The organism is Streptomyces sp. NPDC002868 (assembly GCF_055563295.1).
The window spans coordinates 473,861-529,440 of record NZ_JBVHDR010000001.1 but is presented as its reverse complement, the minus strand read 5'-3'; the positions used below and the strand labels follow the sequence as shown (position 1 = coordinate 529,440).

The 55,580-nt window shown below is 69.7% G+C and carries 54 protein-coding genes and 2 pseudogenes (2 of these 56 running past the window's edge); 33 read left to right on the top strand and 23 right to left on the bottom strand.

Annotated features, from left to right (window positions below):
* The 3 genes from ACZ3H8_RS02465 to ACZ3H8_RS02455 all read right to left on the bottom strand — a co-directional run.
* A protein-coding gene (locus ACZ3H8_RS02465; protein ID WP_467396472.1) for an MXAN_6230/SCO0854 family RING domain-containing protein crosses the window boundary here: on the bottom strand, positions 1–2,561 show its 5' portion. 61 nt of this gene lie to the left of the window's left edge; 2,561 of the gene's 2,622 nt are visible here — the first part of the coding sequence; its start codon is at positions 2,559–2,561; its stop codon lies beyond the left edge, outside the window.
* A 268-nt stretch (positions 2,562–2,829) separates the two neighbouring features.
* Positions 2,830–3,696, bottom strand: coding sequence for a PhzF family phenazine biosynthesis protein (locus tag ACZ3H8_RS02460; protein WP_467396470.1), 867 nt, complete (start codon positions 3,694–3,696; stop codon positions 2,830–2,832).
* A gap of 133 nt (positions 3,697–3,829) precedes the next feature.
* Positions 3,830–4,759, bottom strand: coding sequence for a fibronectin type III domain-containing protein (locus ACZ3H8_RS02455; protein WP_467396468.1), 930 nt, complete (start codon positions 4,757–4,759; stop codon positions 3,830–3,832).
* Between the two features lie 309 nt (positions 4,760–5,068).
* Here ACZ3H8_RS02455 and ACZ3H8_RS02450 point away from each other — a divergent pair, with 309 nt between their 5' ends.
* Positions 5,069–5,911 (top strand): CAP domain-containing protein, encoded by an 843-nt coding sequence (locus tag ACZ3H8_RS02450; RefSeq protein ID WP_467396466.1) that lies wholly within the window; start codon positions 5,069–5,071, stop codon positions 5,909–5,911.
* A gap of 6 nt (positions 5,912–5,917) precedes the next feature.
* Here the strand turns inward: ACZ3H8_RS02450 and ACZ3H8_RS02445 are convergent, their stop codons facing one another.
* From ACZ3H8_RS02445 to ACZ3H8_RS02435, 3 genes are read right to left on the bottom strand one after another with little or no spacing between them, the layout of a single operon-like run.
* A complete protein-coding gene (locus ACZ3H8_RS02445) occupies positions 5,918–7,222 on the bottom strand; it encodes a sensor histidine kinase (RefSeq protein WP_467396463.1) in 1,305 nt (434 codons plus the stop codon).
* Positions 7,219–7,911: a response regulator transcription factor gene (locus ACZ3H8_RS02440; protein ID WP_467396461.1), complete on the bottom strand. Its 693-nt coding sequence runs from the start codon at positions 7,909–7,911 to the stop codon at positions 7,219–7,221. The genes ACZ3H8_RS02445 and ACZ3H8_RS02440 overlap by 4 nt, the downstream gene beginning before the upstream one ends.
* A 53-nt stretch (positions 7,912–7,964) precedes the next feature.
* Positions 7,965–8,237 carry a hypothetical protein gene (locus ACZ3H8_RS02435; RefSeq protein ID WP_467396459.1) on the bottom strand — a complete coding sequence of 91 codons (273 nt, stop codon included), beginning with the start codon at positions 8,235–8,237 and terminating at the stop codon, positions 7,965–7,967.
* 73 nt (positions 8,238–8,310) lie between these two features.
* Here ACZ3H8_RS02435 and ACZ3H8_RS02430 point away from each other — a divergent pair, with 73 nt between their 5' ends.
* Complete coding sequence (locus ACZ3H8_RS02430; RefSeq protein ID WP_467396457.1) at positions 8,311–8,532, top strand: hypothetical protein; 222 nt, start codon at positions 8,311–8,313, stop codon at positions 8,530–8,532.
* 110 nt (positions 8,533–8,642) lie between these two features.
* On the opposite strand, the gene ACZ3H8_RS02425 is transcribed toward ACZ3H8_RS02430, so the two are convergent.
* Positions 8,643–9,530, bottom strand: coding sequence for a LysR family transcriptional regulator (locus ACZ3H8_RS02425; RefSeq protein WP_467396455.1), 888 nt, complete (start codon positions 9,528–9,530; stop codon positions 8,643–8,645).
* Positions 9,531–9,705: 175 nt separating this feature from the next.
* Here ACZ3H8_RS02425 and ACZ3H8_RS02420 point away from each other — a divergent pair, with 175 nt between their 5' ends.
* Both ACZ3H8_RS02420 and ACZ3H8_RS02415 read left to right on the top strand, forming a co-directional pair.
* On the top strand, positions 9,706–10,851 hold the full coding sequence (locus ACZ3H8_RS02420; RefSeq protein WP_467397904.1) for a M20/M25/M40 family metallo-hydrolase: 1,146 nt from the start codon (positions 9,706–9,708) through the stop codon (positions 10,849–10,851).
* 71 nt (positions 10,852–10,922) lie between these two features.
* Complete coding sequence (locus ACZ3H8_RS02415) at positions 10,923–11,651, top strand: DUF6585 family protein (protein ID WP_467396453.1); 729 nt, start codon at positions 10,923–10,925, stop codon at positions 11,649–11,651.
* A 13-nt stretch (positions 11,652–11,664) separates the two neighbouring features.
* On the opposite strand, the gene ACZ3H8_RS02410 is transcribed toward ACZ3H8_RS02415, so the two are convergent.
* Positions 11,665–12,099 (bottom strand): DUF5959 family protein, encoded by a 435-nt coding sequence (locus ACZ3H8_RS02410; protein ID WP_467396451.1) that lies wholly within the window; start codon positions 12,097–12,099, stop codon positions 11,665–11,667.
* A 110-nt stretch (positions 12,100–12,209) separates the two neighbouring features.
* Between ACZ3H8_RS02410 and ACZ3H8_RS02405 the strand changes: the two are divergent.
* A pseudogene (locus ACZ3H8_RS02405) lies at positions 12,210–12,470 on the top strand (MerR family transcriptional regulator); the annotation flags it as partial.
* Here ACZ3H8_RS02405 and ACZ3H8_RS02400 read toward each other — a convergent pair.
* Positions 12,464–12,739, bottom strand: a complete 276-nt coding sequence (locus ACZ3H8_RS02400) for a hypothetical protein (RefSeq protein WP_467396449.1) — start codon at positions 12,737–12,739, stop codon at positions 12,464–12,466. The pseudogene ACZ3H8_RS02405 and the gene ACZ3H8_RS02400 sit on opposite strands and share 7 nt — an antisense overlap.
* Before the next feature lie 185 nt (positions 12,740–12,924).
* On the opposite strand from ACZ3H8_RS02400, the gene ACZ3H8_RS02395 reads away from it, so the two are divergent.
* On the top strand, positions 12,925–13,353 hold the full coding sequence (locus ACZ3H8_RS02395) for a hypothetical protein (protein WP_467396447.1): 429 nt from the start codon (positions 12,925–12,927) through the stop codon (positions 13,351–13,353).
* Between the two features lie 50 nt (positions 13,354–13,403).
* Here the strand turns inward: ACZ3H8_RS02395 and ACZ3H8_RS02390 are convergent, their stop codons facing one another.
* On the bottom strand, positions 13,404–15,575 hold the full coding sequence (locus ACZ3H8_RS02390) for a hypothetical protein (RefSeq protein ID WP_467396445.1): 2,172 nt from the start codon (positions 15,573–15,575) through the stop codon (positions 13,404–13,406).
* 127 nt (positions 15,576–15,702) lie between these two features.
* On the opposite strand from ACZ3H8_RS02390, the gene ACZ3H8_RS02385 reads away from it, so the two are divergent.
* From ACZ3H8_RS02385 to ACZ3H8_RS02370, 4 genes are all read left to right on the top strand, one after another.
* The gene (locus tag ACZ3H8_RS02385; protein ID WP_467396443.1) at positions 15,703–16,305 is read left to right on the top strand and encodes a TIGR03086 family metal-binding protein; all 603 of its coding nucleotides are present in this window, start codon (positions 15,703–15,705) and stop codon (positions 16,303–16,305) included.
* Positions 16,306–16,428: 123 nt separating this feature from the next.
* Positions 16,429–17,025 (top strand): 3'-5' exonuclease, encoded by a 597-nt coding sequence (locus ACZ3H8_RS02380; RefSeq protein WP_467396441.1) that lies wholly within the window; start codon positions 16,429–16,431, stop codon positions 17,023–17,025.
* Between the two features lie 164 nt (positions 17,026–17,189).
* Positions 17,190–18,290, top strand: coding sequence for a catalase family protein (locus ACZ3H8_RS02375; protein ID WP_467396439.1), 1,101 nt, complete (start codon positions 17,190–17,192; stop codon positions 18,288–18,290).
* 122 nt (positions 18,291–18,412) lie between these two features.
* Complete coding sequence (locus ACZ3H8_RS02370) at positions 18,413–19,291, top strand: chitosanase (RefSeq protein WP_467396437.1); 879 nt, start codon at positions 18,413–18,415, stop codon at positions 19,289–19,291.
* A 126-nt stretch (positions 19,292–19,417) separates the two neighbouring features.
* On the opposite strand, the gene ACZ3H8_RS02365 is transcribed toward ACZ3H8_RS02370, so the two are convergent.
* From ACZ3H8_RS02365 to ACZ3H8_RS02335, 7 genes are all read right to left on the bottom strand, one after another.
* Positions 19,418–20,821: a nucleobase:cation symporter-2 family protein gene (locus tag ACZ3H8_RS02365; RefSeq protein WP_467396435.1), complete on the bottom strand. Its 1,404-nt coding sequence runs from the start codon at positions 20,819–20,821 to the stop codon at positions 19,418–19,420.
* Between the two features lie 226 nt (positions 20,822–21,047).
* The gene (locus ACZ3H8_RS02360; protein ID WP_467396433.1) at positions 21,048–22,424 is read right to left on the bottom strand and encodes an 8-oxoguanine deaminase; all 1,377 of its coding nucleotides are present in this window, start codon (positions 22,422–22,424) and stop codon (positions 21,048–21,050) included.
* Positions 22,425–22,572: 148 nt separating this feature from the next.
* Positions 22,573–23,496, bottom strand: coding sequence for a factor-independent urate hydroxylase (gene pucL / locus ACZ3H8_RS02355; protein WP_467396431.1), 924 nt, complete (start codon positions 23,494–23,496; stop codon positions 22,573–22,575).
* Between the two features lie 5 nt (positions 23,497–23,501).
* Positions 23,502–23,900, bottom strand: a complete 399-nt coding sequence (gene uraH / locus ACZ3H8_RS02350; protein ID WP_356226427.1) for a hydroxyisourate hydrolase — start codon at positions 23,898–23,900, stop codon at positions 23,502–23,504.
* Between the two features lie 4 nt (positions 23,901–23,904).
* Positions 23,905–24,414 (bottom strand): 2-oxo-4-hydroxy-4-carboxy-5-ureidoimidazoline decarboxylase, encoded by a 510-nt coding sequence (uraD, locus tag ACZ3H8_RS02345; protein WP_467396428.1) that lies wholly within the window; start codon positions 24,412–24,414, stop codon positions 23,905–23,907.
* Positions 24,415–24,564: 150 nt separating this feature from the next.
* A complete protein-coding gene (locus tag ACZ3H8_RS02340) occupies positions 24,565–24,942 on the bottom strand; it encodes a helix-turn-helix domain-containing protein (protein WP_307660371.1) in 378 nt (125 codons plus the stop codon).
* Positions 24,939–25,193: a thiamine-binding protein gene (locus tag ACZ3H8_RS02335; protein WP_467396425.1), complete on the bottom strand. Its 255-nt coding sequence runs from the start codon at positions 25,191–25,193 to the stop codon at positions 24,939–24,941. Before ACZ3H8_RS02335 ends, ACZ3H8_RS02340 begins: the two co-directional genes overlap by 4 nt.
* A gap of 179 nt (positions 25,194–25,372) precedes the next feature.
* Between ACZ3H8_RS02335 and ACZ3H8_RS02330 the strand changes: the two genes are divergently transcribed.
* From ACZ3H8_RS02330 to ACZ3H8_RS02255, 16 genes are all read left to right on the top strand, one after another.
* Positions 25,373–26,428 (top strand): lytic transglycosylase domain-containing protein, encoded by a 1,056-nt coding sequence (locus ACZ3H8_RS02330; protein ID WP_467396423.1) that lies wholly within the window; start codon positions 25,373–25,375, stop codon positions 26,426–26,428.
* A 115-nt stretch (positions 26,429–26,543) separates the two neighbouring features.
* Positions 26,544–27,611, top strand: coding sequence for an RNA polymerase sigma factor (locus ACZ3H8_RS02325; RefSeq protein ID WP_467396421.1), 1,068 nt, complete (start codon positions 26,544–26,546; stop codon positions 27,609–27,611).
* 140 nt (positions 27,612–27,751) lie between these two features.
* A complete protein-coding gene (locus ACZ3H8_RS02320; RefSeq protein WP_467396419.1) occupies positions 27,752–28,696 on the top strand; it encodes an ABC transporter ATP-binding protein in 945 nt (314 codons plus the stop codon).
* Entirely contained in the window at positions 28,693–29,463 is a 771-nt protein-coding gene (locus ACZ3H8_RS02315; RefSeq protein ID WP_307660376.1) for an MlaE family ABC transporter permease, read from the top strand. Before ACZ3H8_RS02320 ends, ACZ3H8_RS02315 begins: the two co-directional genes overlap by 4 nt.
* A gap of 3 nt (positions 29,464–29,466) precedes the next feature.
* A complete protein-coding gene (locus tag ACZ3H8_RS02310) occupies positions 29,467–30,285 on the top strand; it encodes an MlaE family ABC transporter permease (protein WP_389194723.1) in 819 nt (272 codons plus the stop codon).
* Positions 30,286–30,292: 7 nt separating this feature from the next.
* Complete coding sequence (locus tag ACZ3H8_RS02305) at positions 30,293–31,558, top strand: MCE family protein (protein WP_467396414.1); 1,266 nt, start codon at positions 30,293–30,295, stop codon at positions 31,556–31,558.
* Positions 31,555–32,607 carry an MCE family protein gene (locus tag ACZ3H8_RS02300; protein ID WP_467396412.1) on the top strand — a complete coding sequence of 351 codons (1,053 nt, stop codon included), beginning with the start codon at positions 31,555–31,557 and terminating at the stop codon, positions 32,605–32,607. The genes ACZ3H8_RS02305 and ACZ3H8_RS02300 overlap by 4 nt, the downstream gene beginning before the upstream one ends.
* Positions 32,604–33,584, top strand: a complete 981-nt coding sequence (locus ACZ3H8_RS02295; RefSeq protein WP_467396410.1) for an MCE family protein — start codon at positions 32,604–32,606, stop codon at positions 33,582–33,584. The genes ACZ3H8_RS02300 and ACZ3H8_RS02295 overlap by 4 nt, the downstream gene beginning before the upstream one ends.
* Before the next feature lie 14 nt (positions 33,585–33,598).
* A complete protein-coding gene (locus ACZ3H8_RS02290; protein WP_467396408.1) occupies positions 33,599–34,720 on the top strand; it encodes an MCE family protein in 1,122 nt (373 codons plus the stop codon).
* On the top strand, positions 34,717–36,021 hold the full coding sequence (locus ACZ3H8_RS02285; protein ID WP_467396406.1) for an MCE family protein: 1,305 nt from the start codon (positions 34,717–34,719) through the stop codon (positions 36,019–36,021). Before ACZ3H8_RS02290 ends, ACZ3H8_RS02285 begins: the two co-directional genes overlap by 4 nt.
* Positions 36,018–37,289 carry an MCE family protein gene (locus ACZ3H8_RS02280; RefSeq protein ID WP_467396404.1) on the top strand — a complete coding sequence of 424 codons (1,272 nt, stop codon included), beginning with the start codon at positions 36,018–36,020 and terminating at the stop codon, positions 37,287–37,289. The genes ACZ3H8_RS02285 and ACZ3H8_RS02280 overlap by 4 nt, the downstream gene beginning before the upstream one ends.
* Positions 37,262–37,837, top strand: coding sequence for a hypothetical protein (locus tag ACZ3H8_RS02275; RefSeq protein ID WP_398981639.1), 576 nt, complete (start codon positions 37,262–37,264; stop codon positions 37,835–37,837). The genes ACZ3H8_RS02280 and ACZ3H8_RS02275 overlap by 28 nt, the downstream gene beginning before the upstream one ends.
* Positions 37,838–37,883: 46 nt before the next feature.
* Positions 37,884–38,594, top strand: coding sequence for a hypothetical protein (locus tag ACZ3H8_RS02270; protein ID WP_467396401.1), 711 nt, complete (start codon positions 37,884–37,886; stop codon positions 38,592–38,594).
* Positions 38,595–38,802: 208 nt separating this feature from the next.
* Complete coding sequence (locus ACZ3H8_RS02265) at positions 38,803–39,642, top strand: TIM barrel protein (RefSeq protein WP_467396399.1); 840 nt, start codon at positions 38,803–38,805, stop codon at positions 39,640–39,642.
* Between the two features lie 38 nt (positions 39,643–39,680).
* Positions 39,681–40,595, top strand: coding sequence for a 2-hydroxy-3-oxopropionate reductase (locus ACZ3H8_RS02260; RefSeq protein WP_467396396.1), 915 nt, complete (start codon positions 39,681–39,683; stop codon positions 40,593–40,595).
* Between the two features lie 173 nt (positions 40,596–40,768).
* Complete coding sequence (locus ACZ3H8_RS02255; protein ID WP_467396394.1) at positions 40,769–42,235, top strand: catalase; 1,467 nt, start codon at positions 40,769–40,771, stop codon at positions 42,233–42,235.
* Positions 42,236–42,835: 600 nt separating this feature from the next.
* On the opposite strand, the gene gcl is transcribed toward ACZ3H8_RS02255, so the two are convergent.
* On the bottom strand, positions 42,836–44,623 hold the full coding sequence (gcl, locus tag ACZ3H8_RS02250; RefSeq protein ID WP_467396392.1) for a glyoxylate carboligase: 1,788 nt from the start codon (positions 44,621–44,623) through the stop codon (positions 42,836–42,838).
* Between the two features lie 205 nt (positions 44,624–44,828).
* On the opposite strand from gcl, the gene ACZ3H8_RS02245 reads away from it, so the two are divergent.
* Both ACZ3H8_RS02245 and ACZ3H8_RS02240 read left to right on the top strand, forming a co-directional pair.
* Positions 44,829–45,563, top strand: a complete 735-nt coding sequence (locus tag ACZ3H8_RS02245; RefSeq protein ID WP_467396390.1) for a hypothetical protein — start codon at positions 44,829–44,831, stop codon at positions 45,561–45,563.
* 70 nt (positions 45,564–45,633) lie between these two features.
* Positions 45,634–46,188, top strand: coding sequence for a GNAT family N-acetyltransferase (locus ACZ3H8_RS02240; protein ID WP_467396388.1), 555 nt, complete (start codon positions 45,634–45,636; stop codon positions 46,186–46,188).
* On the opposite strand, the gene ACZ3H8_RS02235 is transcribed toward ACZ3H8_RS02240, so the two are convergent.
* Both ACZ3H8_RS02235 and ACZ3H8_RS02230 read right to left on the bottom strand, forming a co-directional pair.
* A complete protein-coding gene (locus tag ACZ3H8_RS02235) occupies positions 46,073–47,755 on the bottom strand; it encodes an AMP-binding protein (RefSeq protein ID WP_467396386.1) in 1,683 nt (560 codons plus the stop codon). The genes ACZ3H8_RS02240 and ACZ3H8_RS02235 overlap by 116 nt on opposite strands.
* The gene (locus tag ACZ3H8_RS02230) at positions 47,752–49,440 is read right to left on the bottom strand and encodes an AMP-binding protein (RefSeq protein WP_467396384.1); all 1,689 of its coding nucleotides are present in this window, start codon (positions 49,438–49,440) and stop codon (positions 47,752–47,754) included. The genes ACZ3H8_RS02235 and ACZ3H8_RS02230 overlap by 4 nt, the downstream gene beginning before the upstream one ends.
* Before the next feature lie 100 nt (positions 49,441–49,540).
* Here ACZ3H8_RS02230 and ACZ3H8_RS02225 point away from each other — a divergent pair, with 100 nt between their 5' ends.
* Both ACZ3H8_RS02225 and ACZ3H8_RS02220 read left to right on the top strand, forming a co-directional pair.
* Positions 49,541–50,368, top strand: a complete 828-nt coding sequence (locus ACZ3H8_RS02225) for a helix-turn-helix transcriptional regulator (protein ID WP_467396382.1) — start codon at positions 49,541–49,543, stop codon at positions 50,366–50,368.
* Positions 50,369–50,504: 136 nt separating this feature from the next.
* Positions 50,505–51,149 (top strand): LysE family translocator, encoded by a 645-nt coding sequence (locus ACZ3H8_RS02220; protein WP_467396380.1) that lies wholly within the window; start codon positions 50,505–50,507, stop codon positions 51,147–51,149.
* Positions 51,150–51,162: 13 nt separating this feature from the next.
* Here ACZ3H8_RS02220 and ACZ3H8_RS02215 read toward each other — a convergent pair whose 3' ends face one another.
* Complete coding sequence (locus tag ACZ3H8_RS02215; protein ID WP_467396378.1) at positions 51,163–52,284, bottom strand: winged helix DNA-binding domain-containing protein; 1,122 nt, start codon at positions 52,282–52,284, stop codon at positions 51,163–51,165.
* Positions 52,285–52,437: 153 nt separating this feature from the next.
* Between ACZ3H8_RS02215 and ACZ3H8_RS02210 the strand changes: the two genes are divergently transcribed.
* Both ACZ3H8_RS02210 and ACZ3H8_RS02205 read left to right on the top strand, forming a co-directional pair.
* The gene (locus tag ACZ3H8_RS02210; RefSeq protein WP_467396376.1) at positions 52,438–53,577 is read left to right on the top strand and encodes a magnesium and cobalt transport protein CorA; all 1,140 of its coding nucleotides are present in this window, start codon (positions 52,438–52,440) and stop codon (positions 53,575–53,577) included.
* Between the two features lie 605 nt (positions 53,578–54,182).
* Positions 54,183–54,332 carry a hypothetical protein gene (locus ACZ3H8_RS02205; RefSeq protein ID WP_467396374.1) on the top strand — a complete coding sequence of 50 codons (150 nt, stop codon included), beginning with the start codon at positions 54,183–54,185 and terminating at the stop codon, positions 54,330–54,332.
* A 115-nt stretch (positions 54,333–54,447) separates the two neighbouring features.
* Here the strand turns inward: ACZ3H8_RS02205 and ACZ3H8_RS02200 are convergent.
* Positions 54,448–54,738, bottom strand: a pseudogene (locus tag ACZ3H8_RS02200) (IS5/IS1182 family transposase); the annotation flags it as partial.
* Between the two features lie 141 nt (positions 54,739–54,879).
* Between ACZ3H8_RS02200 and ACZ3H8_RS02195 the strand changes: the two are divergent.
* Positions 54,880–55,467: a hypothetical protein gene (locus ACZ3H8_RS02195; protein WP_467396372.1), complete on the top strand. Its 588-nt coding sequence runs from the start codon at positions 54,880–54,882 to the stop codon at positions 55,465–55,467.
* A 25-nt stretch (positions 55,468–55,492) separates the two neighbouring features.
* Here ACZ3H8_RS02195 and ACZ3H8_RS02190 read toward each other — a convergent pair whose 3' ends face one another.
* Positions 55,493–55,580, bottom strand: partial view of a low affinity iron permease family protein gene (locus ACZ3H8_RS02190; RefSeq protein ID WP_467396370.1) — the end only. Its footprint extends 284 nt past the window's final position; 88 of the gene's 372 nt are visible here — the last part of the coding sequence; the start codon falls outside the window, past its right edge; the stop codon is at positions 55,493–55,495.

Sequence of the window (55,580 nt, the reverse complement as noted above, 5' to 3'; positions counted from 1 at the left end):
TCCTGGCCCAGCGGATACAGGGCGAACACCTCGCTTCCGTCGGGCTGTTCCAGGTCGCCTCGGAGCAGGTAGGCCAGCCGCGGTGCCGCCGACGGCCCGTCACCGTCGACGCCGCTCTCCACGGGAGCGTCCGTGTCGGGCGAGCCGATCCGGGCGGCGAAGCCGGCCACGTCCTCGCCGTCCCGCCGCCGGTACACGCTCCGCGAACCGTCCGTGTGGCGTACGACGACCGTGGCCGCCCGGGCCGCGGCCTGCCACACCGCCAGCTCGCCCAGGCCGACGCGCGAGCCCGAGGCGAACAGGTCCGTCAGCCGGTGGGCGAGGGTGGCCAGCGCGTCCGCGTGCCGCCACACGGCGTGGTGCGTACCGGTGACCCCCTTGATGACGTCGAGCCAGCGCATGGTGCGCGCCTGCACGTCGATAAGCAGCGGGACGCAGGCGCGGCTGCTCCCGGTGAGGTCGAAGCGCTGCTCGACGGAGCGCGGGTCGAACACCGGCCCCCGGTTCCCGGGTTGGTCCCGCAGCATGAGCCCGGCGAAGGCTTCCGCCAGGTCGCCGAAGGGGACGTTGTTGTACGAGTAGACGACCGCGACGACGTATCGGACCCCGGCTGCGCCGAGCCGCTCCAGGTCGAGGTCCACGAACTCGCTCGCGCCGAGCGGAGGCGGCGCGTCCTGGAGGTCTCCGGAGTGGACCGCGGCCTGGCTCGCGAACCGCAGGCTGGTGTAGTCGCACACCCCGACCTGCCGCCAGTCCGCGTCGAACATCGCGGCCGACAGGTCCAGGTCGGTCCTTCCCGAGGTGGGGCTCTCCATCCAGTGCAGGAACAGGCGCAGCGTCCTGCCGTCCGGTACGGCGAGTTCGCTGCCGCGCGGAAGGGTCACCAGGGCTCGGGACGCGGTCCGTTCGGTGAACGGCGCGACGACACCGTCCAGCGCGGCGTCGACGACCGCGACCTCTACGGATGCCGCGTTCCCTGCCCGGCGCAGCATCTCCGCCGTCAGCACGTCGACCACGGTCCGCACGAGGGCGGCGGGCAGCGTCGGCCTCTCATCGTCGATCACATGGGTCTTCGCCGCCGCGCCCTTGGGGAAGAACACCCGTGCCACGCGCTCCCGGGTCCGGGTGCGGATGGCCCCGAGAGCGGACAGCAGGACGGCCGGCGCCACCCGCGGAACCACCCGCTCCAGCGCGGAGACGACGGCGCGGGCGCCGCCCTCGTCCTCCTCGCCGACCAGGCGCAGCAAGTGGTCGAGGCGGCGGACGAGTTCGCCCGGCCGCCGTTCGAGCAGCGTGAGCGCCTCGGCGATGTCGCGGGCCGCGAGGGCGGCCTCGACCTGGCCGCTCCAGCTGTGCGCCGTGACGGTCGGGCCGGTGACGTCGATGTGATCGACGGTCTCCGCGGCCGTGCGCAGGGCTGCGGACAAGGCGTCGCCGCCGAGCCGGGTGCCGCGCAGCGCGGCGAAGGCGAGCGCCGCGCGCGGGAACCGGTCCGTGTGCTCGAAGGGGTGCAGGAGTTCCGCCGCGTGGATCCAGGCCCGCCGGTGCCGCCGCATGTCCTGGGCCGCCTGTGCCGGGTCGAGTGTGTCGAGGACGGACAGCAGGGCGCGGCGCAGGGGCCGGGGCACGGGGGCGAAACGCGGGATCTCGACGAGTCCGGCGTCTCCGCCGGAGCGGACCGCGAGCACGCGCAGCACATCGGTGGCGGTGTCGATGAGCCGGGCCACGACGGGAAGGGTGGTCGGCGGGGCCGCGGGGTCGGCGAGCAGCCAGGCGACGAGGCGGGCCTTCGCCTCCCGGCCCGGCACGGTGGTCGGCAGTCTGTCGAGGTCGTCGCGGGTCCTGGCAGCCAGCAGCGCTTCCAGGTCATCGGTGTCCTGGGGGCTGAGGGCGCCCGTGCGGGAGAGCAGGGTGTCCAGTTCGCGGGCCGCGTCGATCTGACGAGCCGTCAGGTCACCGCCGTGCGACAGCAGGCGCAGCCGATCGGGCGGCGCGGCACGGCGGAACAGCTGTCGGTGCGGGCGCTTGGGGCGCAGGAACGGATCGGACGGGTCGATGCGGCGCTCGCACACGGGGCACGCCGAGAAATCCGCGCCGTCGAAGCAGGCGCCGCACACCAGGTGGGCGCACGGCGAGACGGGCACGACGGATTCCACCGTGCCGCAGAGCACGCACGGCTGCTCGGGGCGCTGGAACAGCACGGTGAGCACGCGGTCGACGTAGTGCGCGTATGTGTCATGCGGTGTGCTGTCGGGGAAACCGCGCAGCAGGGGCACGTGCGGGCGGTCGGCGCCGAGGGCGCTGTCGATGTCGCCGAGCAGTTCTCGGCCCACCGCGCCGAGGGTGGGTGCGTCGAGTGCGGCGAACGCGGCGCGCAGCGGCGGTGCCAGCAGGTAGCCGCGGTCGACGAGGTCGGCTTCGAGCAGGGCTACGTCGCCGCCGGCCGGGATTGCGGCGGCTGCCGGAGCGGGCGGGTAGAGGGCGCCGCGGCGCGACAGAAGCACGGCGGCGAGGCTGCGCGGGCGGGGGACGGTACGGGTGGTGACCGTGGTGCTGGACAAGTCTCTTTCTCCCCCTCCCGGATGACCGGGTGTCGCGCGGGGCGGGAAGTGAGCACGCTGATTCATTAGAAGAAATGAGAAGGAAGCACACTCGGGAGCCGCCCCGCGCCCCGCGAACCTAACAGCCGTCGGGCCTGGGGCTCATCCTGTTTTCCGGGCGCGCGTCGACGCCTGCGCGAAAGCCTCCCGTGACCACGGGTGCCCTGGCATGGCTCGGAACCGGACGGCCCGCGGCGCCGGCGGTCCCGCCGCGGGCGGCCGGCCCGCGTCAGAGGATCCGTGTGCCCGTCCCCGTCACCCGCACCCGCGGGTCGCCCTCGCGCAGCTCCACGGTCAGCACCCCCGGACGCCCCATGTCCTCGCCCTGGTGGAGGGTGAGCACCGCCGCCTCGGGGACCAGGTCCAGTTCGCGGGCGTACGCGCCGAACGCGCCAGCCGCCGCGCCCGTCGCCGGGTCCTCCACCACGCCGCCCACCGGGAACGGGTCGCGCACGTGGAAGACGCTCTCCGACTCCCGCCATACCAACTGCACCGTGGTCAGATCGAGGCGGTGCATCAGGGCTTCGAGGCGTTCGAAGTCGTACGCCAGATCCGCCAGCCGCTCACGGGTCGCGGCCGCGAGCACCAGATGCCGCGCGCCGGCGAAGGCGATACGGGGCGGCAGCGCGGGATCCAGATCGGCGGCCGGCCAGGCGAGCGCGGCCAGCGCCTCGGCGAGGTCGGCCTCCGCGATGTCCTCGCTGTGCGGCTCGACCGTGGTGAGTGTGGCCCTCAGCACCCCGTCCTCTTCGCTCACCGTCACCGGCACCGTCCCCGCACGCGTCGCGAACACCAGGTCGCCGGTCCCGATGCGCTCGCCGAGGGCAATTGCGGTGGCAACCGTGGCGTGGCCGCAGAACGGCACCTCCGCCTTGGGGCTGAAGTACCGGATGGTGAACGCCCGTCCGGGCTCTCCGCCGAGCCCTGCGGGCGGCGCGGACAGGAAGGCGGACTCGCTGTACCCGAGGTCGGCGGCGATGTAGAGCATGTCGGCGTCGCCGAGTCCTGAGGCATCGAGGACGACCCCGGCGGGGTTGCCTCCCTCGGGGTCGCCGGAGAAGGCGGTGTAGCGCAGGACCTCGTGCTTGGTCGTCATGACCTGCGGAACTACGGACCGATGTGGTTTGTTCCCGAACAGGGTCAGGGGGTGCGGTGTGCCGCCGCGTGGCAGCCGGGGGCGCGGTCCCCGGCGGCTTGGGCCTCCGTGAACACTCGCACCGGACTGACACTCACCGCCCGCCGACTACCACCGTGCGCTGCGCTGAGAAGTCGCCCCACTTCCCGTCGGGCAGTTTCGCCCGGAGTTTGACGCTGTAACGGGTGCCGGGCTTGTCCGTGACCATGAAGGTGTACGCCGCGGTCCCGGCGGGAGGCGCGGCGCCCCAGACGATCGTGGTGGCCAACTTCCCGTTCAGGAACAGCTGATGCTCCTTGACCGGCGTGCCAGTCTGCGGCGGCGTCCAGGTCAGGTCGACGTTTCCCTTGCGGGCCGTCGCTTTGAGATCGGTCGGCGCGGTGCTGGGCCCCTTCCCCGGTGCCGAAGCCGTCGTGAGATCCACGGAGTTGCTGTCCGGCGAGGAGTTCTCGGCGGCGTCGCGCGCCCGCACGGTGAAGGTGTAGACGGTGCCCGGCCGCAGGCCGGTGACGCGGGCCCTGGTCTCAGTGCCCCGCACGCTGTGGATACGGGAGTCCTCCTGGTAGATGTCGTACGAGGTGACCCCGATGTTGTCGGCGGCCTTCCCCCAGCTGAGGGTGACCGCCCGGCCTCCGTCGACCTTGCCCTGCAGCTTGGCCGGCGCCGTGGGCGCCTTCCTGTCCTCCGGCGTGGGGGCCGGGGTGGTGACGGCTGTCGCGGGGCTGGGCTTCGAGAGGTTCCCGGCGGAGTCGCGCGCGCGGACGGTGAAGGTGTAGGCCGTCGACGGCGACAGCCGGTCGATGTCGACCATGTGCTTGTTGCCCGGCAGCGTCTTGACCTTGGCGCCCTGCTGGAACACCTCGTACCCGGTAACCGCCTTGTTGTCGGTGGCCTGCTCCCACATGACATGCACGGAGGTGGCACTGCCTGCCTGGGCCGTCACGCCGGCGGGGGGCGACGGGTTCTCAGTGTCTTTGTCCTCGCCTCCGCAGGCGGTCAGCAGGAGAGCAGTGGCGCAGGCCAACGCAGGCAGTGTGGGGGGACGTTGCACGGTCGGACCTCCGCGGCGGACGGCAATGGTCCAGACCTGTATGCCACAGGCTGTGTCATCCCACAAGGGGTGCACCCGCACATGGCCCCGCGGCCTGCCCGGCGTACCTTGCCGGAGCCTGATGGCTTTCTTATGGCTTCTTGAAGAAGCGCTTCCTCGGGGTCTTTCGACGCATGGACCGGCTTACGCTCTCGTCAACCCCCCACCGTGATCCCGGTGGGCGCGGCTGCGTCTGCCGGGATCTCGCTTGCTCAGCCGTCTTCCTTCCGAGGTGTTGCACGTATGGGTTCCCGACGAGCCGCTGGCCCGAACTCCCGTTCTCACGCCCGTCCCAAGGGCGGGCTGCGGGCACGCAGCGCCGTGCTGGCCCTGGGCGTGATCACCGTCACCGCGGGTGTCGGAGCCACCCTCGCCACAGTCGGCGGGAACGATGGCGGAACGGCCGGCCGGGTGGAGACGAACGCCGCCGGTGACGCGGCCGGGCCGGGCGAGGACGATGCCGCGGCGGGCAGCGCGTCGCCGCTTGTTTCCCCTTCGGGGAGCCCGAAGGCGACGGCATCGACGAGCCCGTCCGCTTCCCTCTCCGCCTCCGCCAAGCCGAAGCGGACGGTGAGTCCGAAGGCCGCGCCGAAGCCCAGGGTCACGACGAAGAGCGGTTCGGGCGGGTCCGAAGGTGGTGGTGGATCCGCCTCGTCCTCCGGCGGTTCGGGATCCGGTTCCGGTTCCGGCTCGGGGTCCTCGAACGGCGCCGAGGCCCAGGTCCTCTCGCTCGTCAACAAGGAGCGCGCGTCCGCCGGTTGCTCGCCGCTCACCTCGAACGCGAAGCTGACCGAGGCCGCGGACGACTACAGCGATGTCATGGCCCGCAGTGGCGTGATGTCCCACACCGGGCCCGACGGGTCCACGATGAGCAGCCGCGTCGACGCCGCCGGGTATCTCTGGTCCACGCTGGGCGAGAACATAGCCCGCGGGCAGTCCGATGCGGCCGCCGTCATGGATGCCTGGATGAAGAGTCCCGGCCACCGCGCCAACATCCTCAACTGCTCCTTCAAGGAGATAGGCATCGGCGTGCACTTCGGGGACGGCGGCCCCTGGTGGACGCAGAACTTCGGCGCCGGCCGGTAGAACCCGCTACCGCTCGTCGCCCGCCAGCCCGAACGACACCCGCACCCGAGCCCCGCCCATCGGCGCGCCGGTGATCTCCAGCTCCCCGCCCGCCGCGCGGGCCGCACGCGCCACGATGTCCAGGCCGAGGCCCGTGGAGCCGCCGACGCTGACACCCCGGGTGAGCGCGGCGTCCGGGTCGGCAACGCCGGGACCCGCGTCCTCCACCGTCAGCAGCACATGGCGGTCGGTGCGCTCCACGCGTACGGCGAAGGCAGTGCCCTGCGGAGTGTGCCGGAAGACGTTCCCGATCAGCGCGTCCACGACCGCGGCGAGGTCGTCCTCGGGGAACCGTACGGGCGTCGGGCGCGGCGTGAAAGAGCGTTCGCACAGCCGGTCCTGCTGGGTGGCGAGCACCGACCAGAAGTCGAGCCGCATCGCCACCACTTCGGTCACCTCGCTCGGGCGTGCCGGAATCGTCCCGTTCGCCGGGCCGGCGGCCAGCGGGGTGCGGGCGGCGGTGATGATCGAGTCCAGTTCGCTCTCCAGCTGCGCGACGGCCTCCGTGATCCGCCGGGCGCCCGGTGAACCGCCCAGCAGGTCCGCCTCCAGGTACAGCGCGGTCAGCGGGGTCCTGAGCCGGTGCGAGAGGTCCGCGACCATCTCCCGCTCGATGGCGAGCAGCTCCACGACCCGGTCGGCCATGGTGTTGAACGCGGCCCCTGCCTCCTGCAACTCCGGCGGACCGTCCGGTTCCACCCGTACGTCGAGGTCCCCCGACCCCAGGGCCAGGGAGGCACGCTTCAGGGTCCTGGAGGAGCGGACGACCCGGGCGCCCAGCCGGTCGGCGACCAGCACCGAGCCGCCCACCAGGCCGAGCGCGAGCAGCGACATGACGCCCCACGAGGCCCACACGCCCCGGGTCAAATACCCGGCGGGTACGTATGCCTCGACGACCGCCACCCGGTTCCGGTCCAGAACGACGGGCTGGAGATAGATCCATCCCTCGGCGGTGTCGAGCGCCAGCGTCTCCCGTTTGCGCACCGCGCGGTCCAGCGCCTCCGGCGGCGCATGCAGAGTGCCGACGAGCCGGCCGTCCGGGAGCCGTACGGCGAGCTGGTCGTCCGAGCCCAGGCCCGCGACGGCCTGCTGTACATCGGCGGGTCTGGTGGTCAGGGCAAGTACCGGCGCGAGGGCGGCCGCACGCTGTTCGGCGGCGGTGGTCACCCGGTCCCGGGCCTGTTCGCGTACGAGCAGGGCGAGCGGGATGAGGAAGGACAGCGCGATCATCAGCGTCGCGGCGAGGGAGATTCCGGCGAGGGCGCGTCTCATGACGGCGAGGCGACCAGCTTGATCCCGATACCGCGCACAGTGTGCAGATAGCGCGGATCCGCGGCCTTTTCACCCAGCTTCCTGCGCAGTGCCGAGAGGTGGACATCGACCGTCTGGTCCTCGAGATACGGCTGCTGCCAGACCTCGGCGAGTATGCGCTGCCGGGATATGACCTGGTCGGCGTTGCGCGCAAGGTACGCGAGCAGATCGAACTCCCGCCGGGTCAGGGAGAGTTCGCCGCCGTCGAGGTGCGCGGTCCGGGCGAGCGGGTCGATCCTGAGACCGGCGACCTGGAGGACCGGCTGCCGGTCGCCGTCGTCCCCGCCGGGCCCGGACCGCCGCAGTACGGCCGCGATCCGGGCGGCGAGCTGGCCGCCCGAGAAGGGCTTGACCATGTAGTCGTCGGCTCCTGCGTTGAGGAGCCTGATGATCTCCGTGTCGTCGTCGCGGGCCGTGGCGACCAGTACGGGTACGCGCGAGATGCCCCGGATCATCCGCAGCACGTCGAGACCGTCCAGGTCGGGCAGTCCGAGGTCGAGCACGACGATGTCGGGCGGGCCCTGGGTGATCTGCCGCAGCGCCTCGAAACCCTGGTGAGCGGTCTTCACCGCGTATCCGTGTCCGGTGAGGACCTCGATCAGCGCGGCCCGGATGACTGGGTCGTCCTCGACGACAAGTACGGAGGCCATGAGCAGGCACGTTAGCGGGTCCGCCAAGATGGTGTCGTGTCCCGGTACCTGCGCTACGTGCTCATCTGGCTGTCCTGCACGGCGGCCAGCGTTACGGCCGTCATGATCACGGTCCATTTTGTGGTGGGCTCGACCAGGCCGACGGCGCCGGTCGCGCAGTCGACGCCGAGGGATTTCGCCGCCGCCTCGCCGCAGGCCTCGGTGACACCGCGCCCGAGCGCCTCCCCGAGCCCCGAGCCCACCCCGAGCCCGTCCACGCCCGGGCCGACGCCGCCCCGGAAGACCGACAAACCCCGTACGGCGTCGCCAACCCCCGCGGCCCGCACGACTCCGCGGCCTCCCCAGGAGCCGTCCGGAGCGAACTCGGGTGGCGAGGGCTGCGAACAGGGCGGTTCGGGTGTGCACACCATCTCGTCCCAGGGCGGGAAGGCGACCGTGCGTTACGGAAGCGGCGGGGTGTGCCTCATCTCGGCGGTGCCGAGCCAGGGCTTCACTGCCAGCACCACACAGAGCGCGCCCGACACCCTGACGGTGACTTTCGCGGGTGACCGGCACCGCTCGGAGATCACGGCGACGACCGTTCCCTCCGACCGGGCCAGTGTGCGGGAGACGTCGTTCTGAGAGTGTCCCGACGTCGGCAGCGCGGCTGCGACCCTCAACTTCACTCCTCCGACGAGGAGTCGGGCCGCGGCATGGCCCTCGTCGACGCACTGGCCACTCAGTGGCATCGTTCAATCAACGGCGTCGTGCAGCAGATCCCTCAACTTCAGTGCCGCCGGCAGCGGGTCGGCGGGCAGTGCGACATGTACGGTCCGGCGCAGGGCGAGGTCGCCGAGTCGGCAAAGGACGAGTTCGGCCGGGACCGCCCAGGCGGCAAGCGAGGGGACAAGCGCCACCCCCAGCCCGGCGGCTGCATAGCCGAACTTCCCGGTCCACTCCGCGATCTTGATGATCTTCTTCGGCCTGAAGCCCGCCCGGGCGCAAGCATCGGTGAGCAGCGTGGGAGAACCCCCCGCAGGCGCGTCCTGGAGCCAGGCCTCGTCGCGCAGTTCGCGCATGTCGATCGTCCCGGCTCCGGCCAGGGGATGCTCGCGCTGGAGGGCGACGAACAACTCGTCCTCCAGCAGAACGGCCGTTGTGACACCGTCGGCCGAGGGTAGACCGGACGGATAGTCGCTGACCACGGCGAGGTCGAGCGCCCCATCCGCAAGGCGCTGCATCAACGTGCCGCTCCGGCCCTCGACCGCGATGACCTCGACATCCGGCCTGGCCTGCTTGAACGCCCGCAAGGCAGCGGGCACCAAGGAGACATTCGCGGTCCCGAACGCCCCTACGCGCAGTGTCCCGCCGTGACCCGCGTGGATCACGGCCAGCTCCTGCTCTGCCCTCGACAGACGCTCGAGCACGTCCACGGCGTGACGATGCAGCGCATGACCAGCGGGATTCAGCCGTACGCCCCGGGGGAGCCGTTCGAACAGCGGCCCACCCGCCTGCTGCTCCAGCGAGGCAATCCGCCGAGACACCGCCGACTGCGTGTAGTTGAGCTGAACCGCCGCTTTGGTGAACGACCCGGTGTCGGCCACGGTCACCAGCAGGCGCAGCGCGTCGGTGTCAAACACATTCCTCCAAGGCATGGCTCCGATGCAATCCAGTCGCTGGTGGAATGTCTTGTCGGCTCCTAACGTCGCACACATGGTCCGAGGAAGAAATCCGAGGAGGAGATGTGCCGGCCTTACGGCAGGTTGAGAGGGGGCGGGGCCGGTGACCGCGGGAGCCACGATCGCGTTGCCGGCGATGCTGGCCGATCTGGAGGAACTCGTGGTCTGTGAGTCCTTCTCGGCCGACCACGCGGCATTGGCCCGCAGCGCCGAGGTTGTCGGCGCCCTCGGCGCGAGACTTCTGGGCGCCGTGCCGGAGACGATCGTGATCGACGGTGTGACCCACCTGCGGTGGACCTTCGGCACACCGCGTGTGCTGCTGGTGGGACACCACGACACGGTGTGGCCCGTGGGCTCGTTGGAGACCCACCCCTGGTCGGTGGCCGACGGGATCGCCCGGGGCCCCGGGGTCCTGGACATGAAGGCGGGGCTGGTGCAGATGTTCCACGCGCTGGCCTCCCTGCCCACCCCGGACGGCGTGTGCGTGCTGATCAACGGGGATGAGGAGGTCGGCTCGCCGACCTCACGGGAGCTGATCGAGGAGTCCGCGCGCGATTGCGCGGCCGCCTTCGTATTGGAGGCGGCCGCGAACGAAGAGGGCGCACTCAAGACCGCCCGTAAGGGGACCTCACGGTATGAGGTCGTGGTGTACGGCAAGGCCGCCCACGCGGGTCTGGAGCCGGAGAAGGGGGTCAACGCCGCGATCGAGGCCGCTCACCAGGTCCTGGCCATCGCCGGTCTCGCAGCCTCGATGGGTATCACCGGTGCGACTGGTGCCACCGGTAGCACCGATACCACCGTTACTGCCTGCTCCGCCCTGGGAGCCCCGACCATCACGCCCACCCTGCTGTCGGCGGGCAGCACTCTCAACACAGTGCCCGCGCTGGCGAAAGTATCGGTGGACGTGCGCGTGCCGACCCTGGCGGCGCAGGACCGGATAGACGATCTCATGCGGGGGCTTACCGCCCGGACGCACGGAGCCCGGCTGAAGGTACTGGGCGGCAAGCAACGGCCGCCAATGGAACCGGAGTCCTCCGCCGAACTGTTCGGCCTCGCCTGCCAAATCGCCTCGGAGCTGGGCCAGGAGCCGCCGCGGGGGGCCGCCGTCGGCGGCGCCTCGGACGGCAACTACACCGCGGGCGCAGGCTGTCCAACGCTGGACGGCCTAGGTGCCGTCGGCAGCGGCGCCCACGCAGATACTGAGCACGTCGAGGTCGCACAGATGACACCCCGCACCCACCTGCTCGCTCAACTGATCACGCAGACACGAGCGATGACCTGACCGACCTGCGCGAACTCCAGCGCCCCGAACGGTCCGACACCCCTCACTCCAGCGCGAAGCAGAGGCTGCTCATGACAGCAACGACATCCCTGTCGCCCGAGGCCGCCGAACTGGCCGCCCGTCACCGCCTCGGCGCACTTGAGGGCACGTTCGCCCCCAAGCGTCTAGGCAAACTGATCTTCGCCCTCTACATCTTCACGCTCGTCAATCTGTTGGTGGCCTTCGTGATCCCCGCTCTGGTGTTCTTCTGGTGGCTGCGCCGGACCCCGAACTTCAGCCGGAAGCAGGCCGCCAAGCGTCTCTACCTGTTCGAGAACGGAATGATCGTGCACCCGCAGTTCGGCGACGGAATGATCGCCGTCCGCTGGGATTCCATAAGGCTCCACCAGGAGATCACCCAGGTGATCATCAATGATGCCCCCGGCCCCGTCAAATACGCCTACTCAGTCGTCGCCCCGGGCGTCACCGGCACAACGATCACGGAATTCTACGATCGTCCCGAGACCTGGGGACCCTGGATGCAGGAGGCCGTCGTCCGCGCCCAGGGCCCGGCGGTCCTGGAATCGATCCTTGAGGGTCAGACGACCAACTTCGGTGGCTTCAAGGTCTCCCGCACCGGCATGGCCACCACCAGGAACGGCCACCTCGCCTGGCCCGACGTCCAGGAGATCCACGTCAAGGCAGGCAGGGTCTACGTCATGAAGACCGGCGAGTCCAGCCCCTGGTTCAGTGCCGCGGTCGGCGACATCGCGAACTTCTACGTCTTCCTGACCATCGCCACGAACCTCTGCCGGCAATAACGGACAGTGCCGTTCAGGCGCCTTCCGACGGCCAGGTCTTCAGAACCTGGTCCAGGCGGTGGTAGGCATCGTCGAACCAGGCGTCGGCCAGAGCGACAGTGACCGTCACGGTCGTAAGCGACATCGAACGGTCCGCGATGGTGACGTGGGCCCGCTCACCGTCCGGGTCGCGGCTGATGAGCACCTCGGTCGTGCGCTTGTCCTCACGCCATACGACGTCCGCCCCGCAATCGAGCGCGTCCAGGGCTTCCTGCCACTCCGTCAGGTCCTCCGGGAAGATCCATGTCGCGATGCTTCCGCGTACGAAAGCGGTGTCGACGAGGATTTCTCCGACCAGCGCATCGGTGCGGGGCGGGTCCTGGGCGGACTGCCTCCCGGTGATCCGTACGATCAGGCTGTTGCCCTCGCCCTCCAGACTGATCAGGTCGATCGGACCCTCGGACGCCATCGCCACTCCCGCCCTCCCCGGTGCTTGTGCCCGGCACCATAGCCGACGGCGCTCACCCCACCTCAGCGGGGGCTTGAGTCACCCGTAGGGGGAGATGTGAGGGTGGGTGCATGGACGGCGACACGCTCTATTCGATCGGCGATCTGGCCCGGCGGACCGGGCTGACGGTCAAGACCATTCGGTTCTACTCCGACTCGGGGATCGTGGCGCCGACCGGCCGCAGCCCGGCCGGCTATCGCCTGTACGACATCGACGCCGTCGCACGTCTGGACCTTGTACGGACCCTGCGCGGCCTGGGACTTGACCTCGCCACGATCCGCAAGGTCGTGGACCGGGAGCTCTCGCTTCCAGACCCGTGTGCCGGTCACTCCGTCGGGTGCCGGTAGACCGCGATCGCCGACGCGACCGACTGGTGACAGTCCGCCGCCCCCAGCAACGCGTCAAGGCGTGGTGAGCGGCGGCCCATCGGGTCGTGGCTGCGGATGAGCTCGACCATGACCAGCCGGTTCGCCGGCACCCAGGCGGAGCAGTGCTCTGTCAGCCGGTCCAGGGCCGCCGTTCCGGACTCGATCCAGCGGCCGAACGCTTCACGGGCGAAGGTGTGCGCGTCCTGGACACGGGACAGATCGGCACGGCACATCAGGTCCGACAGCCATCCGCGTCGGCGGCCTCAGGTAACTCCTGAGAGGTGATCACGGGCCTGTCCAGCACCGGCACTGCGGTTGAGGCGGCTGCGTTCCCCGTATCGGCCGGGCCGCCGGTGCCCGCATCCTCACCGGCCCCTGCGTCACCGGCCCGTACGACCGGGAACGGATCGAGCGGTACATGCTCGACGCCCCCCGTGTGCGCCGGACGGCGCAGATGCAGGCGCTCGTCGACGCGGCCCGGGCGTCGGCCCCGGACACCGCCCTCGACCCGGCGCACCTGCGCGAGTTCTTCGAGAGCGGCGGCGAAGGGCGGCGGATCTACGCTCTCGCTCTCATGCAAGGCGATCCCGGCCTGGCGGACCTCGACATCGTCCTGGAGGCGATCGAGCGGTCCCGTTCCGCCTTCGAGCAGTATCAGGCACTGGTCCTGGCCGAACTCGTCGCCCCCGGGCTGACTGCAGCCGACCGAGACCGGCTGTGCGCCACCCTGGCGAGCCAGCTGGCGTCCGGCGGCCGGCTGACCCGGCCCTCCAGCCGCCGGCAGGTGGCGGAGCGCGTCCTCGGGCTGCTCCAGGACCGGTCGGACAGCGGCGGGGGAACTGCGTAAGCCCGATGCCGAAGACTCCCGCCATCAGCGAGAACCCTGTGCATGAGGGCTCAGGGCTTCGCCTTCGCCGCCTTCGCCGTGCGGGACGCCAGTGCTGCCACCCGGGGGTCCGGGTGGCCGTCGCCCAGTTGCTCCAGCACCCTGACCGATGTGGGGGGATGGGCTTCCGCGAGAGCCGGGATGAGGGAGAGTGCTCCGCCCGGCCAGGTCGACGCGGCCGCGTCGAAGGCGTCGGGGAGGGACCAGGGTACGGCGGTCAGGTCCGGTTCTTCCTCCTCCGTCATGGCGCGCGCGTACATACGCAGATCCTCGGCCCAGCGAGCCTCCAGTTCTTCGAGGATCAGCACCGCACGGGCGCTCGGCGGGACGCGTTCGGCGTCCGAGGGAGCGGCCTCGCCGCGGCTGTGCAGCAAGCGATGTGCGTATGCGCCGGTCACGGGGTGGGTGAGGACGGAACGGAGGGCCTCGGCGGGGACGGCGGCGAGGTCGAGGTACGTGAAGAGGGTCGATGTGCGGATGTCGGTGAAGTCCGTGCGCTTCGCGATGTCGAGGGCGTTCAGCAGGTCGCTCCAGGATCCGCCGCCGTGGCCGGCCGTCCACTGCTCGAGTGTGCGGGCCGCTGTCTGCGGCGGCCAGTTCTGGACGGCCGTGATGACCTCGGCGGCATCCCACGCGGCGACGGTTTCCTCGTCGGGCGCGGCGACCTGGCCCGCGGCCAGTACGTGACGCAGGACAGCGTTGCCGAGCGGGGTGAGGCCATAGGAGTCACCGGCGCGGAAGACACAGCCCGTCTCGGCCAGTTGGTCGACCACGTCCGCCAGTGCGTGGGCAGGGCTGTCGAGTTCGGCCCGTTCCTCCTCGCCCAGGCCGGGGATGCCGAGCAGGGCGGACAGCTCGTCCGGTGACGGCGTTACGTAGCCGGCGGGGGCGGCAGTGTCGGGGACCGGTACGGGCGCGTCCTCGAGCGACGGGTCGACCTGCCAGGAGCCGTGTTCGGCGGCCTTCCGCGCCACGGAGTCGGCGGTGCCGCCGCGCTCGTACAGCGAGTAGAGCAGATGCGCCGCGTCCAGGGCGTAGTCCTGGAGGTCGTCGCGGGCGTCGTGGTGGGCATCGTCGCGGGCGGGCTCCTCGTCCGTGGCAGGCGCGGCGGCCGCGATGCGCTCCACGACCGCCGTCAGGATGTCCGCGCCCAGTTCGGTCAGCTCTTGCGGGGTGCCCCGGGTCCAGACATCGGTGGCGGGCCCGGGGAATCCGCACCGTTCGGCGAGTTCGCGCAGGTCGTCGGAGCCTGCCGCGAGAGCCGCCGGGAGCGGGGCGCGATGCAGCAGTCCACGGATGTCCTCTGGCGCGGGGAGGGCGCGCGGCGGTGGCAGCGGGGTGCCCGAATCGCCGTAGTAGTCGAGGTGTTCGTCGAGCAGGCGGTCAGCGAGGGCAACGTGCGGCAGCGACTCCGGCCCGGGCGCGAGGCCGGCGTACGGTCCTGCCAGTGCGTCGCTCAGGCCCGCGGCCGTCCAGCGGTCGATCAGCGCGCCCGCGATCCGCTCCAGCTCCTCCCCCAGCGCCTCGTCCGGGCGGTCGGCGTCCAGCGGCGGAGGGGGCAGGAGCGGTCCGGCCGGTGAGGGACCTTCGACGTCGTGAGCGAAAGCAGCGAGCAGTGTCTCGGTGAGCTGGACGCGGACGGCGAAGGTGCGGGCCGCGACGTCGGATCGATGCAGTGGCGCGGGGAGGGCCGGCCAGTCGGCATGGGGTGCGCGTTCATGGGCGGCGAGCCATGCCCGTACGGCGGCGGGGTCGTCGGGGTCGACACCGTCGGCGCGCAGCAGCGACGCGTACCAGCCCGACCAGGTGAGGTTCCGGGGATCGGCGATCGCCCGCCGGAACTCCGGCATGGCGTCGTCGATCGCGGCGACCAGACGCGTGTGGCGCTTGGCGTTCAGTCTTCCCGCGGCCCGGACGCAGTCGGCGAGAGCGGTGAGTACGCCGGGCACTGCGGCGAGTTCCGTCGGGGTGGCGCTGAGTAGTGGGGGCAGGTCCTCGTGCAGTACGCGGCGCAGGAGCTGCGGGGTCGGCTCGGGCACGCCCGCCCTGCGGTCCGCGCCGCGCACGGCCAGAAGCGTCAGTACGGCGTCCGCGACGCGCACGGGCACCGGGGCCCCGCGCTCTTTTTCTGCCCAGGCGAGGAAGTCGTCAAGTCCGGTGTTCAGCTCAGTGGTACGGGTCACTCGGGGAGCGTATGGGCCCCGGGGCGGGTCGGGCGGTCCGGCCGCGTTCGGATGCCCCGATCAGGCGATCATTCCTGTGTCTGGGCGCGGAGCGATGAGTTTCGGCTGCCGGTCCGGTCCTGTGTGTATGGACTCCACTACGCAGACCTCCTCCCCCGACCTGCACCCCGCCGCCCGCGCCGTGGCGCGGCTGCTCGACGCCATCGGCGACGAACGGCTCGCGGACCCGACGCCCTGCCCGGAGTACGCCGTACAGGAGCTGCTGGGCCACCTCGTCGGGCTGTCCACCGCGTTCCGGGACGCCGCGCGGAAGGACTTCGGGCCGAGTACCAGTACCGACCCGGGGTCGGTGCTGCCGGTCCTCGACGACGACTGGCGTGCTGTGCTTCCGCAGCGGCTGAACGAGCTGGCGGATGCCTGGCAGAAGCCCGGGGCGTGGGACGGCGACACCCAGGCGGGCGGCATCACCTTCCCGGCCGCGATCGCCGGACGGGTCGCCCTGAACGAACTCGTGATCCACGGCTGGGATCTGGCCCGGGCGACGGGGCAGGAGTACGCCCCTGGTGACGCGAGCCTGCGGGTGTCGTACGAACTGCTGAAGCCGGCCGGTGACGACCCGAGCCGGGACGGGATGTTCGGCCCGGTGGTGAAGGTGGCAGAGGACGCGCCGCTGATTGACCGGGTGGTGGGCTTGAGCGGGCGCCGGCCCGACTGGCAGCGGGGGGACTGAACCCACTGAGACCAATGAGGCCCCGGCCTCCGCCCCTGCAGCCGCCCAGCCGGACCGGGCGTGAGCGGACCGCTCATCAAAATCCGGATGTGCCGGGGGCAGCGCCGATGCGATGCTCCCGGCATGGCACGTCGTGTGAAATCCAGCCTCTACATCTCCGTCGACATCGAGGCCGACGGCCCGATCCCCGGCCCCTACTCGATGATCAGCTTCGGCGCGGCGGTGGCCGGTCGCCAGAATGCGGACGGCTATGCGCCGGCCGACCCCGAGGCGTACACCTTCTACCGTGAACTGCAGCCCATCAGCGAGGACTTCGTGCCCGAGGCGCTGGCCGTCAGCGGACTCGACCGGGACAGGCTGACCGCGGAGGGCAGTGAACCGGCTGCCGCGATGGCGGAATTCAGCACCTGGGTGCGCGAGGTGAGCGCGGGCGCCCAGCCGGTGATGTGCGGCTACCCGGCCTCGTACGACTGGACCTTCCTTTACTGGTATCTGATCCGGTTCACCGGGGCGAGCCCCTTCGGGCACTCCGGATGCCTGGATATGAAGACGTTGTACGCGACGAAGGCGCGGCTCCCGCTCCGCGCGGTCGCCAAGGGCACGATGCCGCGGGAGCTGCTCTCCAGGCGGCGGCACACCCACCACGCCCTGGACGACGCGATCGAGCAGGCGGAGCTGTTCAGCAACCTCATGGCGTTGGACCCCACGCCGTCGGCGTAGCGGCAGCCGGAGCACCGGGCGCAGCGGCGGCTCGAAGCCGAGCGCGGTGGTAGGCATCCCACCGTGGGGACCGTCACAGGCAGTTATGTTGTGCACAACTTAATAGCGGGCTACTTTTCTCCTAGGACACAGCCACGCAGGACGCGGCAGAGGAGAACCCCGCCATGGATTTCGTCAGGTACGAGACATACACCCCCGTCGAGCGGCCCACCTACCAGCAGGAGCTGGACGAGGTCGTCGGTAATGTCGGCCGGCGCACCCGGGATTCCGTCGAGCGGCAGGGGGTCGGGCGCTCGGTCAGGACGGCGCACGGCAAGACGTACGGACTGGTCAAGGCCACGGTTACGGTCGGTGAGGTGCCGGAGCCCTACGACCAGGGGATCTTCGCCGGGCCCGGCACCTACGACGCGGTCGTCCGGTACTCCAACGGACTCGGCCATCTGCGGGCCGACTCGCTGCTCGGCGCGGCCTGCGGCATGGGGATCAAGATGTTCGGGGTGCCCGGCGACTCCCTGCTCACCGACGAGGCCACGGAGACGACCTTCGACCTCAACCTGATCAACAACCGGGTCTTCTTCGCCAACACGGCCTACGACTACATGGTCATCGAGGAGCTGTTCAGCGAGCTGCCCGACGCGCTGGTGAACCCGGCGCGGCGGAAGTCCTGGATGGGTGAATTCCTCACCAGGCGGGGGACCTTGAAGACCTCGGACGAGTGGCTGTGGGACGAGCTTTTCGCGATGCTGTCCTTCACTCAGGTCCCGCGGCAGAACCTCTTCTCGTACACGTACAACAGCATGGGCGCCTTCCGGTACGGCGACCACATCGCGAAGGTGCGCACAGTGCCCACCTCCCCCGTCACGCATCTGGCCGTCAACGTGCGGGCGGACGGCGAGGCGTTCCGCAACACGCTGGTGGCGGAGGCCGCCGAGCGGGACCACGTCTTCGAGCTGCAGGTGCAGCTCAATGCCGATCTGGCACGGATGCCGGTGGACAACACCTCGGTGGAGTGGCCGGAGCCGCTGTCTCCGTGGGTGACGGTTGCGACGATAGCCATCCCGCGGCAGGACATCGGCGGCGAGGAGAACCTGGCCGCCGCCGACGGCACGTCGATCACGCCCTGGCGCACCCGTGAGGAGCACCGGCCGATCGGCGAGATCCAGCGGGTCCGCGAGGAGGTGTACCGCCGCTCGTCCATCGAGCGGCACCGTCTCAACGGGCAGCCGCGCGTCGAGCCGGCGAGCAGCGCGGAACTCCTGGGCTGAGACACGCGTCGCAGGAGCGGGCCCGAACTCCGGTATGGAGAAGGGGTGTACGTCTCCCTGGCACTCTGATAGGAAAGCTTCCTAACAGAACACCGGAACGTCGAACTCCCCCTGGAGGCCAGGTGCCCACCCCCCATGCACGCACCACACGACCGCTGCAGTTCCTTCCCCGTGTCCTGCTCGGCGTGACCCTGCTCGCGGTACCGGCCACCGCCGTCGCAGCCACATCCTCCGAGTCCACCGGCCGGGCCCCGGCCGCCGCGGCACCCGCCCCGGCACCTGCCCCGGCCGCCATCGGCCTTGACGACCCGGCGAAGAAGGAGATCGCCATGAAGCTCGTGTCCAGCGCGGAGAACTCCTCGCTGGACTGGAAGGCGCAGTACAAGTACATCGAGGACATCGGCGACGGCCGCGGCTACACCGCCGGCATCATCGGTTTCTGTTCCGGCACCGGCGACATGCTGGATCTGGTCGAGCTCTACACCCAGCGCAAGCCCGGCAACGTACTCGCCAAGTACCTGCCCGCGCTGCGAAACGTCGACGGCAGCGACTCGCACGCGGGCCTTGACCCGAACTTCACCAAGGACTGGAAGAAGGCGGCCCAGGACGCGGAGTTCAAGAAGGCGCAGAACGACGAGCGCGACCGGGTCTACTTCAACCCGGCGGTCAAGCGCGGCAAGAGCGACGGCATAGGTGTCCTCGGCCAGTTCATCTACTACGACGCCATCGTGATGCACGGCGACGGCGGCGACTCGACCAGCTTCAGCAACATCCGCAAGAAGGCCCTCGCCAAGGCGAAGACGCCGGCGCAGGGCGGCGACGAGAAGACGTATCTCAATGCCTTCCTCGACGCCCGGGTCTGGGCGATGAAGCAGGAAGAGGCGCACGAGGACACCAGCCGGGTCGACACCGCCCAGCGGGTCTTCGTCAAGAAGAAAAACTTCAACCTCAACACGCCGCTGGACTGGAAGGTCTACGGCGAGAGCTTCCACATCGACTGAGCAGGCCGACACAGCGCACAGCCCACGGCCCGGAGGGCCGGGTGTTCCCGCAGCCGCGGACACCCGGCCCTCCACCGCTGTTCAGATGCTGCGCATGCCGCAGGAGGCGGCGCCGATGCGCCCGGATCAGTGGACCGCGATCGTCTCCGAGCCGGTCGCGGTGACCACAGAAGGCTCCGAACTCCGCTTCTTTCCCAGGTGGTTGAAGGCCAGGTTGAGGACGATCGCCACGATGCAGCCGGTGGAGATGCCCGAGTCGAGGACGACGAGCGCGTCCTTCGGGAAGGCGTGGTAGAACTCCGGCGCGGCGATCGGGATCAGCCCGATGCCGACGGCGGCCGCGACGATCAGCGCGTTCTCGCCCTTCTCCAGGGCGGCGGTGGCCAGCGTCTGGATGCCGCTGGCGGCGACCGAACCGAAGAGCACGATGCCCGCGCCGCCGAGGACCGGCAGCGGTACGAGTGCGATCACCGAGGCGGCGACCGGACACAGCCCCAGCAGGATCAGGATGCCGCCGCCCGCGGCGACGACGAACCGGCTGCGCACCTTCGTCATCGCGACCAGGCCGATGTTCTGGGCGAAGGCGCTGCACATGAAGCCGTTGAAGAGCGGACTGATCGCGCTGCCGAGGGTGTCGGCGCGCAGACCGCCCTCGATGATCCGCCGGTCCGCGGGCCGGTCCACGATCCTGCCGAGCGCCAGCATGTCGGCGGTGGACTCGGTCATGCAGACCAGCATCACGATGCACATCGAGACGATCGCGGCGATCTCGAACTGCGGGGCGCCGAAGTGGAAGGGCGTCGGGAAGCCGACCACGTCGGCGTTCTTCATGGCGTCGAAGCTGGTCATCCCCATCGGGACGGCGATGACGGTGCCGACGACGAGACCGAGCAGGATCGCGATCTGCTGGAGGAAGCCGCGCAGCAGTTTGCGCAGGGCGAGCACGATCACAAGGGTGAGGGCCGCCATGCCGATGTTCTTCATCGAACCGTAGTCGGCGGCGGCGGAGTTGCCGCCCTGCGACCAGTTGAAGGCGACCGGCAGCAGCGAGAGGCCGATCAGCGTGATGACGGTGCCGGTGACGACGGGCGGGAAGAAGCGGACGAGTTTCGAGAAATACGGCGTGAGGACAAAGCCCAGCACGCTGGCGACGATGATCGCGCCGAAGATGACGGTGATGCCGTCGGCTCCGCGGTCCTTGCCGATGGCGATCATCGGGGTCACACCGGCGAAGGAGACTCCGTTGACGAATGGGAGGCGGGCGCCGACCTTCCAGAAGCCGAGGGTCTGCAGCAGGGTGGCTATGCCGGCCGTGAAGAGGCTCGCCCCCATCAGGAAGGCGGTCTCCTTAACGCTCAGGCCCACAGCGGGACCCACGATCATGGGCGGGGCCACCACGCCCGCGTACATCGCGGCCACATGCTGAAGACCGCTGGTGAACATCTTGACGGGCGGAAGCGTCTCGTCGACCGGGTGCTTCCGGTCGGGTGCGGCGCCTGCATCATTGTGAAACCTGGGCTGTGCGGCCACTGCGGTTCCTCCGGTCGGTTACACGTCGGCGGTGACGCGGGTGTCAAAGAGGTGGTGCGAACGCGAAGTGTGCAGGCCTTCTGGGGTGGTGAAGACACGAGTCACCGTCCCGGGGAGTGCGCACCGATGTGCGGTGCGCACCCCGCCGGGCACGGCTGCCATGGACCCCGCTCGGGTCCACGGCCGCCGGTCGAGGGCCGTCCCCCTCGACCGGACTTCCTTCGGGTCAGGCCTGCGCGGCGATGCGCGCGAGGCGCTGTGCCTCGTCCCGCGCGGAGCGGGCGATGGCGTCCTCGTCCACCGTGGTGAGGTGGCCCGCCTCGACGACGGTCTTGCCGTTGACGAGGGAGAGCGTGACGGGCGCGGCCGCGCCGAAGACGAGCGCGATCACCGGGTCGGCGATGGAGGAGTGGGCGAGCGTGTCCATCTTCCAGAGCACCAGGTCGGCGAGCTTGCCGGCCTCGATGGAGCCGATCTGGCCGGCGCGGCCGAGGACTTGGGCGCCGCCGTACGTACCGAGGCGCAGCGCCTGCCGTGCGTTCAGGGCGGCTTCGCGGTGCGCCCCGAGCCGGTTGATGAGGAGCGCGTTGCGCAGCTCGGTGTGCAGCTCGCCCGACTCGTTGGAGGCGGTGCCGTCGACGCCGAGGCCGACCGGGACGCCCGCCTTCAGCATGTCGGGGACCCGGGCGATACCGGCGGCGAGGCGGGCGTTGGACGACGGGCAGTGCGCGACGCCCGTGCCCGTACGGGCGAAGGCGGCGATGTCCGAGTCGTTCATGTGGACGCAGTGGGCCATCCACACGTCCTGGCCGAGCCAGCCGGTCGACTCGAAGTAGTCGGTCGGACCCATCCCGAAGAGCTCCTTGCAGAACTCCTCCTCCTCGACGGTCTCCGAGCCGTGGGTGTGCAGCCGGACGCCCTTGCGGCGGGCCAGCTCGGCGCCCTGGCGCAGCAGTTCGGTGGAGACGGAGAAGGGCGAGCAGGGCGCGACGGCGATCTGGGTCATCGCGTCGAAGGAGGCGTCGTGGTGCTTGTCGATGGTCGCCTCGGTGGCGGCCAGCGCGCCTTCGAGGGACTCGACGGCGAAGTCCGGCGGCAGGCCGCCGTCCGACTTGCCGCGGTCCATGGAGCCGCGGGCGAGGGTGAAGCGGACCCCCATCTCGCTCGCCGCGCCGATGATCGCGCCGGACAGGTCGCCGGAGCCCTGCGGGTAGACGTAGTGGTGATCCATCGCGGTGGTGACACCGCCGCGGGCCATCATCGCGAGGGAGCCCCGTGCCGCCGCGCGCGCCATCGGCTCGTCGATGCGCGCCCACGTCGGGTAGAGCGCGACCAGCCAGTTGAAGAGGTTGTGGTCGGTGGCCAGACCCCGGGTGATCCACTGGTAGAAGTGGTGGTGGGTGTTGACCAGGCCGGGCGTGACGAGGTGCCCGGTGCCGTCGATGCGGCGGGCCACGTTCTCCAGGTCTGCGGGAGCCTTGCCCCCTCCCACCGATTCGATCCGGTTGTCCGCGACGACGACGTAGCCGGAGGCGTACTCGGTGTCGTTCGCGTCCACGGTCGCGATGGCACAGTTTTCGATGACGATGCGCGAAGCCGCCATGGCGGGTCCTCGTTCTTCCCATTGGTGGAACGGACCCGGGGGTCGAGCGGGGTGACGACCGGGTCCGCGGTGCTGTTGTTGCGCAGATGCCCCCGCTCTCCCCCTGGGACCTGACGCCGGCGCACGCGTCGGGGATACAGCAGGACTACTACAGGTTGGTCATGTCGCCCGGGATCTGCGGTTCGACGCCGTCCCGCAGGATGGTGGCCTCGATCAGGCCGTAGGGGCGGTCCGCCGCGAAGTACACCTCGTTGTCGTTCTTGAGGCCGAACGGCTCGAGGTCGACCAGGAAGTGATGCTTGTTCGGCAGCGAGAAGCGGATCTCGTCGATCTCGCTGCGGCTGTTGATGATGCGCGAACCCATTTGGTACAGGGTCTGCTGGAGCGAGAGGGAGTACGTCTCGGCGAAGGCCTGGAGCATGTGCTTCTTGGCCTGCTCGTAGGACTTCTCCCAGTTCGGCATCCGCTCCTCGTCGGACGACCAGCTGTAGCGCCACTTGGCGGACACCTCGGTCGCGAGGATGCGGTCGTACGCCTCTTGGAGCGTCGTGTACTTGTCCTTGACGTAGCCCCAGAACTCGGAGTTCGTCGAGTTCATCACGGTGAGGTCCTTGAGACCGGAGATGACCTGCCACTTCTCACCGTCGAAGGTGATCTGGGTGACGCGGGTCTCCTGGCCCTTGCGTACGAAGGAGTGCTTGACCTCGTCCGCTCCGATGAACTTGGAGTTGTTGTCCGAAGTCTCGATGCGCTCCCAGGCGTACTCCTCGATGCGGATGCGCGCCTGGTGGATCGGCTCCTGGCTGGTCACGAAGTGACGGGCCAGGTGGATGCCGAACTGCTCGGCGGACTCGATGCCGTACTCCTTGGCGAACGCGTACACCGTGTTCTTGGTGGTGTCGGTCGGCAGGACGTTGGCGTTGGAGCCGGAGTAGTGGACGTCGTCCATGTCGCCGGAGAGGGCGACCGAGACGTTCAGGTCCTTGATGTGGTGGGTGTCGCCGTCCCGCGTGATCTTGACGACGCGGTTCTCTGCTTTGCCGTACTGGTTCTGGCCGAGAATCGTGGGCATGTCTGCTAGCTCCCTCGGTAAACGGAGTAGCCGAACGGGTTGAGCAGCAGCGGTACGTGGTAGTGCTCGCCCGGCCTGACGGCGAAAGTGATCGCCACCTCCGGGAAGAACGCACCGCTGTCCCTTACGCGGGGGGCGTCCTGCTGCGCCTCGGCTTGCTTGGTGGGCTGGTTGGCGAAGTACGCCTCGGTCTCGAAGTCGAGACGTACGTGGGTCGTTGTCTCCGGCAGCGCCGGCAGGTCCTTGCAGCGCCCGTCCGCGTCGGTCTTCGATCCGCCGAGCGCCACCCACTCCGCGTCGAGGCCGCTGCGGGCCGCGAGGGAGATGGCGACGCCCTCGGCGGGGCGTCCGACGCTGGTGTCCAGGATGTGCGTGGACACCGACGCGGTGGTCTCGGTGCTCAAGACGTCACTCTCCTTCTGCTACGAGGCGGGTCAGCCGGATGCGGTTGATCTTGCCCAGCTCGGTGCGGACGATTTCCCGCTCCTGCTCGGGCGAGTTACTTATCCGCTCCCGGACCGCGTCACGCATCTGCTCACCGGTGCGGCCGGTGGCACAGATAAGAAAGACATGTCCGAACCTCTCCTGGTAGGCGAGGTTCAGTTCGAGCATTTCGGCCTTGAGCTCCTCAGCGGCCCCGGCCATCCCGCTCTGTTCGCGGGACGAGGTGGGGTCCCCGGGCTTCGGCCGGCCGATCGGCGGGTGCCCCGCCATCGCCTCGGCCAGGTCCTCGCCACTCAGCTCGGCCATGGCGGCGTCGCTTGCGTCGAAGAGGGCCTCCACGGTGGCGTACGGGCGTTGGGCGAGCAGCTTGCTCCCCCACGCCGAACTGGCGCACACCTCGTGCAGGGCGGCCAGGGCCGCGCTGTCCTGTGAGGTGTTGAACCGGGCGAGACCCGGCAGCGGACTCGAAGTCACGGGAGCCTCCGTGGCTGTTTTTCGCTGTGCATAGAAGGACTGCGGACAGCTAACGCCCTCGGGCAACATAACGTCAACACTTTGTTGAAAACTCGGCAACGCGGAGGCCGCCGTCCGGACATCCGGACGGCGGCTCACGACTGCGGCCTCTCAGCCGTTCTTCGCGGCGTTTTCCCTGTTCAGGTAGTTGTAGACGGTGAAGCGGCTGACGCCTAGGGCGCCCGCCACCGTCTCCACGCCGTGCCGTACGGAGAAGGCGCCGCGCGCCTCCAGTGTCCGTACGACCAGCTGCTTCGTCTTCCGGTCCAGCTCGGACAGCGGCATGCCGTGCCGGCGCTCCATGGCGGCCAGGATGTGGTCGAGCGAGTCCGACAGCTGCGGCAGCCGCACGGCGAGCACATCCTCGCCCTCCCAGGCGAGCACCACATCATCGGGACTCGCCTGCTCGGGGCTCAATATCTCGGCGCCCATCGCGTCGACGAGCGGCTTCACGGCGCTGAAGAGGGGGTGATCTCCCGGCTGGGTCACTTCTCCCCCTCCCCGATCACATTGATCTGCAACGAGACACGAGTGGCGCCGGCCTCCAGAGCCCGGCGCAGCAGCGCGTCGACCGCGCTCAGCACCTCGTCGGCGCCGCCCTCGGCCGTATTGCCGAACGGGCCGACGTCCACGGCGTCCAGTTCGGCCGCCTGGATGACCTCGCGGGCGACCACCGCATGGGCCGGCGCTTCATCGAGGTCGAAGGGTTCGGTGGTGAACTCCACCCGCAATCGCTCCATGCGCCCACGTTAGCGGTGCCCTCCCACGCCGTCGGCGCCGTCCCGAACCAGGAAGGCCCCGTCCCGACCGGGAAAAGGCGCAGCTGTCCGCGACGGACCCGCTATGTCCCCGCGTAGAGCAGGTGACGGAAGCCGCGCCGGCCCTCATCTCCGGCTCGGCGGCACTGGGAGGGGTCTGCATGATGACTGGGCGCAAGATGGCCGGGCGCAAGCGCAGGGGTGTCAGGGCAACAGCGGTCGCGACGGCGGCCATGGCGGCGCTGACCGCCTCACGGGGGCCGGGGCCGGCGGCACACGCCGCGGCCCCGGCTCAGCGTCCGACGCCCCCGCCGGGGCAGAGCGTGACCGGCGACACCCCGTACCGCACCGAGCTTCCGCCGCTGCGGGCCCGCAAGACCGGACGGGACACGGACGACTCCGCCGCACCGGTCGGCGGCGCACTGCCGGCCACGGTCCTGGCCGCATACCGGCAGGCCGAGTCGGACCTCGCGCGCAGCGCGCCCGGCTGCCGTCTGCGCTGGCAGCTGCTGGCCGCGATCGGTCAGGTGGAGTCCGGGCAGGCGCGCGGCGGCCGGGTGACCGCGGACGGCACGACCGTCGCACCGATCCTCGGCCCGCGGCTGGACGGCAACGGGTTCGCCCTCATCAGGGACACCGACGGCGGGGTGCACGACGGGGACACGGCGTACGACCGCGCCGTCGGTCCGATGCAGTTCATCCCCTCCACGTGGGCCACCTGGGGCTCCGACGGCAACGGCGACGGGCGCAGCGATCCGGGCAACGTCTACGACGCGGCCCTCGCGGCCGGCCGCTACCTGTGCGCGGGCGGGCGGGATCTCTCCGACCCGCACGACCTGGACCTCGCGATCCTCGGCTACAACCACTCCGCCGAGTATCTGCGCACGGTCAAGGCATGGTTCGGGTACTTCCTCGAAGGGCACCGGATGGTGCCGGACCTCGGCGGATCCGCCACCCGCCCGGCCCCGGAGCCGTCCCGTCCGGCGCGGCCGCGGCCGTCGGCCTCCACGGCTCCCGCACGCCCGGCCGCCCCGCATGACGCCTCCCCCGGGCCGTCCTCGCCCACGCCCTCACCCTCACCGTCGAAGACCGCGCCGGGCGGTGGCCCCAAGCCCGCGGAGCCCGTGATTCCCGTCCCCACAAGCGGTGTCGAGCTGCCCGGCGACGGTGTCCTGCCCGGCGCAGGTTCGCTGGCCGGCAACGGACAGGTTGGCTGACCAGCAACGGTAAGGACTCGATGAGCGCCACCCCCTCCCCAACTCCGGATACCCGGCGGTAATGTCGCCATCCGCCGGACAGCACCGAACCGGCGGTGAGCGCAAAGGGGCCCTCATGGCGACGGACATGCCTGCGTACTCGGGCGGGCCGGCGGACACGGCTGCCCACGAGCGGTGGCAGCGCGCGTGGAGCCACCGCGAGCAGCTGCTCAAGGTGGCCCGCCGCCGCTCCATGAGCATGGAGGACGCCGAGGACGCGGTACACGAGGCCATGCTGCGCGCTGCCGAGAACCCGCATCTGGACGACGAGCGGCTCGGCGCGTGGCTGACGACAGTGACCATGCGGCTGTGCGTCGACCGTTACCGGCAGGTCAACCGCGAGGCAGAGGTGCGCGGCAGCGCGACTCTCGTACCGACGGGCCCGGTGCCCGTCGACGAGGCGGTCTGTGACCGGGCCGAGGCCAAGTGGCTCGCCGTGCGCACCGACGAACTGCCCGCCCGGCAGGCGCAGGCGATCCGGCTGAAGTCCGAGGACCTCGACGTCGGCCAGGTCGCCCACGAGATGGGGCTGAGCTACCGGACGGTCGAGTCGCTGCTGGCGCGAGCCCGGCGGACGCTGCGCAATACGCTGGCCGGCACGCTGGCGCTGGCCCTGTGGCTGTGCGGTCGAAACCGGCCCCGGACGGGCGTGAACGCGCAGGCGGTGGCAGTGGCCTCGACGGCGGCGACGCTGGTCGTCGCCGGGTTCATCCTGCCGTACGCCCACGACTGGGACGGGCCTGGTGCCGGGCCCGCCCCGTCGAAGGCCTCGGACGTACGGACACCGGACCACAGCCGAGCGGAGCCGTCGGCCGCCGGCACCCCCGCAGAGACGGCGTCGGGGACCGCCACGAGCGGGACGGACGCGCCCGGAGTCCGACTGCCCGCGCTGCCGTCCCTGCCGGAGGTCACCTTGCCACCGCTGCCGCCGCTCTCCACCCCGGACGTCCCTGAAGTGCCGAACGTCCCCGACATACCTGACGTCCCCGAAGTGCCGAACGTGCTCGAAGCGCCGGACGTGCCCCTAATGACGGTCGCGCCCGAGGTGACCGTGCCCTCCGTGCCGGAGGTGCCCGTGACCACGCCGTCGGCCTCGGTGCCCCTGGCCACGCCGTCCGCCCCGGTGTCCCTGCCACGCCCGTAGCTGCCCGCAGCCACCTGGCACGCCGAAGTTCACCCCTGATTTCGCGCCCGTAAAAAATTTCGTGCTTCGGCGCGACGGACGGGCCGCCCTTCCCCGTAGAGCAGATGTCGGAGCTGCTCCACTGCTGAAGGGTGAACCGGATGGGTGTCGAGATCTGTGTGGAAGGGCTGACCAAGTCCTTCGGCCACCAGGTCATCTGGCAGGACGTTTCGCTGACGCTGCCCGCCGGCGAGGTTTCGGTCATGCTCGGTCCTTCGGGCACGGGCAAGTCCGTGTTCCTCAAGACGCTGGTCGGCCTGCTGAAGCCGGAGGCGGGCTCGATCCGGATCGCGGGCACGGACATCACCAAGCTGCGTGAACACGACCTGTACGAGGTGCGGAAGCAGTTCGGCGTGCTGTTCCAGGACGGCGCGCTGTTCGGGTCGATGAACCTCTACGACAACATCGCCTTCCCGCTGCGTGAACACACCCGCAAGACGGAGAGCGCGATCCGGCAGATCGTGCTCGAGAAGATGGACATGGTCGGACTGATCGGCGCCGAGGAGAAGCTGCCCGGCGAGATATCCGGCGGCATGCGCAAACGGGCCGGGCTGGCGCGGGCCCTGGTGCTCGATCCGGAGATCATCCTCTTCGACGAGCCGGACTCGGGTCTCGACCCGGTTCGCGTGGCGTATCTCAATCAGCTGATCGTCGATCTCAACGCGCAGATCGACGCGACCTTCCTGATCGTCACGCACGACATCGCATCGGCCCGGCAGGTCCCGGACAACATCGGACTGCTCTTCCGTCGCGAGCTGGTGATGTTCGGCCCCCGGGAACAGCTGCTGACCAGCGACCAGCCGGTTGTACGGCAGTTCCTGAACGGCCGGATGCAGGGGCCGATCGGCATGGCGGAGGAGAAGGACGCCGCCCAGGTCGAGCAGGAGCTCGCGCGGCTCGGCGACGGGGACCTGCGCGCTCCCAAGGGCGCCGACGAGATGACGCCTCGCCTGCTGCCGAGCCCCGGGATCACCCGGCCGCCCCGCTGGGAGGCGATCGCCCGGCGTGAGGCGGCGCTGCACAAGGTGGAGGTGGCGGACGCATGAGCCTTTCCCCCACAGGCGCGCTGCGACATTCCGGCAGCCTGTTCGCGATGGCCCTGGACGTCGTACGGACCTTCCCCAGGCGTCCGTTCCAAGTGCGGGAGTTCATCCAGCAGGCCTGGTTCATCGCGAGCGTCACCATCCTGCCAACCGCTCTGGTCTCCATCCCCTTCGGGGCGGTCATCGCCCTGCAGATCGGCAGTCTGACCCGCCAGCTCGGCGCCCAGTCTTTCTCGGGCGCGGCCTCGGTGCTGGCGGTGCTGCGGGAGGCCTCGCCGATCGTCACCGCGCTGCTGATCGCGGGAGCGGGCGGCACCGCGATCTGCGCGGACCTCGGGGCGCGCAAGATCCGCGAGGAGATCGACGCGATGCAAGTGCTGGGCATCGACCCGATCCACCGCCTGGTCGTGCCTCGGGTGCTGGCCTCGATGGTGGTGGCCGTGCTGCTCAACGGCCTTGTGTCGGTGGTCGGAGTGGCCGGTGGCTACTTCTTCAACGTGATCCTGCAAAACGGTACGCCCGGCGCGTATCTCGCCTCCTTCACCACCCTCGCCCAACTGTCCGACCTATGGGCGGCCGAGCTGAAAGCCCTGGTGTTCGGCGCCATCGCGGCGATCGTCGCCTCGTACAAGGGACTGACCGCGAAGGGCGGGTCGAAGGGCGTGGGCGACGCCGTGAACCAGTCGGTGGTGATCACTTTCATGCTGCTTTTCGTGACGAACTTCGTGATGACCGCGGTGTACTTCCAGGTCGTTCCGCAGAGGGGTTGACCGATGCCGCTGATGAATCGTCTGCTGCTGGACCGGCTCGAGGAGCTGGGCGGCCAACTGTCCTTCTACGGACGCTCGCTGGCCTGGACCGGCCGCACCCTGCGCCGCTACAAGAAGGAGACCCTGCGTCTGCTCGCCGAGGTGAGCTTCGGTCGCGGGGCGCTGGCAGTCGTCGGCGGAACGGTCGGCGTCATCGCCTTCCTGTCCTTCTTCACCGGCACCGAGGTCGGCCTGCAGGGCTACGCCGCGCTCAACCAGCTGGGCACCTCCAACTTCGTGGCGTTCCTGTCCGCGTACTTCAACACTCGTGAGATCGCCCCGCTGGTGGCCGGTCTCGCCCTGTCGGCGACGGTCGGGGCCGGGTTCACCGCCCAGCTCGGGGCCATGCGGATCAGCGAGGAGACCGACGCGCTGGAGGTGATGGGCGTCCCCTCGCTGCCGTTCCTGGTGACCACGCGCATGATCGCCGGCTTTGTCGCCGTCATCCCGCTGTATGTGATCGGGCTGCTGTCCTCGTACTTCGCAGCACGCACCATCACGACCGGCTACTACGGGCAGTCCGCGGGCACCTACGACCACTACTTCCAGCAGTATCTACCGCCGGTCGACGTCCTCTGGTCCTTCGGCAAGGTGATCGTCTTCGCCGTCGTGATCATTCTCGTCCACTGCTACTACGGCTACTACGCGAGCGGCGGCCCGGCCGGCGTCGGCGTCGCGGTCGGCCGTGCCGTGCGGACCTCCATCGTCGCCATCAACATCCTGGACTTCTTCCTCAGCCTGGCGATCTGGGGCGCCAACACGACCGTACGGATAGCGGGGTAGAAGATCCATGCGCATTCCCATTCCCGTCCCGACACGCGGCGCACGACTGCGGCTGTACGGCATCGTCTTCATCACGGTCATCGCGCTGCTGCTGTCGCTGTCGGTCGCCGTCTACCAGCAGATGTTCGTCTCCGTCGTACGGATCACGCTGGAGGCCGACACCCTGGGCAACCAGCTGGACCCGCGGGCCGACGTCAAGCTGCGCGGGCTGCTGGTCGGCGAGGTACGCGAGGTCCGGGCCGACGGCGAGAAGGCGACGCTCGACATCGCTCTCAAGCCGGAGCACGTCTCCCGCATCCCGGCCGATGTGCACGCCCTGCTGCTGCCCAAGACGCTGTTCGGCGAGAAGTACGTCGATCTGGTCGCCCCGCGCGGCTCCGCCGGGCGGCACATCCGCGCCGGGGACGTCATCACCCAGGACCGCACCGAGGCCGGCATCGAGCTCCAGCATCTGATGAACGACCTGCTGCCGCTGCTGCGGACCGTGCGGCCCGCCGAACTCAACGCCACGCTGTCGGCGTTCGCCACCGCGCTCGACGGGCGCGGCGACCGGATCGGCGCCAACCTCACCCGTTTCGAGCGCTATCTGAGCCGGCTCAACCCGCACATGCCGTCCATCAAGGAAAACATCTCGCGGTTCGCGGATGTGGCCGCGGTGTACGGGGACGCGGCGCCCGATCTGCTGAGGATCCTGCGGAACACCGTCACCACCAGCCGCACCGTCGTCGAGCAGCGGGACCAGCTGGCCTCCGCGCTCACCGCGACCGCCGACGCCGCAGACACCACGGACGGGTTCTTCACCGAGAACGAAGGACGGCTGATCACCCTCGGCCGCGTCTCGCGCCCCACGCTGAACCTGTTCGCCCGCTACGCGCCGGTCTACCCCTGCCTCCTGGACGGCCTGGTGAAGCAGGACGCGGCGGCCGAAGAGACCTTCAGGGGCGGAGAGATGCGCATCACCCTCGAATTCGTCCGCCCTCGGCCCGCGTACAAACCCGGTGAGGAACCGCGCTATGCAGAACGTTCAGGACCCGACTGCAGGGGGCTGCCCAACCCCCGGGTGCCCGCACCGGACACAAAGCTCAATGACGGTACGTCGGCGCACGGCTCGGGAGGCGGTACCCATAGTGCTGTGTCCGCCACCGAGGCCGAGCAGCGTGCGGTCGGCTCACTCGTGGCGCCCGTCTTGGGAGTTCCGGCCGACCGGGTGCCGGCCGTCGCGACGCTGCTCTTCGGCCCGATGGCCCGCGGAACGGCGGTGAGCGTCGCATGACGAAGTCAGGAGCCATCCAGACCACGGCCCCGCTGATCAAGTTCATTCTCTTCGCCGTGGTGACGGTGCTGGTGACGGCGATGCTCGCGGCCACCATCGTCAACCTCTCCTTCACCCCGCAGGAGACGTACCGCGCGGTGTTCAGCGACGTCACCAGCCTGGAGGAGGGCGACGACATCAGGGTCGCCGGAGTGCGGGTCGGTGAGGTCGAGGACATCAGGATCAAGGGCGGCAGCATCAAGGACCGCACGCTGGCGGAAGTCACCTTCACGGTCGACCAGAACCGTCCGCTGTTCTCCAGCACCGGCGCCGTCATCCGCTACCGGAATCTGGTCGGACAGCGGTACATCGCGCTGACGGAGGGCGCCGGTAACGGCACGCCGCTGCCGCCCGGCGCCCGGATCCCGCTGACCAGGACCCAGCCGGCGCTCGATCTCAACGCGCTGCTGAACGGATTCAAGCCGCTCTTCGCCGCACTGAGCCCCGACGACATGAACCAGCTCGCCACCGAGATCATCAAGACCCTGCAGGGAGAGGGCGGGACGGTGAAGAGCCTGCTCGCCCACACCGCCTCCCTGACCACCACACTCGCCGACCGCGACAAGCTCGTCGGCTCCGTGATCGACAACCTCAACGAGGTGCTGAAGACGCTGGACAAGCGCGGCGCCCGCTTCTCCGGACTGCTCAAGCAGTTGCAGCGGCTGATCTCCGGGCTGTCCGCCGACCGCAAGCCCATCGGCGAGTCGCTGACCAGCATCGGCCAGCTGACCGAGGCAACTTCGGGCCTGATCGAGGACGCCCGCCCGCCGCTGAAGGACGACATCGCCGAGCTGACCGACCTCACCGGAACGCTGAACAAGAACGAGAAGACCGTGGAGGGCGTGCTGAAACGGCTGCCGAACAAGCTGAACAAGTTGACGGGGACGGCGTCGTACGGCTCCTGGTTCAACTTCTACCTCTGTGACTTCGACGGCCGGATCGTGCTGCCGAAGACCAGGCAGGTGCTCACCCCTGAGCTCCATGTCGCGAGGGCGAGGTGCGGCCAGTGATCCCCTTCCGTGAGCGCAACCCCGTGGTGATCGGGGCGGTCGGCATCTCCACGCTCGCGCTGCTGGCCGTCGCGGCGTTCAACGCCGACAGCCTCCCGCTGATCGGCAACGGCGAGACGTACAGCGCGGCGTTCTCAGAAGCGGGCGGCCTCAAACCCGGCGACGAGGTGCGCATCGCCGGGGTCAAGGTCGGCAAGGTCGACGAGGTCGATCTGGACGGCGACCATGTGAAGGTGACCTTCAAGGTCAAGGGGGACCCGGAGTTCGGCACGAGGACCGGCGCGGCCATCCGGATCAAGACGATCCTGGGCTCCAAGTACCTCGCGCTGCAGCCGAAGGGGGCAGGGCAGCTACCGCCGGGCAGCGAGATCCCGCTGAACCGTACGGTTCCGGCGTACGACGTCGTGACGGCGTTCAGTGATCTGACCACCACGACGGAGAAGGTCGACATGGACCAGCTGGCGAAGGCCATGGACACCATCTCCGCCACCTTCAAGGACTCGCCGGCCGACGTGCAGGCATCCATCAAGGGACTTTCGAGGATCTCCCGTACGGTGGCGTCCCGCGACGAGGCCCTGCGTGAACTTCTCAAGCACGCCAACGGGGTCACGGGTGTTCTCTCCGAACGTTCCGGCGACTTCTCCCGGGTGGTCAAGGACGGCGACAAGCTGTTCCGGGAGATCACCAGGCGGCGTGCGGCGATCCATACGCTGCTCAAGAGTTCGGCCGCGATGGGCATCCAGCTCTCCGGCCTCGTCGAGGACAACCGCAAGGAGATCGGCCCGGCGCTCAAGGGCCTGAACACGGTGGTCACCATGCTCGAACGCAATCAGGCCTCCCTCGACCGCAGTGTCAAGCTGCTCGCCCCCTATGTACGGGTGTTCACCAACACTCTCGGCAACGGCCGCTGGTTCGACAGCTACATCCAGAACATGGTCGCCGCTCCGGTGGTTCCGCGGACGGGAGGCTCGCAATGATGGGGAAGTTCCCGATGAAACGACGACTGGCTCTGGTCACCGCGCTGGTGCTCGTCGCCACCGGGGCGATCGTGTTCTGGCCGCGCTCGTCGCCGGTCAAGGTCACGGCGTACTTCCCGCGCACGGTGGGCATCTACCCCGGCTCGGACGTACGCGTCCTCGGTGTCCGGATCGGCGAGGTCAAGAAGATCACGCCGAGCGGCAACCGGGTGCGGGTGGAGCTGGAGTACGAGGCCGGGCGCAAGGTCCCCGCCGACGCCAAGGCCGCGATCATCAACTCCTCGGTGGTCAGCGACCGTTACGTACAGCTGCTGCCGGTGTACCGGAGCGGGCCGGCGCTGAAGGACGGTGCCGTCATCCCCGAGGACCGGACGGCCGTCCCGGTCGAGCTGGACCGCGTCTTCGACAGCCTCCACACGACGGCCGAGGCGCTCGGTCCGCGCGGGGCCAACACGGACGGTTCGCTGTCCCGGCTCCTCGGGGTGAGCGCGGACAACCTCCAGGGCCAGGGGAAGCAGATGCACCAGACGGTGGAGGATCTGTCGCTGGCGGTCGGCACGCTGTCCGACGGCCGGAAGGACCTGTTCGGCACCGTACGGAATCTGCAGGTGTTCACGGCTGTTCTGGCGGCCGACGACGACAGTGTCCGTTCCTTCAACGACAGCCTCGCCAAGGTGGCCGACCAGCTGGCCGGGGAGCGCAAGGACCTGGCGGCGGCGCTGCGGCATCTGGGAGTGGCGCTGCGCGATGTGACGGAGTTCGTCAAGGCGAACAAGAAGTCGCTGACGGCCGATGTGAAGGGCCTGAGCAAGGTCACCAAGGTGCTGGTCACCCAGCGGGCGGCGCTGGCCGAGCTGTTGGAGGTCGCCCCCACCGGGCTGTCCAACCTGCAGAACGCCTACAACCCGTCCTCCGGCACCCTCGACACCCGTAATAACCCGGACCACCCCCAGGACCCGGCCGCGCTGCTGTGCTCGGTCCTGAAGACGACCGGCGACTCCGGTGGGAAGAACCCCGACTGCCGGGATCTGGAGAAGCTGTTCGACTCCCTTCCGAAGCTGTCGCCGAACGTGCCGACCGCGGGCACGGGACCGGTGGACAAGACCCTCGGCGGAATCCTGGAGGCCCGTGCATGAGCGCGCTGCGCAAGGGGAGGGCAGCCGCCTGGGCGGCCGTCGGCTCGCTGTTGATTTCCGGCTGCGACATCAACGGGTGGTACGACGTCGACCTGCCCGGCGGCGCCGCCTCGGACGGCAATGCCTTCAAGGTCACCGTGGAGTTCAGGGACGTCCTCGACCTGGTTCCGCAGTCGTCCGTGAAGGTCAACAACGTCACCGTGGGCGCCGTCGAGAAGGTGGAGCTGACCGGCTGGCACGCCCGGGTGCGGCTGCGGGTGGCCGATTCGGTGAAACTGCCCGCCAACGCGGTGGCCGAGCTGCGCCAGACCAGCATGCTCGGTGAGAAGTACGTGGCGCTGTCCGCCCCGCCGGGTACCGCACCCGTCGGCAAGCTCACCGACGGCGCCCGGATCCCGCTGTCCCGCAGCGGCCGCAACCCGGAGATCGAAGAGGTGCTGGCCGCGTTGTCGGCTCTGCTCAACGGCGGCGGAGTGGCGCAGCTCAAGACCATCACCGTGGAGCTGAACGAGGCCCTGGCGGGCCGGGAGAACCGGGTCAAGTCCCTGCTCACCGAGCTGGACACCTTCCTCGGCGGTCTCGACAGCCAGCGCGCGGAGATCATCCGCGCGCTGAACGGCATCGACCGGCTGTCCAAGCGACTCGCCAAGGAGAAGACGACGGTCGCCCAGGCCGTCGACACCATGCCGCCCGCACTGAAGGTGCTGGCCGACCAGCGCAAGAACCTGACACGGATGCTCACGTCCTTGTCGAAGCTGGGCACGACGGGCACCCGGGTGATCAAGGCCTCGCGGGACGATGTGGTCGCGAATCTGACGAGCCTGCGGCCGATCCTGGAGCAGTTGAACAAGGCGGGCAACGATCTACCCAACGCCCTGGAGCTCATGACGACGTATCCGTTCCCGCGCAGTGCGACGAATGCCATCAAGGGCGACTACGTCAATCTCAAGATCACCGCCGATCTGGATCTCGCGAGCATTTACGGCAACCTCGGCGACGGGAACGGGAAGCCCAAACCCCCGGCGAAGCCTGGAGTTCCGGAAGTGCCGGGCGCCCCGGAGATCCCCGAGGTGCCAGGAGTTCCCGGCCTGCCCCGACCCTCCACACCGACGTCCGGGCCAGGTGTTCCGGGCACTCCGAACGACCCGCCGGCCCCCGGCGATCCGCTGTGCCCACCGGTGTGCACCAGCGGCTACGCCTCGTACGGCGAACCCACCGAAAACACCGAAAACGCCGACGGCTACCCGCCCGGAGTCGATTTCGCTCTCGCGGAGCTCATGCTGAAGGGGATGCAGCCGTGATCACACGCAGCGTCAAGGCGCAGTTGGTCGCCTTCGCCGTCGTCACCGCCGTCGGCGTGTCCTACGTCGGCGCCCAGTACACGGGGCTGTCCGAAGCGGTCCTCGACCGCGGGTACACCGTGCGGGCCGACTTCGCCGCGTCCGGCGGCATCTTCAAGGGTGCCGAGGTCACCTATCGCGGAGTGCCGGTGGGCCGGGTCGGCGAGCTGCGGCTGACCGGCTCGGAGGGGGTGTCGGTGGCGCTGGACATCGAGGATGGACAGCGGATACCGGCGGACACCCTGGCCGTGGTGGCGCACCGTTCAGCTGTCGGCGAGCAGTACGTCGATCTGCAGCCACGCGTTTCCAGCGGCCCCTATCTGAAGGACGGCAGCATGATCGCCCGCGGTGACACGCGGGTGCCTCTGCCGTCCACGGACCTGGTCATGAGTGTGGACCGCCTGGTGAAATCCGTCGGCAAGGAGGATCTGCGGATCACGGTCGACGAGCTGGGCAAGGCCTTCGCTGGCACCGGCCCGCACCTGAGCCGGCTGGTGGACTCGGGCAACCGGCTGATCGAGTCGGCGTCCGACTCGCTCCCGCAGACCATCACGCTGATCGAGGACTCGCGCGTGGCCCTCAAGACGCAGTCCGACAAGGGCTCGGCCATCAAGTCGTTCTCCCGCGACCTGGCGGACCTCACCGCCGAGTTGAAGTCCAGTGACGGTGACATCCGCAGGCTGACCGGCGCGGGCGCGCCCGCGGCGAACGAGCTGAACTCGCTGCTGAAGGCCAACCGGACGCATCTTCCGGTGCTGTTGGGCAATCTCATCAGCGGCGGCCAGATCACGGTGGCGCGGCTGCCGGGCGTCGAGCAGTCGCTCGTCACCTTTCCCGTGGTGGTCGCGGGCAGCTTCACCGTGATCCCGGGCGACGGCACCACCCACTTCGGCATGGTCGTCAATGCCGACGAGCCGCCGGCGTGCCGGCAGGGCTACGGGACGCAGCGCCGCGACCCCGCGGACACGAGCGAGCGTCCGGCGAACACCGCCGCACGCTGCACGGCCCCGCGCGGCGGCAAGACCTCGGTCCGCGGCGCCCAGAACGCGCCCGGAGCCTCGGGTTCCGGCGGGGCCGGCCCGGCCGCGTTCATCACCCCCTACGACCCGGAGACCGGCGCCGCAGCCGGCCCGGACGGATCGTTCGTCGAGATCGGCTCGACGGGCGGAGAACAGAATGTGTTCGGAAAGGACTCGTGGCAATGGCTGCTCGTCGGACCGATGGCATGACCGGCGGTCGCGTCGCGCACGCGACACGGCGGCTGCGCGAACTGGGTATCAGACTGGTCGAGGCCGCACGGCGCGGGAGGGCACTGCCCGCGACGCTCGCCGTGGCGACGGCCGTGACGACGGTGCTGAGCGTGTGGCTGGCTGTCCAGGTGTACGAGCAGCGCGCGCAGGAGCAGCGGCATCAGGCCATTCTGGCCGCGGCACGCCAGTCGGCGCTGAACTTCACCTCGCTCGACTACCGGCACTACGCACGGGACAGCGAGACCGTGCTGAAGGGCTCCGCAGGCGACTTCAAGGAACAGTTCGCGGCGCAGACCGCGGAGCTCACGAAGCTGGTGGCCGCGAACAAGTCGGTCTCCGAGGGCCAGGTGCTCGAAGCGGGCATCACCCGGGCCGACGAGAAAACCGCCCGGGTCCTGGTGGTCGCCGACAGCAAGGTGACCAACACCGCCGCCCCGCAGGGGCAGGCCCGCACCTACCGGCTGCAGCTCGACCTTGTGCTCGAGAACGGTCGCTGGCTGACGTCCAACGTCGAGTTCGTCGGCTGACCGCGTCGCCCGGACACACCCCGTACCACCAGTGAGGAGAGACACCGTGGCGAACCCCAGCACGCGGAGCCGCCGCGCCGGCTCACCCGGAAGCCGGTCCTTGGCCGCGGCCGCCCGTGCCGCAGCCAGACGCGCCGAGCGCACCGGCCCCGACTCCGGTCCCGACTCCGGTCTCGACGACATGCAGGTCCCGGCCCTGGTGGGCGTCGGACGGGTCCTGCATACGGAGGACCCCGTTGAGAAACCCGCTGGGGGGCGGCGCGGACTCATAACCGCTGTGCTCGCCGTCCTGGTCGTGGCGGGGCTGGTCGCGGTCACGGTGCTCGGGTGGAAGTACGGGGACGCCCGGCAGACGGACCGGGCGCGGGCACAGGCGCTGACAACCGCGCAGAAGGCGGCTCCCGTGATCCTGTCGTACGACTACCGGCATCTGGACCGGGATTTCGACGCGGCGCGCGGCCACCTCACGGGTTCCTTCCGTGACGAGTACCGGCGGACGACCACGAAAGTGGTGGCCCCGACCGCCATGAAGTACAAGGGCGTGGTCAAAGCGACGGTCGTGAAGCCTGCGGGCGGTGGCGCGCCGGCGGCATCGGTGGTGTCGGCCTCACCGGACCGGGCCGTCGTCCTGCTCTTCGTCAACCAGGTCACCAGCAGCACCCAGATTTCCGGCCCCCGCGTGGACCTGAACCGGGTACGGATGACCCTCACGCTCACCTCCGGGGGCTGGAAGGTGAGCGCGGTCGACGCCCTGTAGCGCCCGTACGGGCCCCGCCGCGCGGGCCGTACCCACCCGAGACCCACCAAGTGCCTCCCGAGCCGGGACGGCGGAAGCCTGAACAGGCCTTCCGCCCCCGCTCGGGGGGCTCTTTTTGTGGGCCCGCCCTTGACAGCACTCCCGCCCGCCAGGCAATCTTCCGTTAAGCAGAAACTGACTTCCGCAATACGGAAGGAGCGCACCCCTTATGGGATACACGGACCAGCGCTTCGATGTGAACCTTTCGATCCTCTTCACGGAACTCCCGCTCCTGGAGCGCCCGGCGGCCGCGGCCGCCGCCGGCTTCACCGCGGTCGAGCTGTGGTGGCCCTGGATCGAGACCCCCACCCCACCGCAGGCCGAGCTCGACGCCCTCAAGAAGGCGCTCGACGACGCAGGCACCCAGCTGGTGGGCCTGAACTTCTACGCCGGGCAGCTGCCGGGCCCCGATCGCGGCGCGCTCTCCGTGCCCGGCAAGGAGTCCGACCGCTTCCGCGCCAACATCGACGTCGCCGCGGACTTCGCCGCCTCGGCCGGCTGCAAGGCCCTCAACGCGCTGTACGGCAACCGCGTCGAGGGCATCGACCCGCAGATCCAGGACGCCTTCGCCCTGGAGAACCTGGTGCTCGCCGCCCGCGCCGCCGACCGGGTCGGCGCGATCCTGCTGGTCGAGACCTTGAACAAGCCCGAGTCCCCGCTCTACCCGCTGGTGAGCGCCCCGGCCGCGATCGAGGTCGTCGACAAGGTGAACGTGGCGACGGGCCTCGGCAACGCGAAGTTCCTCCTCGACATCTACCACCTGTCGATGAATGGCGAGGACGTCAGCCGGGTCATCACGGCGTACGCCGACAAGACCGGCCACGTCCAGATCGCGGACAGCCCGGGCCGCGGTGCGCCGGGCAGCGGCTCGCTGCCGCTGGAGCAGCTGCTCGACGAGCTGACGAAGGCCGGTTACGACGGCTGGATCGGCCTGGAGTACAAGGCCGGCGACCGCCCGAGCACGGAGTCCTTCGACTGGCTCCCGGCCGAGGCCCGAGCGGCCCGCTGAACTCGCTGACGTACCAAAGCTGTTAGGAAGGCACCCTCATGAGCACTCTCGCTGATTCCTCCCGCCCGGCCCGCCCCGCGATTGCCTGGATCGGCCTCGGCATCATGGGCTCCCCCATGTCCGAGAACCTCCTGAAGGCGGGTTACGACGTCACCGGCTTCACGCTGGAGCAGGACAAGCTGGACCGGCTGGCCGCGGCCGGCGGCACCGCCGCGTCCTCCATCGCCGAGGCCGTCAAGAACGCCGACGTCGTCATCACGATGGTGCCCGCGTCCCCGCACGTCGAGGCAATCGCGTACGGCCCCGACGGCATCCTGGAGAACGCGAAGCCGGGCGCGCTGCTGATCGACATGTCCTCGATCACCCCGCAGACCTCGGTGGACCTGGGCAAGGCCGGCGCGCAGAAGGGCATCCGCGTGCTGGACGCCCCGGTGTCCGGCGGCGAGGCCGGCGCGATCGAGGCCGTACTGTCGATCATGGTCGGCGGCGAGCAGGCCGACTTCGACAGCGCCAGGCCGATTCTCGAGGCCCTCGGCAAGACCATCGTCCTGTGCGGCCCGCACGGCTCCGGCCAGACGGTGAAGGCCGCCAACCAGCTGATCGTCGCGGTCAACATCCAGGCCTGCGCCGAGGCCGTGGTCTTCCTCGAGAAGTCCGGCGTGAACCTCCAGGCGGCCCTGGACGTCCTCAACGGCGGTCTGGCCGGCTCGACGGTGCTGACCCGCAAGAAGGACAACTTCCTCAACCGGGACTTCAAGCCCGGCTTCCGGATCGAGCTGCACCACAAGGACATGGGCATCGTCACCGACGCCGCCCGCAATGTCGGCGCCGCGCTGCCCGTCGGCGCGGTCGTCGCCCAGCTGGTCGCCTCGCTGCGCGCCCAGGGCGACGGCGGCCTCGACCACTCCGCCCTGCTGCGCTCCGTCGAGCGTCTCTCCGGCCAGCAGGTCTGACTCCCAGATTTCCGGGCGGCGTTGGCGCTGACACCTGTCCTGTCGCGCCCAGGCGCCGGCGCCGTCCGGAACACCATCCTTCGTTTTCAACAAACTGTTGACGTGATGTTCGAGTCGAATTTACGCTCCTCGCACCGCCAGCAGCTCCAGCACGGAAGGTCAATCCCGCCACCATGACGCAGCGTGTGCTTACGACCGAGTCAGGCGCCCCGGTCGCCGACAACCAGAACTCCGCCACCGCCGGCGTCGGTGGCCCGCTCCTCCTCCAGGACCAGCACCTGCTGGAGAAGCTCGCCCGCTTCAACCGGGAGCGCATCCCGGAGCGCGTCGTGCACGCCCGCGGCTCCGGCGCGTACGGCTACTTCGAGGTGACGGACGACGTCACCGGCTTCACCAAGGCGGACTTCCTGTCCGAGGTCGGCAAGCGCACGGAGACGTTCATCCGCTTCTCCACCGTCGCCGATTCGCTCGGTGGCGCGGACGCGGTCCGTGACCCTCGCGGCTTCGCGCTCAAGTTCTACACCGAGGACGGGAATTACGACCTCGTCGGCAACAACACCCCGGTGTTCTTCATCAAGGACCCCATCAAGTTCCCGGACTTCATCCACTCGCAAAAGCGCGACCCGTTCACGGGCAAGCAGGAGCCGGACAACGTCTGGGACTTCTGGGCGCACGCCCCCGAGGCGACGCACCAGGTGACCTGGCTGATGGGCGACCGCGGCATCCCCGCCTCGTACCGCCACATGAACGGCTACGGCTCGCACACCTACCAGTGGACCAACGCCGCCGGCGAGGCCTTCTTCGTCAAGTACCACTTCAAGACGAACCAGGGCATCCGCTGCCTGTCGTCCGAGCAGGCCGCGGACACCGCGGGCAAGGACGGCAACAGCCACCAGACGGACCTGCTGCAGGCGATCGAGCGCGGCGTGAACCCGTCCTGGACCCTGTACGTCCAGCTCATGCCGGCCGCCGAGGCGGCGGACTACCGCTTCAACCCGTTCGACCTCACCAAGGTGTGGCCGCACAGCGACTACCCGCTGCAGCGCGTGGGCCGCCTGGTCCTCGACCGCAACCCCGACAACGTCTTCGCCGAGGTCGAGCAGGCCGCGTTCTCGCCGAACAACTTCGTGCCCGGCATCGGTCCTTCGCCGGACAGGATGCTCCAGGGCCGTCTGTTCGCCTATGCGGACGCGCACCGCTACCGCCTGGGCGTCAACCACACCCAGCTGGCGGTGAACGCGCCGAAGGCTGTGTCTGGGGGGTCTGCCGAGAACTACGGCCGCGACGGTCTGATGGCCACGCGCAACGGCTCGCGCCACGACAAGAACTACGAGCCCAACTCGTACGCCGGTCCCGCGCAGACGGACGCCGCCCTGTCGGCCCCGCTCGCCGTCCAGGGCTGGACGGGCACCCACGCGACCCCGATCCACGTCAAGGACGACGACTTCTTCCAGGCGGGCGAGCTGTACCGGCTGATGTCCGAGGAGGAGAAGTCCCGCCTGATCGCCAACATCGCGGGCGGTCTGTCGCAGGTCACCCGCGACGACGTGATCGAGAAGAACCTCGCCCACTTCCACGCCGCCGACGCCGACTACGGCAAGCGCGTCGAGGAGGCGGTCCGCGCGCTGCGCGAGGACTGAGCGAACGGCAACACCCGGGCTGCGTCCGGGACATGACGGGAGGTCATGCCCGGGCGCGAGCCCGCGCCGCGGACCCGGATGAGGGGTGGTCACGCGGAGCGGGCGGAGGCGAGGACCGCGGCGGCAGGCGATGCCAGTGCGGTGGTGAAGGTCCGCGGGTTCTCTTTCTGACCTGAAGGAAGGGAGCCCGGGGAGCAATCTCCGCCGCCGCGGTCCCAGCCCGAAGCGCCCCACGCAGACCATTTCCAGGTGCCGCCCTCGCACCGCTCGGCCCCTGGGGGCCTCTCGCCATGCGGCGAAGCCGCTCATGTCACAGCGAGCGGCTGCGCCGGGCTCCGTCCGTCGTGACGCAATTCCGCCACGCAGTCTCCGCCCGGCCGTGCGAACGACCTGTCGCGGCAGCCTCGCACCGTCGGGCGGCTACAACTCCTCCCCCAAGGCCTGACCTTCACACTGAGGGTCAGGCCTTGAGCGTTTTCCCCGCCTCCAGCAGGGCGGTCACACTCGTACGCAGCGTCCCACGGGCCGGGCATGCGAAACGGCCCCCGCCCCGACACACAGTCGGGACGGGGGCCGTTCACCCCCCCGGCGGCAGGTACGTCAGACCTTCAGCGGCTTGATCGCCGTCGGCGCGTGGCCCGGCTCCGTGGCCAGTTCCTCGAACTCGACGACATTGCTGATGTCCGCCGTCGTGCTCATCGAGATGTTGGTGATCCGCTCCAGGATCGCCTCCACGACGACCGGCACCCGGAACTCCGCGGCCAGCTTCTTGGCCTCCTCGAAGGCCGGCAGCAGCTGGTCCGGCTCGGTGACCCGGATCGCCTTGCAGCCCAGGCCCTCGACGACCTTGACATGGTCGACGCCGTAGACACCCAGCTCCGGGGCGTTGATGTTCTCGAACTCCAGGTTGACCTGGAAGTTGATGTCCAGGCCGATCTGCGCCTGCCGGATCAGGCCCAGGTAGGAGTTGTTCACCAGGACATGGACGTACGGGATCCGGTGCTGCGCGCCGACTGCCAGCTCTTCGATCATGAACTGGAAGTCGTAGTCGCCGGACAGGGCGACGACCGGCGACTCCGGGTCCGCGGTGGCGACTCCGAGCGCGGCCGGGATCGTCCAGCCGAGCGGGCCCGCCTGGCCGCAGTTGATCCAGTGGCGCGGCTTGTAGACGTGCAGCATCTGCGCGCCGGCGATCTGGGAGAGGCCGATGGTGGTGACGTACCGGGTCTCCGGACCGAAGGCCCTGTTCATCTCCTCGTACACGCGCTGCGGCTTCAGCGGCACGTTGTCGAAGTGCGTACGGCGGTGCAGCGTGGCCTTGCGCTCCTGCGTGGAGGCGACCCACTCGGCGCGGTCGGGGAGCTTGCCCGCGGCCTTCAGCTCGCGAGCCACCTCGACGAAGAGCTCCAGCGCGGCCTTGGCGTCGGAGGCGATCCCGTAGTCCGGGGCGAAGATCCTGCCGATCTGGGTGGGCTCGATGTCCACATGGACGAATGTGCGGCCCTTGGTGTAGACGTCAAGCTTGTAGCCGGTGTGGCGGTTGGCCCAGCGGTTGCCGATGCCCAGGACGAAGTCGGACTCCAGGAAGTTCGCGTTGCCGTAGCGGTGCGAGGTCTGCAGGCCGACCATGCCGGCGTTGAGCTCGTGGTCGTCCGGGATGGTGCCCCAGCCCATCAGGGTCGGGATGACCGGCGTGCCGGTGAGCTCGGCGAACTCGACCAGCAGGTCGGAGGCGTCGGCGTTGATGATGCCGCCGCCGGCGACGATCAGCGGGCGCTCCGACTCCAGGAGGAAGGAGATCGCCTTCTCGATCTGGGCGCGGGTGGCGGACGGCTTGTAGACGGGCAGCGGCTCGTACGTCTCCGGGTCGAACTCGATCTCGGTCAGCTGGACGTCGATGGGCAGGTCGATGAGGACCGGTCCCGGACGGCCCGAGCGCATCAGGTGGAAGGCCTGCTGGAAGACGCCGGGGACCTGTGCGGCCTCCAGGACTGTCGTCGCGGCCTTGGTGACCGGCCCCGCGATCGAGGCGATGTCGACGGCCTGGAAGTCCTCCTTGTGGATCACGGAGGTCGGCGCCTGGCCGGTGATGCACAGGATCGGGATCGAGTCGCCGATGGCGGAGTACAGGCCGGTGATCATGTCGGTGCCCGCCGGGCCCGACGTGCCGATGCAGACACCGATGTTGCCGGCGCCCGCGCGGGTGTAGCCCTCCGCCATGTGGGAGGCGCCTTCGACATGGCGGGCGAGCGTGTGGTCGATGCCGCCGGCGGCCTGGAGGGCCTTGTAGAAGGGATTGATGGCCGCGCCCGGCACACCGAACGCGTTCGTGACGCCTTCGCGCTTGAGGATCTCAACTGCCGCTCGGGCAGCGGTCATACGAGGCATGGATGCTCCTGCTTCGGCCAGGCGGAGTCGGACTCTTTCGCGTCACTCGAGAGCTTCGATTCCGTAATGCGGAAGAATAGTTCTGCTATACGGAAGTAATGTAGGACGCGTACGGAACGGCGTCAAGGGATGGCCGAAGTCCCTCCCCAAGGCCTTGCGCTTGGTGGACGATGTACGCCAGTACGAGGGGAAGGGGGGACCCGCGGTGGCCGAGACCGTGCGGGTGCGCTGTCCGTCCTGCCGGCGCGACCATCTGTACGCAGCGCAGGTCTATCCGTGCGCGTGCGGTGCCCCGGTCGCCCCGCCGCTGCTGCGCGCCGCCCCCGCAGAGCCGATCACGCACCGCACCTGGACGGACGACTGGGTGACGGTCCGCTGCCAGCAGTGCGGCCGCCAGGACCAGTGGCCACAGCCGGAGCTCGGCTGCCTGTGCGGCACGGTGCTGCGCGTCCCGGTCCGCCCGGTGAGCACCCCCGCCCCGGCCGCGCCCGACTCGACGGCGTCCTTGGCGGCACGCCCGTTGCACATCCGGCTGCCGAGCACCGCGACAGCCGTGGTGCGCCCCTCTTTCCGCCCGGTCACGATCCGCACCGCGCGGGACGCGGTGACCGCGGCCGCGCTCTATCTGAAGTGGCTGGGGTTCCGGGACGTCGTGCAGCCGGAGGTCCGGCCCTCGTCCGGTATAGATCTGCGCGGCCCTGGCCTGGTTGCCCAGGTCGACCCGTCCACCCGCCCCGCCACGCTGCGCGATGTCGAGTGCCTGTGGCTGAACGGACTGAGCATCTCGGCGTCGAGCGTCTTCTTCTCACTCGCGGGGTACGCGGACGACGCCAGGTCCCGCGCGGACGATCTCGGCATCCCGCTCTTCGTCATGGACCTCACGGGCAGCCCGCAGCCGGTCAACGGCCCGGCGGACGAGCTCATCTCCACCGGCGTCTGACACGGCCCTCACCACGACGCCTCGGGGGCGCGGGCTGCGGGGCCTGAAACGGCTGGGCCATACTCCCCATATGCGTATCCGACCGGCCGCACTCGCCGAACTCCCCCTGCTCCAGGACATCGAGAGGGCGGCCGGCGAGCCCTTCCGCGGCCTCGGCATGGCGGTGATCGCCGACGACGAGCCCCCGGCGCTCGACCTGCTGGAGCGCTACCGTCGCCTGGGCCACGCCTGGGTGTCGGCCGACGCCGCCGACCGTCCGGTCGCGTATCTGATCTCCGACACGATCGACGGCGCAGCCCATATCGAGCAGGTCTCGGTCCACCCGGCCGCCGCCCGCCGAGGGCTCGGCAGCGCCCTGATCGACCACCTCGCCGCGTGTGCGGCCGCCGACGGGCTGACGGCTCTCACCCTCACCACCTTCGCCGAGGTCCCGTGGAACGCGCCGTACTACACACGCCTTGGCTTCCGCTCGCTGACCGATGCCGAACTCACCGAAGGACTGCGGGAGATCAGACGCGCGGAGGCCCGGCACGGCCTGGACCACTGGCCGCGGGTGTGCATGCGCCGGGAGCTGGCCGGCTCTCCTCCGCAGAGCCGTACCGCCGGCGCAGCTCCACCTTTCTGACCTTCCCGCTCACCGTCATCGGGAAATCGGCGAGGATCTCGAGACGGCGCGGGATCTTGTAGTGCGCGAGCTGTTCCCGGCAGAACGCGGCGATGTCGTCCAGGGTCGGCGGGTCCGCGGGATCGCGGGGGACGACGCAGGCCAGGATCTCCTCGCCGTAGCGCTCGTCGGGGACGCCGACCACCTGGACGTCCGCGATCTTGGGGTGGCCGTACAGAAACTCCTCGATCTCACGCGGATAGACGTTCTCACCGCCCCTGATGATCATGTCCTTGATCCGGCCGACGATCTGGACGTAGCCGTCCTCGCGCATCACCGCCAGGTCGCCGGTGTGCATCCAGCGGCCCGCGTCGATGGCCTCTGCGGTCTTCTCCGGCTCGTTCCAGTAGCCGAGCATCACGCTGTAGCCGCGGGTACGCAGCTCACCGGCCTCCCCGCGGGGCAGGGTCACACCGGTGACCGGGTCGACGATCTTGACCTCGACATGGGGCAGCACCCTGCCCACCGTGCCGGTGCGGCGCTCCAGATCGTCGTCGCGCCGGGTCTGGGTGGAGACCGGCGAGGTCTCCGTCATGCCGTAACAGATCGACACCTCCGCCATGTTCATCTCGGCGACGACCCGCTTCATCACCTCCACCGGGCAGGGCGAGCCCGCCATGATGCCGGTGCGCAGGGTGGACACGTCGTACGAGGCGAAGTCCGCAAGGTTCAGCTCGGCAATGAACATCGTCGGGACCCCGTAGAGCGAGGTGCAGCGCTCTTCGGCGACCGCACTGAGAGTGGCCGTCGCATCGAAGGAGGGAGCCGGAATGACCATGCACGCGCCGTGCGAAGTGGCGGCGAGATTGCCCATGACCATGCCGAAGCAGTGATAGAAGGGCACCGGCAGACAGATCCGGTCCTGCTCGGTGTAGGCGATCATCTCCCCCACGAAATAGCCGTTGTTGAGGATGTTGTGGTGGGAGAGCGTCGCGCCCTTGGGGAAGCCGGTGGTGCCCGAGGTGTACTGGATGTTGACCGGGTCGTCGCAGGACAACTCGGCCTCGCGGGAGGCCAGTTGCTCGTCGGTGACGGTACCGGCCGCGTCCAGGAGCACGTCCCAGGAGCCGTCCTCGATGTAGTGGACGGCCCGCAGCTCGGGGCAGCGCGGGCGCACCTGCTCCACCAGCGCCCGGTAGTCGCTGGTCTTGTGCCGCTGCGAGGCGCACAGCACCGAGATCCCGGCCTGTTTCAGTACGTACTCGAGCTCGTGCGCCCGGTACGCCGGATTGATGTTCACCATGATCGCGCCGATCCGGGCGGTGGCGTACTGCACGAGCACCCACTCGGCGCAGTTGACCGCCCAGATCCCGACGCGGTCGCCCTTGGCGACTGCGGTCCCGAGCAGCCCGCGCGCCAGCTGGTCCACCGCCGAGCCGAATTCGGCATACGTCCAGCGGGTGCCCGCGGGCACGTCCACCAGCGCCTCGCGGTCGGGATACGCGGCGATCGTCCGGTCGAGGTTCTGGCCGATGGTGTCACCGAGCAGCGCCGTCGTGCCGGTGCCGTGCGCGTAGGAGAGCGTCACCGCAGGTTCCCCTCGTCGTACTCGGCGGCCGAGCCGTCGGCCGTACGCTCGCGCAGCTCGATCCGGCGGATCTTCCCCGAGACGGTCTTGGGCAGCTCCGCGAACTCAAGACGGCGGATGCGCTTGTACGGGGCGAGGACGGAGCGCGAGTGCTCGAAGAGCAGCTTCGCCGTGCCGGGGCCCGGCTCCCAGCCCTCCGCCAGCACGATGTACGCCTTCGGCACGGCGAGCCGCACCGGGTCGGGTGCGGGCACCACCGCCGCCTCCGCCACCGCCTCGTGCTCCAGCAGTGCGCTCTCCAGCTCGAACGGCGAGATCTTGTAGTCGGACGCCTTGAAGACGTCGTCGGAGCGCCCGACGTAGGTGATGTATCCGTCGGCGTCGCGCGCGCCGATGTCGCCGGTGCGGTAGAAGCCGCCGGCCATCGCCTCGGCCGTACGCTCCGGGTCCCCGTGGTACCCGGTCATCAGGCCGACCGGACGGCCGGACAGATCCAGCGAGATCTCGCCCTCCGTGGCGCCCGGCTCGCCCGTCACCGGGTCCAGGAGCACCACCTGGTAGCCGGGGCTCGGACGGCCCATTGAGCCGGCCTTCAGCAGCTGACCTGGGCTGTTGGAGACCTGTGCGGCCGTCTCCGTCTGCCCGAACCCGTCCCGGACGGTGACGCCCCACTCGCGTCGTACGGTCTCGATGACCTCGGGGTTGAGCGGCTCTCCGGCCGCGACCACCTCGCGCGGCGGCGTACGCAGCTGGCCGAGGTCCGCCTGGATCAGCATCCGCCACACGGTGGGCGGGGCGCAGAAGCTGGTCACTCCCGCGCGGTCCATCTCCGCCATCAGCCGGGCCGCGTCGAAGCGCGTGTAGTTGTGGATGAAGACGGTCGCCTCGGCGTTCCAGGGCGCGAAGAGATTGGACCAGGCGTGCTTGGCCCAGCCGGGCGAGGAGATGTTCAGATGCACATCGCCCGGCTTGAGCCCGATCCAGTACATGGTCGCCAAGTGGCCGACGGGGTACGAGAGATGGGTGTGCTCGACCAGCTTGGGGCGGGCGGTCGTGCCGGAGGTGAAGTAGAGCATCAGCGGGTCGTGGGCGTGCGTGACACCGTCGGGCTCGAAGTCATCCGGCGCGGAGAACGCCCCGTCGAATTCGAGCCAGCCCGGAACGTCGGCCGCGCCCCGGTCCGCCACCGCGATTCTGGTGTAGTCCCCCGGCACCTCGGCGAATTTGGCGGTGTCCGCCTCCCGCACGATGACGTGCCGGGCGCGTCCACGTTCGATCCGGTCCCTGAGGTCCAGCGGGCCGAGCAGCGGGGTCGCGGGGATGACGACCGCCCGCAGCTTCATCGCTGCGAGCGCGATCATCCACAGCTCCTGCTGGTTGCCGAGCATCACGAGGATCCGGTCCCCGGCTCGTACACCCTGCGCCCGCAGCCAGTTGGCGACCCGGTTCGAGCGTACGGACATCTCACCGAACGAGACGGTGATCTCACGACCGTCCTCCTCGACGATGTGCAGCGCGGTCCTGTCGTTGCCGGTGGCGATCTCGTCGAACCAGTCCAGCGCCCAGTTGAAGCGCTCGGGCCGCGGCCAGGCGAAGCCTTCGTACGCCGTCGCGTAGTCCTCCCGGTGCTCCAGCAGAAAGTCCCGGGCTGCCCGGAAACTTTCCGTCGCGCTGCCTGAAGTCATGTGTCCTCCTCATTGCGGGACCGGCTACCGACATCGTGTAATCAGTGACTCAGGTCTCACTACCCCCGTACGGGGGTGACCCAGCACGGAGGAAGAGGACGTGCACGAGCCGGCCGATGCGGTGGAGATGCGAGCGGCGCTGCTGCGGCTGCGCCGGACGACCGGGCTGCCGGTCGCCTTCGGCGGTCTGCTGCACGACGCACGCCAGCTGCGGATCGCCGAACTGAGCGGCGCGGCGACGGGCGCGCTGCGGGGCCTCGCGATATGCGCGGGCAACGGCCTCGGCGGCAAGTCCATCGCGCTGTCCCGGCCGTGCGCGGTGACCGACTACCGCTCGGCGCGGCACATCAGCCACGAGTACGACGCGGCGGTCGCGACGGAGGGGCTGCGCTCGGTGCTCGCGGTGCCCGTCGTCGTACGGCGCAAGGTACGGGGCGTGCTCTACGGCGCGCTGCGTGAGCCGATGGCGATGGGCGACCGGACCTTCGACGCCGCGGTGGCGGCGGCGCGCGATGTGGAGCAGACGCTGGTCGTACGGGACGAGGTGCAGCGGCTGCTGGCGGCGGCGCGGGAGCCGGTGGCGGGTCCCGGGGCGTGGGAGGAGGTCCGCGAGGCACACGGCGAGCTGCGGGCGCTGGCCCCGCGGATCGTCGACCAGGCGCTGCGGGAGACGCTGCTGTCGGTCTGCGGCCGGCTGGCGACCGCGGCGGGCGGTCGGCCGCGCGAGCACACGGTCACGCTGACGCCGCGCGAGCTGGACGTGCTGGCGTGCGTCGCGGCGGGCTCGACGAACGCGGCCGCGGCCGAGCGGCTCGGCCTGAAGCCGGAGACGGTGAAGGGCTATCTGCGGTCCGCGATGCGGAAGTTGGGGGCGCACACCCGACTGGAGGCGGTGGTGGCGGCGCGTCGCGCGCGGCTGCTGCCGTAACCGCCTCCGGCGGGGCTTGCCCCCTCCCCGCCCCTTCCCGAAACCGGGGCTTCGCCCCGGACCCCACTCCTCAATCGCCTCAGGGGCCGAAACCGCGGCTCTATGCGCGCAGCCGGGCATCGCGTTGAATGACGGGATGGTGTCGACGGACCGCTTCCTCGCATTCGCCGCGATGTCCCTGCTGGTGATCGTGATCCCGGGGCCGAGCGTGCTCTTCGTGATCGGCCGGGCTCTCGCCCATGGCCGCCGGACTGCGGTGGCCACCGCCCTGGGCAATGTCTTCGGCTCGTACGTCCTGGTCGTGGCCGTCGCGCTGGGCGTCGGCGCGCTGGTGGAGCGGTCGGCCACGGTGTTCATGGCGGTGAAGCTGGCGGGCGCGGCGTATCTGGTCTTCCTCGGTGTGCAGGCTTTCCGGCACCGCAAGGGCATGAAGGTCTCGGACATGGCCGCCCCGGCAGGACCGGCGCGCGGCGATGTCCGTACGGTCGTGGACGGCATCCTGGTGGGCGTCACCAACCCCAAGGGCATCGTCTTCTTCGCCGCGGTGCTGCCGCAGTTCGTGGACCACTCGGCGGGCCATCTGCCCGCGCAGATGCTGCTGCTCGGCCTGGTCCCGATCTCGATCGGCCTGGTGACGGACACGCTCTGGGGTCTGGGCGCGGCGGCGGCGCGCGGCTGGTTCGCCCGCTCGGAGCGCCGGCTGTCGATGGTCGGCGGCGCGGGCGGGTTCGCGATGATCGGCCTGGGCGTGACGGTGGCGGCGACGGGCCGCGCGGACTGACTCCCGCTTCCCGCTACTCGCTGAAGGTCCCGAAGCGGATGTCGTACGCGCCGGCCGAGGACATGGCGGTGAGCATCCGCTCTCCCTCCTCGGCCACGGCGCCCTGCTGCGCGCGGGTCAGCGTCCCGAAGGCCTGGACGGTCACGGTCGCGGTCTCGTCGGTCTCGGTCAGCCGCCAGATCCCGGCGAGGTAGCCGTCGACGAGGAGGGTCGAGTACGCCTGGTTGCCCTTCCAGGTGCTCGTCTTGTACTTCTCGGGCACGAGGCGGCTGCGGTCTGCGTGCGAGAGCAGCAGATTGTCGAACTCGGGGAGGAAGCGGGGCGGCGCCGGGGTCCCGGGGTCCGGCCGGGGCCCGTCGGGGAGGTCGAAGAGCTCGACGCCGTTCTCGTCCTGGAAGACGGCCAGCCGCGGCCGCAGCCGCTCGAAGACCTCCCGCATCCGGGTCAGCCCGGACCAGATCTGCATGTCTTTGACGGAGGCGGGGCCGAAGGCCGCGAGGTAGCGGAGCACGGTGGCATCGGGCGCGGGCGCGGGCTCCGGCCTCCGGCCGAACCAGTGCTCGGCGGTGGTGAGCGTGACCTGGCCGCTCCTGCCCCACAGACCGCGCGGGGTGACCTGCACCAGCGGCAGTACGCAGCGGGCGGCGACGGACAGGGCGAACGGATCGGCGTCCGGCCACTGTTTCAGCAGCGCCTCACGCAGCTCCTTCATGGTCCGGGGCTGCTCCTGGACCAGCTCACGGCTGAGGGCGCCGAGCCGGGCCAGATCGACTCCGGCCAGGCCCGACCGGAACTGCTTGAGCTCCCTGTCGCGCGCGGCCTGGACCAGCGGCCGCAGGGTGAGGCAGTCCTCGGCGGTGTGCGTATGGATGGTGGAACGCATGGTGACCAGTCGCGCGACCTCGCGGGATGCCATCAGCGCGGAGAGCTCTGCGGGGTCGAAGCCGTCCAGCCGGGCCGCGAGGGCGAAGTACGGCGGCTTCACGTTCTGCGCCTGAAGGCCGACGAGGTGCTCGACGGCGCCCTTGACGGACATCGCGGACTTGGGGGCGCGGCGCAGCAGGAGCTGACGCTGAAGCGTTGCGCGGTTGAGGGCGCGGTTGCCGAGTACGGGGTACGTCGTCTTCGAGGCCATGCGCCACACGCTACTCAGGCTTGCGGACAACTCCTGTCCGCAATGAGGAGGCCCTGTCGCTGCCCCGTCATGCCGGGGCAATTCGACGCGGATATCCTGCTCCGAGGCCGCAAGGGCGCACGTTACGGGTTCGATGTGGAGGTGAGACCCGCGATGCCGCTGTCCCCGAAGAAGCACCAATGGCGCCGCCGGCCCCTGCCGCCCACGAGCCCGCCGTCAAAGGCCCCCACGACCGCCGAGCCTGCCGCCCCCGCCCCCGTACACAAGGACCAGGGAAGCGTCGTCCAGGCCGCGCTCTACCGCGAGGGCAACCGTGTCGCGACGCCCGACTCGCTCGCCGAGACCTTCCGCAAGCTGCGCGAGTTCCCCGACGGTATGGCGTGGATCGGGCTGCACCGCCCCACCGAGGCCGAAGTCCATTCGCTCGCCGACGAGTTCGACCTGCATGAACTCGCCGTCGAGGACGCCCTGGAGGCCCACCAGCGCCCGAAGCTCGAACGGTACGGCGACACCCTGTTTGTGGTGCTGCGCGCCGCCCGCTATCTCGATGCCCAGGAGGAGGTCGAGTTCGGCGAGCTGCACGTCTTCCTGGGCAAGGACTTCCTGATCACGGTCCGCCACGGCGCGGCCCCCGACCTGTCCGCGGTACGCCGCCGCATGGAGGAGACCCCGGAGCTGCTGGCCCTCGGCCCGGAGGCGGTGCTGTACGCGATCCTGGACGCCGTGGTCGACGGCTACGCCCCGGTGGTGGCGGGCGTGCAGAACGACATCGACGAGATCGAGACCGAGGTCTTCAGCGGCGACCCCGAGGTGTCCCGCCGTATCTACGAACTCTCCCGCGAAATGGTCGAGTTCCAGCGCGCCACCCGCCCCCTGGTCGGCATGCTGCACGCCCTGATGGCGGGCTTCGCCAAGTACGGCACGGATGAGGAGCTGCAGCGCTATCTCCGTGACGTCGCCGACCACGTCACGCACACGAGCGAGCGCGTGGACGGCTTCCGCCAGGCGCTCACGGAAATCCTCACGGTGAACGCGACGCTGGTGACGCAGCAGCAGAACGCGGAGATGCGGGCGCTGGCGGAGGCGGGCTTCGAGCAGAACGAGGAAATCAAGAAGATCTCCTCCTGGGCGGCCATTCTGTTTGCACCCACGCTAGTGGGAACAATTTACGGAATGAACTTCGAAGCCATGCCGGAGCTGAGCTGGGCGTTCGGATACCCCTTCGCTGTAGCTCTGATGGCCGTTGTTTGCGTGAGTTTGTACTTCATCTTCAAGCGACGGGATTGGCTTTAGGCCACCACCCGGTTCGCACCGACGGCGTCGAATTTGCTATCGCGCACACATCATCACGGCACTCCACACGCGCTGGGGAGAATCAGCGCTCATGATCTCCTCTACCTTCCGATCGGCAACCGCCGGCCCCTTTGTCGATGCAGACCGCAGCGCCCCTTCCAGCTCGCAGGGCTCAGTAGCAATCGACCGGGCCAACGCCCCTGTCTTCTCTGAGGACCAGAAGCAGTTCCCGTACCCGGTTGAGGTGATCCGGTTGATCGCATCAGCGACACCACGCGCAGACGGCTGCAGCGTTCGCTGGACCTGGAGGACGCGCGGCTCCCCGCAGCGTGAGGCAGCCGCGGGTGCGTCGGGGCCGCTGGTGGCCTGCGAGGCGCCTGCCCCTGCTCGGAGAGGGCACTGCGCAGCTGGAGGGCCGGGAACCTGACTCTCCAAGTCCCCTGCGATGAGGCACCATTGACCGGCTTTAGCGCCATGTGTACGCCTTAGCCGTTGTGCTGCACGATCTCGCTCGGCGAAGCTGCTTTCACGTCGGCCACCTGAACCGCGGACGATCGCCCCATCACCTGCCTGCTCCCCGAGCCCGGAAGCGCGTGACCCGCCCCATGGACACAAACCCCCGCGCCACACTGAGAATCCTCGACGGCCGCCACGAGCTCGCGCTCCTCGGCCTGACCCGGGACGAGGTGTCCTTCTGGGCGCAGATCACCGTCGGTGCCCCCGCTCGTCTCCTGGGCGCCACGGAGGCCATTTGATCGTCGGCGGGCTCATTTCCCTGTTTCTGCCTCCAAGTCGCTCCAGCTATCCAGGACGTGCGCTATCCGTAGCCGCAGTGTTGGCCTGCCTGGTTTCCCTGCCGAAACCTGCGTCGCGAATCCGCGCGTATCGCACGTAATGCACACCGCGGACCGGGACGCGTTTGTGCGAAGTGTTGTGGGCCTGTTTCCAGGCGGGCAGTTCCTCGTCCTCGCTTCGGCGTCCATGCGGGATGCCCAGGCCGGTGTCCCGGTAGCCGCCGTCGGCGATGGTCGTGGTGCTGCCGACGGCGGCCCTGGCACCGGACTCGGCCCAGGCCCGACAGTCGTTGAGATTGCCCGGCAGCGGCCGGCCGACCACGACTACCAGGCGGGTGTCGGCGTCGATGACCACTTGGTGGTTGGTCAGGAGGGTTCCGACGCTGTGATCACACCAGCCACAGTCGAGATCGTCTCATGGCATGGTCGCCTCGCTTATCGGGACGCAGTGACTACGATCCAGCCGCAGCGAGATCACCCAAGTCGGCCCCCGAGGTACGGTCTTCATGTGATCTACCTGATTGGCGGCCCGCCCCGGGTGGGCAAGAGCACCCTCGCGTGGATGCTGCTGGACCCAGAGGGCCTCCCGGGTTGCCCGACCGACGCTCTGGTGTCGATGCTGCAGCGCGCTGCCCCTGAGCACGGCGTGCGGCATGGTACGCATTCGGACAAGGCAGTGCTCGCTCAGCCGTTCCTCATTGAGTTCATCCGTGCAGCTGCGGAGGCTCTTGATGACTCCGATCCCCAAGATGGCTATGTGGTCGAGGGCGACATCGTCACACCGGCGGCGGCCACGGCCGCCGCCGGTGTCGGGATGCCACTGACCTCCGTATTCCTCGGAAATACAAAGCTGACCCCCGAACACCTGCGGGCCGCCCCGGACTGGCTCAAGGGAGCCGATGACACCACCTACCGGGAGATCGCCGCATGGGTCAGGGACCAGAGCGCTGCCCTGCGCAAAGCGTGTACGGCCGGCGGGCACGTCTACATCGAGTTGGGGACCGGCTACACGCAGGGCATCGAGCGGGCCTACTCGGCACTGTTAGAGAGGACTGGGCCGTCCAGCGCCAGCACCCTCCCCAGGGGCTCTGTTTGATGCCACGCGGACGTCCCCGGGTCCCTCAGGAGCCCTCCTCCAGGCCGAGGGAGGACCGCAGCTCCCGGTGGGCCTTTCCGGTGCCGCCGCCCTCCTGACCTTCCAGCAGGGCA

Bases quoted from the DNA above. Each gene is read 5' to 3' on its own strand.
- ACZ3H8_RS02460 (WP_467396470.1), bottom strand. From the start codon at position 3,696: ATGACGACCAAGCACGAGGTCCTGCGCTACACCGCCTTCTCCGGCGAC.
- ACZ3H8_RS02450 (WP_467396466.1), top strand. From the start codon at position 5,069: ATGGGTTCCCGACGAGCCGCTGGCCCGAACTCCCGTTCTCACGCCCGT.
- ACZ3H8_RS02445 (WP_467396463.1), bottom strand. From the start codon at position 7,222: ATGAGACGCGCCCTCGCCGGAATCTCCCTCGCCGCGACGCTGATGATC.
- ACZ3H8_RS02440 (WP_467396461.1), bottom strand. From the start codon at position 7,911: ATGGCCTCCGTACTTGTCGTCGAGGACGACCCAGTCATCCGGGCCGCG.
- ACZ3H8_RS02420 (WP_467397904.1), top strand. From the start codon at position 9,706: ATGCTGGCCGATCTGGAGGAACTCGTGGTCTGTGAGTCCTTCTCGGCC.
- ACZ3H8_RS02415 (WP_467396453.1), top strand. From the start codon at position 10,923: ATGACAGCAACGACATCCCTGTCGCCCGAGGCCGCCGAACTGGCCGCC.
- ACZ3H8_RS02410 (WP_467396451.1), bottom strand. From the start codon at position 12,099: ATGGCGTCCGAGGGTCCGATCGACCTGATCAGTCTGGAGGGCGAGGGC.
- ACZ3H8_RS02400 (WP_467396449.1), bottom strand. From the start codon at position 12,739: ATGTGCCGTGCCGATCTGTCCCGTGTCCAGGACGCGCACACCTTCGCC.
- ACZ3H8_RS02395 (WP_467396447.1), top strand. From the start codon at position 12,925: ATGCTCGACGCCCCCCGTGTGCGCCGGACGGCGCAGATGCAGGCGCTC.
- ACZ3H8_RS02385 (WP_467396443.1), top strand. From the start codon at position 15,703: ATGGACTCCACTACGCAGACCTCCTCCCCCGACCTGCACCCCGCCGCC.
- ACZ3H8_RS02380 (WP_467396441.1), top strand. From the start codon at position 16,429: ATGGCACGTCGTGTGAAATCCAGCCTCTACATCTCCGTCGACATCGAG.
- ACZ3H8_RS02375 (WP_467396439.1), top strand. From the start codon at position 17,190: ATGGATTTCGTCAGGTACGAGACATACACCCCCGTCGAGCGGCCCACC.
- ACZ3H8_RS02360 (WP_467396433.1), bottom strand. From the start codon at position 22,424: ATGGCGGCTTCGCGCATCGTCATCGAAAACTGTGCCATCGCGACCGTG.
- pucL (WP_467396431.1), bottom strand. From the start codon at position 23,496: ATGCCCACGATTCTCGGCCAGAACCAGTACGGCAAAGCAGAGAACCGC.
- ACZ3H8_RS02335 (WP_467396425.1), bottom strand. From the start codon at position 25,193: ATGGAGCGATTGCGGGTGGAGTTCACCACCGAACCCTTCGACCTCGAT.
- ACZ3H8_RS02330 (WP_467396423.1), top strand. From the start codon at position 25,373: ATGATGACTGGGCGCAAGATGGCCGGGCGCAAGCGCAGGGGTGTCAGG.
- ACZ3H8_RS02325 (WP_467396421.1), top strand. From the start codon at position 26,544: ATGGCGACGGACATGCCTGCGTACTCGGGCGGGCCGGCGGACACGGCT.
- ACZ3H8_RS02320 (WP_467396419.1), top strand. From the start codon at position 27,752: ATGGGTGTCGAGATCTGTGTGGAAGGGCTGACCAAGTCCTTCGGCCAC.
- ACZ3H8_RS02315 (WP_307660376.1), top strand. From the start codon at position 28,693: ATGAGCCTTTCCCCCACAGGCGCGCTGCGACATTCCGGCAGCCTGTTC.
- ACZ3H8_RS02310 (WP_389194723.1), top strand. From the start codon at position 29,467: ATGCCGCTGATGAATCGTCTGCTGCTGGACCGGCTCGAGGAGCTGGGC.
- ACZ3H8_RS02305 (WP_467396414.1), top strand. From the start codon at position 30,293: ATGCGCATTCCCATTCCCGTCCCGACACGCGGCGCACGACTGCGGCTG.
- ACZ3H8_RS02300 (WP_467396412.1), top strand. From the start codon at position 31,555: ATGACGAAGTCAGGAGCCATCCAGACCACGGCCCCGCTGATCAAGTTC.
- ACZ3H8_RS02290 (WP_467396408.1), top strand. From the start codon at position 33,599: ATGAAACGACGACTGGCTCTGGTCACCGCGCTGGTGCTCGTCGCCACC.
- ACZ3H8_RS02285 (WP_467396406.1), top strand. From the start codon at position 34,717: ATGAGCGCGCTGCGCAAGGGGAGGGCAGCCGCCTGGGCGGCCGTCGGC.
- ACZ3H8_RS02275 (WP_398981639.1), top strand. From the start codon at position 37,262: ATGGCTGCTCGTCGGACCGATGGCATGACCGGCGGTCGCGTCGCGCAC.
- ACZ3H8_RS02265 (WP_467396399.1), top strand. From the start codon at position 38,803: ATGGGATACACGGACCAGCGCTTCGATGTGAACCTTTCGATCCTCTTC.
- ACZ3H8_RS02260 (WP_467396396.1), top strand. From the start codon at position 39,681: ATGAGCACTCTCGCTGATTCCTCCCGCCCGGCCCGCCCCGCGATTGCC.
- ACZ3H8_RS02255 (WP_467396394.1), top strand. From the start codon at position 40,769: ATGACGCAGCGTGTGCTTACGACCGAGTCAGGCGCCCCGGTCGCCGAC.
- gcl (WP_467396392.1), bottom strand. From the start codon at position 44,623: ATGCCTCGTATGACCGCTGCCCGAGCGGCAGTTGAGATCCTCAAGCGC.
- ACZ3H8_RS02240 (WP_467396388.1), top strand. From the start codon at position 45,634: ATGCGTATCCGACCGGCCGCACTCGCCGAACTCCCCCTGCTCCAGGAC.
- ACZ3H8_RS02230 (WP_467396384.1), bottom strand. From the start codon at position 49,440: ATGACTTCAGGCAGCGCGACGGAAAGTTTCCGGGCAGCCCGGGACTTT.
- ACZ3H8_RS02220 (WP_467396380.1), top strand. From the start codon at position 50,505: ATGGTGTCGACGGACCGCTTCCTCGCATTCGCCGCGATGTCCCTGCTG.
- ACZ3H8_RS02215 (WP_467396378.1), bottom strand. From the start codon at position 52,284: ATGGCCTCGAAGACGACGTACCCCGTACTCGGCAACCGCGCCCTCAAC.
- ACZ3H8_RS02210 (WP_467396376.1), top strand. From the start codon at position 52,438: ATGCCGCTGTCCCCGAAGAAGCACCAATGGCGCCGCCGGCCCCTGCCG.
- ACZ3H8_RS02205 (WP_467396374.1), top strand. From the start codon at position 54,183: ATGGACACAAACCCCCGCGCCACACTGAGAATCCTCGACGGCCGCCAC.